The organism is Microcoleus sp. AT9b-C3 (assembly GCF_036705485.1).
Classification (GTDB): domain Bacteria; phylum Cyanobacteriota; class Cyanobacteriia; order Cyanobacteriales; family Microcoleaceae; genus Microcoleus.
On record NZ_JAUBUR010000001.1, the window covers coordinates 350212 to 407882 of the forward strand.

General features: G+C 46.0%; 49 protein-coding genes and 3 pseudogenes (1 of these 52 running past the window's edge). 24 read left to right on the top strand and 28 right to left on the bottom strand.

The genetic code is table 11. The annotated features are described in order from the left end of the window. The 11 genes and pseudogenes from QUB77_RS01475 to QUB77_RS01525 form a co-directional block, all read left to right on the top strand. Positions 1–1119: pseudogene (locus QUB77_RS01475) on the top strand (ATP-binding cassette domain-containing protein); the annotation flags it as partial. Positions 1120–1168: 49 nt separating this feature from the next. After that, positions 1169–1960, top strand: coding sequence for an ABC transporter permease (locus tag QUB77_RS01480; RefSeq protein WP_333169836.1), 792 nt, complete (start codon positions 1169–1171; stop codon positions 1958–1960). Positions 1961–2153: 193 nt separating this feature from the next. Continuing rightward, positions 2154–3056 (top strand): Rpn family recombination-promoting nuclease/putative transposase, encoded by a 903-nt coding sequence (locus QUB77_RS01485; RefSeq protein WP_333169838.1) that lies wholly within the window; start codon positions 2154–2156, stop codon positions 3054–3056. A 44-nt stretch (positions 3057–3100) separates the two neighbouring features. Beyond that, positions 3101–5119, top strand: a complete 2019-nt coding sequence (locus QUB77_RS01490; protein WP_333169840.1) for a Gldg family protein — start codon at positions 3101–3103, stop codon at positions 5117–5119. Between the two features lie 100 nt (positions 5120–5219). After that, positions 5220–5906, top strand: coding sequence for a DUF4340 domain-containing protein (locus QUB77_RS01495; protein ID WP_333169842.1), 687 nt, complete (start codon positions 5220–5222; stop codon positions 5904–5906). A 258-nt stretch (positions 5907–6164) separates the two neighbouring features. Then, positions 6165–7295 (top strand): ABC transporter ATP-binding protein, encoded by a 1131-nt coding sequence (locus tag QUB77_RS01500; protein WP_333169844.1) that lies wholly within the window; start codon positions 6165–6167, stop codon positions 7293–7295. Then, positions 7268–7465: a hypothetical protein gene (locus tag QUB77_RS01505; protein ID WP_333169846.1), complete on the top strand. Its 198-nt coding sequence runs from the start codon at positions 7268–7270 to the stop codon at positions 7463–7465. Before QUB77_RS01500 ends, QUB77_RS01505 begins: the two co-directional genes overlap by 28 nt. A gap of 16 nt (positions 7466–7481) precedes the next feature. Beyond that, complete coding sequence (locus QUB77_RS01510) at positions 7482–8612, top strand: spermidine/putrescine ABC transporter substrate-binding protein (RefSeq protein ID WP_333169849.1); 1131 nt, start codon at positions 7482–7484, stop codon at positions 8610–8612. 154 nt (positions 8613–8766) lie between these two features. Then, the gene (locus QUB77_RS01515; RefSeq protein WP_333169850.1) at positions 8767–9678 is read left to right on the top strand and encodes an ABC transporter permease; all 912 of its coding nucleotides are present in this window, start codon (positions 8767–8769) and stop codon (positions 9676–9678) included. Position 9679: 1 nt separating this feature from the next. Then, complete coding sequence (locus QUB77_RS01520; protein ID WP_333169851.1) at positions 9680–9865, top strand: hypothetical protein; 186 nt, start codon at positions 9680–9682, stop codon at positions 9863–9865. After that, positions 9849–10649, top strand: a complete 801-nt coding sequence (locus tag QUB77_RS01525; protein ID WP_445251704.1) for an ABC transporter permease — start codon at positions 9849–9851, stop codon at positions 10647–10649. The genes QUB77_RS01520 and QUB77_RS01525 overlap by 17 nt, the downstream gene beginning before the upstream one ends. 139 nt (positions 10650–10788) lie before the next feature. Here the strand turns inward: QUB77_RS01525 and QUB77_RS01530 are convergent, their stop codons facing one another. After that, entirely contained in the window at positions 10789–11607 is an 819-nt protein-coding gene (locus QUB77_RS01530; RefSeq protein ID WP_333169854.1) for a fatty acid desaturase, read from the bottom strand. A gap of 358 nt (positions 11608–11965) precedes the next feature. Further along, positions 11966–12778, bottom strand: coding sequence for an acyl-CoA desaturase (locus QUB77_RS01535; protein ID WP_333169856.1), 813 nt, complete (start codon positions 12776–12778; stop codon positions 11966–11968). An 80-nt stretch (positions 12779–12858) separates the two neighbouring features. On the opposite strand from QUB77_RS01535, the gene QUB77_RS01540 reads away from it, so the two are divergent. Continuing rightward, positions 12859–14106 (top strand): methionine gamma-lyase family protein, encoded by a 1248-nt coding sequence (locus QUB77_RS01540; RefSeq protein WP_333079313.1) that lies wholly within the window; start codon positions 12859–12861, stop codon positions 14104–14106. On the opposite strand, the gene QUB77_RS01545 is transcribed toward QUB77_RS01540, so the two are convergent. From QUB77_RS01545 to QUB77_RS01570, 6 genes are all read right to left on the bottom strand, one after another. Beyond that, positions 14096–14833, bottom strand: a complete 738-nt coding sequence (locus QUB77_RS01545) for a DevA family ABC transporter ATP-binding protein (protein WP_333169858.1) — start codon at positions 14831–14833, stop codon at positions 14096–14098. The genes QUB77_RS01540 and QUB77_RS01545 overlap by 11 nt on opposite strands. Before the next feature lie 61 nt (positions 14834–14894). Further along, a complete protein-coding gene (gene devC / locus QUB77_RS01550) occupies positions 14895–16049 on the bottom strand; it encodes an ABC transporter permease DevC (RefSeq protein WP_333169860.1) in 1155 nt (384 codons plus the stop codon). A gap of 116 nt (positions 16050–16165) precedes the next feature. Further along, positions 16166–16486, bottom strand: coding sequence for a DUF2834 domain-containing protein (locus tag QUB77_RS01555; protein ID WP_333169862.1), 321 nt, complete (start codon positions 16484–16486; stop codon positions 16166–16168). 46 nt (positions 16487–16532) lie between these two features. After that, the gene (locus QUB77_RS01560) at positions 16533–17165 is read right to left on the bottom strand and encodes a Vat family streptogramin A O-acetyltransferase (protein WP_333169864.1); all 633 of its coding nucleotides are present in this window, start codon (positions 17163–17165) and stop codon (positions 16533–16535) included. Between the two features lie 34 nt (positions 17166–17199). Continuing rightward, a complete protein-coding gene (locus QUB77_RS01565) occupies positions 17200–18705 on the bottom strand; it encodes an HlyD family efflux transporter periplasmic adaptor subunit (protein ID WP_333169866.1) in 1506 nt (501 codons plus the stop codon). Positions 18706–18724: 19 nt separating this feature from the next. After that, positions 18725–19297 carry a TetR/AcrR family transcriptional regulator gene (locus tag QUB77_RS01570; RefSeq protein ID WP_333169868.1) on the bottom strand — a complete coding sequence of 191 codons (573 nt, stop codon included), beginning with the start codon at positions 19295–19297 and terminating at the stop codon, positions 18725–18727. 319 nt (positions 19298–19616) lie between these two features. Here QUB77_RS01570 and QUB77_RS01575 point away from each other — a divergent pair, with 319 nt between their 5' ends. Next, entirely contained in the window at positions 19617–19778 is a 162-nt protein-coding gene (locus tag QUB77_RS01575) for a hypothetical protein (protein ID WP_333169871.1), read from the top strand. A 98-nt stretch (positions 19779–19876) separates the two neighbouring features. Here the strand turns inward: QUB77_RS01575 and QUB77_RS01580 are convergent, their stop codons facing one another. Next, positions 19877–20371, bottom strand: a complete 495-nt coding sequence (locus QUB77_RS01580) for a hypothetical protein (protein ID WP_333169872.1) — start codon at positions 20369–20371, stop codon at positions 19877–19879. A 209-nt stretch (positions 20372–20580) separates the two neighbouring features. On the opposite strand from QUB77_RS01580, the gene QUB77_RS01585 reads away from it, so the two are divergent. Both QUB77_RS01585 and QUB77_RS01590 read left to right on the top strand, forming a co-directional pair. Next, the gene (locus QUB77_RS01585) at positions 20581–21042 is read left to right on the top strand and encodes a GNAT family N-acetyltransferase (protein WP_333169874.1); all 462 of its coding nucleotides are present in this window, start codon (positions 20581–20583) and stop codon (positions 21040–21042) included. A 49-nt stretch (positions 21043–21091) separates the two neighbouring features. Then, entirely contained in the window at positions 21092–21463 is a 372-nt protein-coding gene (locus QUB77_RS01590) for a DUF2237 domain-containing protein (RefSeq protein WP_333169875.1), read from the top strand. 119 nt (positions 21464–21582) lie between these two features. Here the strand turns inward: QUB77_RS01590 and QUB77_RS01595 are convergent, their stop codons facing one another. The 4 genes and pseudogenes from QUB77_RS01595 to QUB77_RS01610 form a co-directional block, all read right to left on the bottom strand. After that, the gene (locus tag QUB77_RS01595; protein ID WP_333322800.1) at positions 21583–22728 is read right to left on the bottom strand and encodes a leucine-rich repeat protein; all 1146 of its coding nucleotides are present in this window, start codon (positions 22726–22728) and stop codon (positions 21583–21585) included. A gap of 45 nt (positions 22729–22773) precedes the next feature. Then, positions 22774–23976 (bottom strand): leucine-rich repeat domain-containing protein, encoded by a 1203-nt coding sequence (locus QUB77_RS01600; RefSeq protein WP_333169879.1) that lies wholly within the window; start codon positions 23974–23976, stop codon positions 22774–22776. Between the two features lie 188 nt (positions 23977–24164). Continuing rightward, positions 24165–25199: pseudogene (locus QUB77_RS01605) on the bottom strand (M28 family peptidase). Positions 25200–25297: 98 nt separating this feature from the next. After that, entirely contained in the window at positions 25298–26500 is a 1203-nt protein-coding gene (locus QUB77_RS01610) for a Coenzyme F420 hydrogenase/dehydrogenase, beta subunit C-terminal domain (protein ID WP_333169881.1), read from the bottom strand. 410 nt (positions 26501–26910) lie between these two features. On the opposite strand from QUB77_RS01610, the gene QUB77_RS01615 reads away from it, so the two are divergent. Continuing rightward, positions 26911–27456: a hypothetical protein gene (locus QUB77_RS01615; RefSeq protein WP_333169882.1), complete on the top strand. Its 546-nt coding sequence runs from the start codon at positions 26911–26913 to the stop codon at positions 27454–27456. A 159-nt stretch (positions 27457–27615) separates the two neighbouring features. On the opposite strand, the gene QUB77_RS01620 is transcribed toward QUB77_RS01615, so the two are convergent. From QUB77_RS01620 to psbZ, 8 genes are all read right to left on the bottom strand, one after another. Further along, positions 27616–27876, bottom strand: a complete 261-nt coding sequence (locus QUB77_RS01620) for a hypothetical protein (protein WP_333169884.1) — start codon at positions 27874–27876, stop codon at positions 27616–27618. A 280-nt stretch (positions 27877–28156) separates the two neighbouring features. After that, entirely contained in the window at positions 28157–29644 is a 1488-nt protein-coding gene (locus tag QUB77_RS01625; RefSeq protein WP_333169885.1) for a DEAD/DEAH box helicase, read from the bottom strand. A gap of 899 nt (positions 29645–30543) precedes the next feature. Beyond that, entirely contained in the window at positions 30544–31866 is a 1323-nt protein-coding gene (rimO, locus tag QUB77_RS01630; protein WP_333169886.1) for a 30S ribosomal protein S12 methylthiotransferase RimO, read from the bottom strand. A gap of 141 nt (positions 31867–32007) precedes the next feature. Further along, complete coding sequence (locus tag QUB77_RS01635) at positions 32008–32643, bottom strand: Uma2 family endonuclease (RefSeq protein ID WP_333169887.1); 636 nt, start codon at positions 32641–32643, stop codon at positions 32008–32010. Between the two features lie 227 nt (positions 32644–32870). Next, positions 32871–33506, bottom strand: a complete 636-nt coding sequence (locus QUB77_RS01640) for a Uma2 family endonuclease (protein ID WP_333169888.1) — start codon at positions 33504–33506, stop codon at positions 32871–32873. Positions 33507–33741: 235 nt separating this feature from the next. Then, positions 33742–34317 (bottom strand): Uma2 family endonuclease, encoded by a 576-nt coding sequence (locus QUB77_RS01645; protein ID WP_333169890.1) that lies wholly within the window; start codon positions 34315–34317, stop codon positions 33742–33744. Positions 34318–34389: 72 nt separating this feature from the next. Further along, the gene (ribH, locus tag QUB77_RS01650; RefSeq protein WP_333169891.1) at positions 34390–34980 is read right to left on the bottom strand and encodes a 6,7-dimethyl-8-ribityllumazine synthase; all 591 of its coding nucleotides are present in this window, start codon (positions 34978–34980) and stop codon (positions 34390–34392) included. Positions 34981–35200: 220 nt separating this feature from the next. Beyond that, a complete protein-coding gene (psbZ, locus tag QUB77_RS01655; protein WP_015177377.1) occupies positions 35201–35392 on the bottom strand; it encodes a photosystem II reaction center protein PsbZ in 192 nt (63 codons plus the stop codon). 443 nt (positions 35393–35835) lie between these two features. Between psbZ and QUB77_RS01660 the strand changes: the two genes are divergently transcribed. From QUB77_RS01660 to QUB77_RS01675, 4 genes and pseudogenes are all read left to right on the top strand, one after another. Then, positions 35836–38787: a CBS domain-containing protein gene (locus QUB77_RS01660; protein WP_333169893.1), complete on the top strand. Its 2952-nt coding sequence runs from the start codon at positions 35836–35838 to the stop codon at positions 38785–38787. Positions 38788–38922: 135 nt separating this feature from the next. Then, the gene (locus QUB77_RS01665; RefSeq protein WP_333169895.1) at positions 38923–39378 is read left to right on the top strand and encodes a DUF2127 domain-containing protein; all 456 of its coding nucleotides are present in this window, start codon (positions 38923–38925) and stop codon (positions 39376–39378) included. 398 nt (positions 39379–39776) lie between these two features. After that, a pseudogene (locus QUB77_RS01670) lies at positions 39777–39926 on the top strand (transposase); the annotation flags it as partial. A 295-nt stretch (positions 39927–40221) separates the two neighbouring features. Then, positions 40222–40470, top strand: coding sequence for a hypothetical protein (locus QUB77_RS01675; RefSeq protein WP_333169897.1), 249 nt, complete (start codon positions 40222–40224; stop codon positions 40468–40470). Between the two features lie 458 nt (positions 40471–40928). Here the strand turns inward: QUB77_RS01675 and QUB77_RS01680 are convergent, their stop codons facing one another. Continuing rightward, a complete protein-coding gene (locus QUB77_RS01680) occupies positions 40929–41273 on the bottom strand; it encodes a DUF4870 domain-containing protein (protein ID WP_333141344.1) in 345 nt (114 codons plus the stop codon). Between the two features lie 103 nt (positions 41274–41376). Here QUB77_RS01680 and prfC point away from each other — a divergent pair, with 103 nt between their 5' ends. After that, a complete protein-coding gene (gene prfC / locus QUB77_RS01685) occupies positions 41377–43005 on the top strand; it encodes a peptide chain release factor 3 (RefSeq protein WP_333169900.1) in 1629 nt (542 codons plus the stop codon). 88 nt (positions 43006–43093) lie between these two features. Here prfC and QUB77_RS01690 read toward each other — a convergent pair whose 3' ends face one another. The 3 genes from QUB77_RS01690 to QUB77_RS01700 all read right to left on the bottom strand — a co-directional run bounded on the left by QUB77_RS01690 (position 43094) and on the right by QUB77_RS01700 (position 43983). Next, the gene (locus QUB77_RS01690; protein ID WP_333169901.1) at positions 43094–43420 is read right to left on the bottom strand and encodes a type II toxin-antitoxin system RelE/ParE family toxin; all 327 of its coding nucleotides are present in this window, start codon (positions 43418–43420) and stop codon (positions 43094–43096) included. Beyond that, positions 43417–43680, bottom strand: coding sequence for a prevent-host-death protein (locus QUB77_RS01695; RefSeq protein WP_333169902.1), 264 nt, complete (start codon positions 43678–43680; stop codon positions 43417–43419). Before QUB77_RS01695 ends, QUB77_RS01690 begins: the two co-directional genes overlap by 4 nt. A 147-nt stretch (positions 43681–43827) precedes the next feature. Beyond that, positions 43828–43983, bottom strand: a complete 156-nt coding sequence (locus tag QUB77_RS01700) for a hypothetical protein (RefSeq protein WP_333169903.1) — start codon at positions 43981–43983, stop codon at positions 43828–43830. Between the two features lie 88 nt (positions 43984–44071). Here QUB77_RS01700 and QUB77_RS01705 point away from each other — a divergent pair, with 88 nt between their 5' ends. After that, on the top strand, positions 44072–44341 hold the full coding sequence (locus QUB77_RS01705; RefSeq protein ID WP_333169905.1) for a hypothetical protein: 270 nt from the start codon (positions 44072–44074) through the stop codon (positions 44339–44341). Between the two features lie 235 nt (positions 44342–44576). Here the strand turns inward: QUB77_RS01705 and QUB77_RS01710 are convergent, their stop codons facing one another. Beyond that, positions 44577–47375 (bottom strand): hypothetical protein, encoded by a 2799-nt coding sequence (locus tag QUB77_RS01710; RefSeq protein ID WP_333169907.1) that lies wholly within the window; start codon positions 47373–47375, stop codon positions 44577–44579. Between the two features lie 361 nt (positions 47376–47736). Here QUB77_RS01710 and QUB77_RS01715 point away from each other — a divergent pair, with 361 nt between their 5' ends. After that, positions 47737–50244 (top strand): zinc metalloprotease HtpX, encoded by a 2508-nt coding sequence (locus QUB77_RS01715; protein WP_333169908.1) that lies wholly within the window; start codon positions 47737–47739, stop codon positions 50242–50244. A gap of 1075 nt (positions 50245–51319) precedes the next feature. Beyond that, positions 51320–51877, top strand: a complete 558-nt coding sequence (locus QUB77_RS01720) for an RNA-binding protein (RefSeq protein ID WP_333169909.1) — start codon at positions 51320–51322, stop codon at positions 51875–51877. 409 nt (positions 51878–52286) lie between these two features. On the opposite strand, the gene QUB77_RS01725 is transcribed toward QUB77_RS01720, so the two are convergent. Then, positions 52287–53294, bottom strand: a complete 1008-nt coding sequence (locus QUB77_RS01725) for a tellurite resistance TerB family protein (RefSeq protein ID WP_333169911.1) — start codon at positions 53292–53294, stop codon at positions 52287–52289. Between the two features lie 274 nt (positions 53295–53568). Continuing rightward, a protein-coding gene (locus QUB77_RS01730; RefSeq protein ID WP_333169913.1) for a CHAT domain-containing protein crosses the window boundary here: on the bottom strand, positions 53569–57671 show its 3' portion. It continues 2539 nt past the right edge of the window; the window shows 4103 of its 6642 coding nt (coding positions 2540–6642); its start codon lies off the right edge, out of view; its stop codon occupies positions 53569–53571.

Genomic DNA, 57671 nt, shown 5'->3' on the forward strand with positions numbered 1-57671 from the left:
GACTATTCTCAACCAGAACCGATAGTCGAAAATCTGCAAGTTTCAGACACAGTAGAGTCGATCGACTATTCTCAACCAGAATCCCAACCAGTTGCAGAAACATCAGAGGAAATAAGCGATTTAGAACCTGAAATGCAACCAGTGGCAGATTTTCTGGAAATTGTAGAAAAACAAGAGTCGCTAAAGAATCCTCAACCAGAATCGGTAGTCGAAAATCTACTCATTGTAGAAACACAAGAGTCGAGCCAACCTTCTCAACCAGAACCTGTTGTCGAAAATCTGCTCATTGTTGAAACACAAGAGTCGAGCGATAATCCTCAACCAGAACCGATTGTCGAAAATCTACTCATTGTAGAAACACAAGAGTCGAGCGAGCATTCTCAACCAGAACCGATAGTCGAAAATCTGCAAGTTTCAGACATAGTAGAGTCGAGCGATTATTCTCAACCAGAACCGGTTGTCGAAAATTTGCTCATTGTAGAAACAGTAGAGTCGCTAGAGCATTCTCAACCAGAACCGATTGTCCAAAATCTAGAAGTTTCAGAAACGGTAGAGTCGCTAGAGAATTCTCAACCAGAACCGCTTGTCGAAAATCTAGAAGTTTCAGAAACGGTAGAGTCGAGCGAACATCCTCAACTAGAACCGATTGTCGAAAATCTGCTGATTGTTCAAATGGTAGAGTCGAGCGACTATTCTCAACCAGAACCCGAACCGATTTTCGATGCGCCAAAGTCGAGCGAACTTTCTCAACCAGAATCCCAACCGATTTTAGATGCGCCAAAGTCGAGCGAACTTTCTCAACCAGAACCCGAACCGATTTTCGATTCACCAAAGTCGAGCGAACTTTCTCAACCAGAATCCCAACCGATTTTAGATGCGCCAAAGTCGAGCGAACTTTCTCAACCAGAATCCCAACCGATTTTAGATGCGCCAAAGTCGAGCGAACTTTCTCAACCAGAATCCCAACAACTTGTAAAAAATCGGCCACTTAAAAAAAAGCCACAACCGAGTAGCGATTCTCGGATCGAACAGTCGCCTATGACCAAAAAGCGGCAAATAGAAAGGAAGCAAAAGGATAGCAACGACAGCGAAACACCACCTGCAGGCAACTCAGAATAAACCAATTACCAATGACCAATTACCCCTTCCCAATTCCTAAAGGTTAGTAATGATTAGTAATATTATCGCCATTTACCGCAAAGAACTACAAAGCTATTTTGCATCGCCATTAGCCTATGCCATCGCAGCAGTCTTTTGGCTAATCACCGGCTACTTTTTAATAGCCATCCTCCTCGCCCCCGACGGGTTAATTCCTCAAATCGGCCAGCGAGATCAAATGGGAATTACCGAACCTCCCATCGACGTAGCCTACGAATTCCTGCAACTCTTCCTGCGAATAATGGGTTCCCTTTCCTTGTTCGTACTACCCGCACTCTCAATGGGGCTTTACGCTGAAGAACGCAAACGCGGCACCTTAGAACTATTAGCCACATCGCCCTTAACAAACTGGGCCGTTGCTACCGGCAAACTCCTCGGCGTTTTAACATTTTATACCACCATGTTGGTGCCCCTGCTGTTCTGCGAGGCGATCGCCCTCAGTTCCTCAAACCCACCCGTGCCCCCCGGAGTTCTTCTGCTAGGACACGGTGGCTTAATCTTACTAGCAGCAGGAGTATTGTCCCTCGGAATGTTTATTTCCTCCCTCACCGACAGCACAATTTTATCCGCCATCCTCACTTTCACTCTAGTATTATTTCTGTGGGTGATCGATGCAGTAGCCGTCAGTATCGGTGGCCCCTTCGGCACAGCATTAGGACATTTGTCGCTCTTAACAAATTACACCAATCTTGTCAAGGGAGTTTTCGATACCAGCAGTTTAATTATGTTTGCCAGTTACATCATTTTAGGAGTATTTCTGACCGCCCAATCCATCGATGCGCTGCGATATCAGCGTTCCTAAAAGCATCAGGGAAGGCTTCGGAGAATAAAGAGGAAAGAGTGGGAAAGTAGGAGATTTGGATAGTTGCACCTTAAAGGAAACGCCACCAATACCCAATGCCCCATGCCCCATTCCCAATGCCCAATGCCCAATTCCCAATTGCCCATTCCCCATCCCCAATTAATGTTAGTTATTCCACTAATTTCTTGAAATAATGAGATTTATCAATCCAAAAATCGACTTTGCGTTCAAAAAAATATTCGGTTCCAGCGACAGCAAAGACATCCTGATTAATTTTTTAAACGCCATCCTTTATGAAGCACAGCCGGTCATCGAAGACTTAGAAATAATCGACTCCCAACCCGAACCTCAAACTCTCGCAACCCAAGACACACACCTAGATGTCAAAGCCACAATTAACGGCGGCCGAATCGCCCTAGTTGAAATTCAACTGATCAACGTGCCTTCCTTTGGGAACAGAGTTTTGTACAACGCTGCCAAAAGCTACAGCCAGCAATTAACAGGAAAAGAACGCTACGAAAGACTAAAAACAGTAATTTCCTTGAAAATTGCCGACTTTGAAATGTTTGAAAATCAGCCAGACTTTATGTCGCGGTTCGTTTTTCAAGAAAAAGAGCAACAGTTTGAGTCTCCAGATACTGAAATAGAATTAGTATTTATCGAACTGCCAAAATTTAGCAAGGAATTAGCAGAATTAGAAACAGCCGCAGATCAATGGATTTACTTTCTCGAAAATACCAGCAATCTGGAGACAGTACCAGAAACACTCAGTGCAGTTCCCGAAATTCAGAAAGCTTTTAGAATTGCCAGCGAGGACAACTTCACTCAGCAAGAATTAAATGAATTGCAGAAGCAAGAACTGTGGATTCAAGACCAGCAGATTGCCATAGATGTAGCAAGAGAACAGGTGACAAAAAGTGCTCAACTATCGTTAATATTGCGTCAGCTAGTGAAGCGCTTAGGCACAATACAACCGGAAACCGAAAACTGCATCCGTCAATTAGGTATACAGGAATTAGAAGAACTAGGAGATGCAGTGCTGGATTTCAACAAGCCGTCAGATTTAACAGCATGGTTGCAGGCTAATGCGATATAGAATAACATCCTCGACCCGGAAATTTTTCCCTCAATATTTACCTTATGAAAATTAGCAAAACAAATTGGAAATATGTTTTTTTGCTGGGCCCCCTCCTCATCGCAGCGGGTGTAACAGCAGCAGGTGTATCTGGAGTATGGGACCCCCTGACAGTCGGTTTAGTTATTGCCGGAGCAGTGACGATCGCACTTTGGCTGCTATATTTGAGTTACGAACAAAGCTTTTGGGGGCAGCGTTCCACTCAAGCCAGCACCAACGCCCTGATTGCCACCCTCGCCGTCTTTGTGATTCTGGGAGTAATTAACTTCATAGCCGTTCGCTATCCCGTCCGCATCGACTTAACCGAAAGCCAACAATTTACCCTCGCCCCGCAGACTCAACAAATACTGCGAAACCTGCAACAAACAGTCAAAGTTTGGGTATTTGACCCCATCCAAAACCCCCAAATTAAAGAATTGCTGCAAAGCTACAAACGCGAGGGAGGCGAAAAATTCCAATTCGAGTTTGTTGACCCGCAGGCCCAACCTGGGAAAGCGCGGGAATTTAGCATTACCAGCATCGGAGAAGTTTACCTGCAATCCGGCGAGAAAAAACAAGTTCTGCAAAAAGGTGGCACTGCTTTTGGTAGCGACCCAAATCAAGGTCTTTCAGAGATAAAACTGACCAATGGCTTAGAAGAAATCCTGAGCACTCGCGTTGCTACAGTTTACTTTTTGCAAGGCAAAGGAGCCCGCCCGATACAGGAAGGTCAAGGCGGAATTCAGCAAGCTGAAAAAGCTTTGAAAGATAAATACTACAAAGCCCAAACGCTGAATTTGACCGAACGCAAAGAAGTTCCAGAAGATGCAGATGCTTTAATCATTCCGGGGCAGGACAAACCGTTTTCCGATACAGAAATTAAAGCACTAAGAGCTTATCTCGATCGCGGCGGCAGTTTATTGTTAATGGTAGACCCGGCAATTGATACGGGATTGGACAAATTGCTGCAAGAATGGGGCGTCAAACTAGACGCCCGTTTGGCCATTGATGCTTCGGGCACTGGTCAAAGATTTGGCCTGGGCCCCACGGTTCCCACAGTCAGGCGCTACGGCGAACATCCGATTACTCAAAGTTTTGGCAACGGTATTTCATTTTATCCGTTTGCGCGTGCTTTGGAAATTTCTCCAGTAGAAGGGATAGAGGAAAAACCTCTGATTTGGACGAGTCAGGAAAGTTGGGCGGAAAGTGATTTGACGACGAGGAAATTGGAGTTCGATCAGAAGACCGATCGACAAGGCCCGCTATTATTAGGTGTAGCTTTAGTTCGATCGTCCACTGACGGCACTCCCTTAAAGCCCTCACCTTCACCAACACCAACTTCGCCCTCGCCTTCACCCCAAGCATCGCCTTCACCCCAAGCATCACCGACAGATTCACCATCGCCGACAACTTCCCCATCACCGACAGATTCACCATCGCCGACAACTTCCCCATCACCGACAGATTCACCATCGCCGACAACTTCCCCATCGCCGACAGATTCACCATCGCCGACAACTTCCCCATCGCCGACAGATTCCCCATCGCCGACAACTTCGCCAACAGCTTCCCCAATCAGCTATTCAGTGATTGTCTCGCAAGAAGCTACGCCTCCAGCATTACCGACGACTTCGCCAACACCGGCAGCATCTCCCACAGCATCTCCCACAGAATCGGCAGAAAGTTCGCCACCACCAACACCGGCAGCATCTCCCACAGCATCTCCCACACCATCTCCCAGTCCAACCGCAACTCCTTCTGCGCCTTCAGCCTCTGGCAAAACATCGCGAATGGTAGTAATTGGCACATCTCAATTTGTGACTAATGGTTGGTTTGACCAACAACTCAATAGCGACGTGTTTCTCAATTCAGTCAGTTGGTTGAGTAAACCAGACCAGCAAAGTTTTTCTATTAGTCCGAAAAAAGCTACCAACCGCCGCCTTAACATGACGGCTATTCAAGTAGGATTGCTGGTTTTAGCTTGGCTAATTTGGCCTTTACTCGGGCTGGGAATTGGTGGCGCTATATGGTGGAAGAGAAGATAAGTGAGTTGACTGTTGACTGTTGTCAGTTGTCAGTTGTTAATCCTTTGCTGTGGCTAATAACAAATAACCAATAACATTAATCAACAGTCAACAGCCAACAATGCCCAATTCCCAATGCCCAATTCCCAATGCCCAATTCCCAGTTATTATGAAATTGCAGAAAAATACATTAGTATTGATAGCCGTCGCGTTGAGCATGACTGGGCTGGTTGCTTTGTTCGAGACGCAAGTGTCTCCGAAACAGGAAGCCGCTAAGGAAGAAAAACAGAAAATTTTTGCTTTTAACTCCGATCGCGTACAATTCTTTACAGTCAAAACTCCCGAAAAAATCTTGACTTTTGAACGAGTTTATGCTACAAAAGGAGGCAAGTCTAGCTGGGAAATGAAATTGCCAGTGCAAGCACACGCGAGTCAGGCATCGGTGGATTTCTTGCTAGACAGGCTGGCAACAGGAAAGAGCGATCGCACGATTAATATTACTGCTGCTCAACTGCCAGAATTCGGTCTCGACCAACCCCAAGCTACAGTCACAGTAAAACTGGACAACCAGGAAACTCACCGCCTAGTTTTAGGCAAAACAGACTTTAGCGGCCGTTTCTTGTACGCTCAAGCCAATCCGCCGGAAGCGCCCGCTCAAAATTCAGCCGAAAATTTGCCCGTGCTGCTAGTACCTTTTGACTTTAAAAATGCCACTCAGCGACCTTTGTCAGAGTGGAAAAAAGCAGAAGAACCGAAAACAGAGAAACCGCAAAAACCCTCTCCGACGCCAAGTCCTGAGAATCAATAGATGGCCCGCGCGCTCTGAGATGCTGTACTATTCTCAACACGCCTTTTATGAACAGGCTTTCGGGCCTGTTCCACAAAGAGTGAATTTTCTTGTGGAACAGGCCGGGAAGCCTGTTGCTGACAATGGTGCGCTCTGGGATAGAATTTAAAGAACAAATCCCAAAACCTGTTACATCCAACATTCCTCACCTAAAATACAGAAAAGTCTAAACTTAAACTGTATTTAAGTGGCGTGCATTACCCCCAGGAAAGGGCGAATATGTTTCAGACAGCACTCAACCAAGGTACGACAGCAACGGATACAGCGCTTGACGTTGAACTCCGCAAGGTCTTTAAGGTATTTAACGGCGAAACCGCAGTTCGCGGAGTTGACCTCAACATCCGCCAAGGAGAATTTTTTAGCATCCTCGGCCCCAGTGGTTGCGGCAAGACTACGACGCTGCGCTTAATCGCTGGGTTCGAGACTCCCTCGGCGGGCGAATTGATGATTCGTGGCCAGTCGATGACCAACACTCCAGCTTACCGCCGTCCGGTAAATACTGTGTTTCAAAGCTATGCTTTGTTCGGACACATGAATGTCTGGGACAATATCGCTTTTGGATTGCGGATCAAAAAGCTGGGGAAAGCAGAAATTGAAGAACGGGTACGGGAAGTTTTGCAATTGGTGAAAATGGAATCTTTCGCCAACAGGTTTCCCGGTCAAATGTCGGGCGGCCAGCAGCAGCGGGTGGCTTTGGCGAGAGCTCTGGTAAATCGACCGGCGGTTCTGCTGCTGGACGAACCTCTGGGTGCTCTGGATTTGAAGTTGCGGAAGCAGATGCAGTTGGAACTGTCGAATTTGCATCAAGAATTGGGTTTGACTTTTGTGATGGTGACTCACGACCAAGAAGAGGCGATGAGTCTGTCTGACCGGATTGCGGTGATGCACGAGGGGAGGATTGAGCAAATTGGCTCTCCTGAAGAAATTTATGAGTGCCCGCAGACGGCTTTTGTGGCGGATTTTATTGGCGATACGAATTTGTTTGCGGGTACGGTAGAATCGATCGACCGATCGACTGTCACTGTTCGCACATCAGGGAATCTGAAAATAATCGTTCAGCAGTCGGATATGTGGACTGGTGTCACAGGCGACTCTGTGGTGGTCAGCGTTCGGCCGGAAAAAGTATATTTGAATCTCTACCAGCCGGAAGTGTCGGTCAACTGTTTTGAAGGGCGGCTCAAAAATACTATGTACATGGGAACGCACGTTCATTACGTCGTTGAGTTGGCGTCGGGCGATAAAATTACTGTACGCCAGCCAAATACTGGCGGTTCTTTCCCAGACCCGCACACGCCGATTTACGCTTACTGGGGAACTACTGATTGTCTCGCTTTGGGCGATCGAGCATAATTGGGAAACGAAGGAAGAAGGAAGAAGGAAGAAGGAAGAAGGAAGAAGGAAGAAGGAAGAAGGAAGAATGGGAGAATTTCCCCGTTACCAATTATTCCTTATTACAAATTCTCAAATCTAAAATCGAATTTCCCAATCCCCAATTCCCCAATCTAAAATCTAAAATCTAAAATCTAAAATCGAACTGTGCCTCCGACTAACTTACCAATTTCCAGGATTTTTCCGGCTAATTCTACACGCCGTCAGTTCCTAAAAAATTCGGCGGCGACAATTTCCGGGTTAGCTCTTTCGAGTTGTGGCTGGCGACTTGCAGACGTACAATCTGCTCCTCCCGTCAAAGGTTCGGCAGACCAACTTTTTATCTATACTTGGGCAGGCTATACCGATGACGCTTTGCTCGATCGCTTTGCCGAAAAAACCGGCATTCGCGTGGTTGCAGATGTATTTGACTCCAATGAGGCGATGCTGGCTAGAGTTCAAGCTGGCGGTGGCAGGGCCTACAGCATCATTTACCCGTCTGACTACATGGTGATTCAGATGACGGAACTGGGGCTGTTGACCCCTTTAGACCACTCGATTTTGGGCGGACTCGATCGGCTCAAAAAACAGTTCCAAAACCCTGTTTATGACCCAGGAAACCGCTACAGCGTGCCTTTGAGTTGGGGAACCACAGGCTTAATTTACAACAGCGAACAACTCAAAGAAGAGCCAGAAGATTGGGAGTATTTGTGGCAGCATAAACAGGAGTTAGCAAAGCGAATGACGCTGGCAAATGATGTTCGAGAAGTGATGGGTGCTGCGCTGCGGATGTTGGGCTATTCTCTCAATTCTACGAACGCAGAGCAAGTGAAACAAGCTTACGAAAAGTTGGTGGAACTCAAACCGGCGATCGCATCTTTTACCACTGATGCTTGGCGGCCGCAAATGCTGACGGGGGATTTGAAAGTAGCTATGTGTTATTCTTCTGATGCTAATGAGGTAATTCCAGATAATGACAAATTGCGCTATGTTGTGCCAAAAAGCGGTTCTTCTCTGTGGACTGACACTTTAGTAATTCCTAAAGGTGCTCCCAACCCAGAAGCAGCTTATAAGTGGATTAACTTTATGCTGCAAGCCGATGTCGCTGCTTCTTTAGTAGAACGGCTCAGTTTCTCAACTCCTTCGGAAGATGCTTTTAGTTTGCTGACGCCGGAAGTCCGCGAAAATGAAATTCTTTTCCCTTCTGAGGGTACTTTGAAAAATTGCGAAGGTGTTGCTCCGGTAGGAAAATTTATAGACGTGTACGATCGCTATTGGACTAAATTAACCAGCGGCTAATCATCAAACCGAGGGCGGGTTCTACAGGCAATCTCTTATTCTAACCCAATATTTACATCAACCCGCCCCCGCACAGGAGATAGCCCACTCTATCCGTATTATATCCGCGTTAATCCGCGTTCTTCAGCGGTTAAAAACTCAAAAAAATTGCTCTATGGCTGTTTCAACTAGAACTCCCCCTCCTATTCCTCCCAATTCTTCTTTGAAGGCTGAAACGGTTTCCCCGTGGTCTGCTTGGGCTGGGCCACTAACATTGCTCGGCCCTTCTGGCTTGTTGCTGCTTTTATTATTAGTCATACCAACTTTGGTGATTTTTCAGCTTAGTTTGGTGCCGAATATTAAGCCGGGAGATTTGGTTAATCCTTCGGGAATCGGCAATTACCTGCGAGTGTTTGAGCCGCTGAATTTACAGGTGATGGGTCGATCGCTCTTTTTCGCAACGGGGACTACTATTCTGTGTTTGCTGCTGGGATTTCCCGTCGCTTACTGGATCGCTCTCAATGTATCGAAAAAGTGGCGGAATTTAACTTTGTTAGGGTTTGTGTTGCCGCTGTGGACTTCTTCGCTGTTGCGATCGTATGCTTGGATTACAATTCTTCGTCCTACGGGGGTCCTCAACTCGGTGCTGGCACTTGTAGGCATTCCTCCTCTAGAATTGCTTAATCAAAGTTCCGCAGTTTTAATCGGCATGGCTTACAGTTATTTGCCTTATATAGTGACCATTCTCTACGCTTCTTTGGAAAAGTTAGACCGCAGGTTGCTAGAAGCATCTCAGGATTTGGGCGCCAATCCAGTGGAAACTTTCTGGAAAGTGACAGTACCTCAGACGATGCCGGGAATTGCTGCAGGTTCTTTGCTAGTATTTATTAGCTGTTTGGGCGATTTTGTCGATCCGGAGTTGCTCGGTGGAGCTTCTAGTATGACGGCTGCTCGTTTGATTTACAATCAGTTTTTGGGGGCGACTCAAAATTGGGGGCTGGGTTCGGCTCTGAGTATGGTATTAATCTTTGCAGTGAGTATCGGAATTGCCCTCTTGCTCAAATATGGCGATCGTAATGCAGTTTAGGATGTTGAAGGAAGAAGGAAGAAGGAAGAAGGAAGAAGGAAGAAGGAAGAAGGAAGAAGGAAGAAGGAAGAAAACAATCCTAATCAATTACCAATTGCCCATTACCAATTACCGATTACCGAGAAATGGAAAAGACAGCCGAAAACCCACAGGAGGAAATACAAGCCGATATGTACTTAAAACCTAAATTTAAGATTTCTTGGCAGGTAATATTTGCCGTTGTGATGTTTTTTTATATGTACCTGCCCATCCTCGTACTCACATTTTACAGCTTTAACAAATCCCGTTTTAGCGCCGGTTGGGAAGGATTTACTTTAGATTGGTACGTTAAATTATTTAGCGATACCCGGATTTTAGTTGCCCTGAGAAACAGTTTAACAGTGGCTGTTTGTGCAGTTGCAATCTCGGCTGTACTCGGCACTTTGATGGCAGTTGGTTTAGCCCGCTACCGCTTTCCAGGCAAGAGTTTATATCAGGGAGTCTCCTACTTGCCGATTATTATTCCAGATATTGCCACTGCGGTTGCTACTCTGGTATTTTTAGCGGCGCTGGCTATTCCTCTGAGTTTGTGGACAATTGTGGCCGCTCACATTGTGTTTTGTCTGGCTTACATCGCCCTAGCTGTTTCTACTAGATTGGCCGATTTAAACCCGTATTTAGAAGAGGCTGCCTTGGATTTGGGTGCAACGCCTGTGGAGGCTTTTGTTCAGGTTTTGCTCCCTCAATTAATACCCGGAATTGTGTCGGGTTGTCTGCTGTCTTTTGTCCTCAGCATGGACGATTTTTTGATTGCGAGTTTTACCGCAGGTAGCGGGACTACAACTCTGCCGATGGAAATTTTTAGCCGGATTCGGACTGGGGTAAAACCTGATATTAATGCTTTGAGCGTGCTGTTGATAGTAGGTTCGGGAGGATTGGCGTTTTTAGCGGAATATTTGCGTGGCCGGGGCGAGCAAAAACGCGCTCGTTAGTCATTGGTCATTAGTCATTGGTTATTACTTACTGACCAAAAAACCCGGTTTCTCAAAAAAAGAAACCGGGTTTCTGAGGCGGTAAGGTACGCAGTTCACACCCTACAGAGGTTCTGCGTCTAGGAATGAATTGCTGCTGCTATTTTGCTGCTGGTAATTTCACCTTAGTAGCCAAACCTAGTGCTTCCAAAACTTGAATTGTCATCCAAGTGAAGTCAATTTCCCACCATTCCATCCCGTGACGCGCAGAGTATTGAAAAGCGTGGTGATTGTTGTGCCAGCCTTCGCCATAAGTCAAAACCGCAACCCACCAACAGTTAGTAGAACTATCTTCGGTTTCGTAAGTGCGGTAGCCAAATTTGTGAGTGGCGCTGTTAACAAACCAGGTGCAGTGATACACCAACACTAAGCGTACAAAAATTACCCATACAACAAACGGCCAGCCTGCTGCTAAGTACAGCAAGACGCCAAACACGATTTGCATCGGGAGAAAGTAGTTTTGCAAAAATTGGTAAAATGGATCGCTCGAAATGTCTTTTGTGCAGCGGGAAATTTCAGCGTGAGCTGGACCTTTATATAGCATCCAGCCGATGTGACTCCACCAAAAACCCTGTTGGGCATTGTGAGGGTCGATCGCATTTTGGTCAGAGTGGGTGTGGTGCAATCGGTGCAGCCCAACCCAATCAATTATTCCTCCTTGACAGGCAAGGGCTCCGCAAAATGCTAGAAAGTATTCTACGAATTTGGGTGTCTGAAAACTGCGGTGGGTGAGCATACGATGCCATCCGAGAGTTATTCCCAAACCGCCGGTTATCCAGTGCATAAATACTGTTAAACCAACTGCTGTCCAATTGAAGTTACTTGGTAGCAGGGCGAACAAAGCGCCGATATGAAGTCCTGCTAAACTAATAACGTGCTTCCAATTGTATTGAAGTTTTTCTTGCGTTGCTATTGTCATTCTTTTTTTGATTTCTGATGAGATGCCGACCGGGATTCACGCATAATAGTTTGGATTGAGCAGTGAACTTTTTTGCTGCACACTTGCCCAAACTAATAAAGAATCAATGATAGATTTGGGATTAGGATTGAAAAAGATTTACGGTTGTATTTTGAAAATAAAAAATTTGGCTGCCAAACAAAATTTTTTGTTCCCAATTATATTATAACTGATTCTGGTTTTGGTTGGGTCGATCGCACCAGACGGTTCGATCTCTGTTCAACCCAACCTATACCGATCGCAAAAACAGGATTAGGCATTGGTCACGAGCCATTAGTCCAGACCTGATGACCGACAACCAATGACTAATTGCCGATCGCTATTTTTCTGCTAATTTCACTTTGGTTGCCAAACCAAGGGCTTGCAGAAGTTGAATTGTCATCCAGGTGAAGTCGATTTCCCACCATTGGAGACCGTGGCGAGCCGAGTATTGAAAGGCGTGGTGGTTATTGTGCCAGCCTTCGCCGTAGGTGAGCAGGGCAACCCACCAGCAGTTCGTCGATCGATCGCCCGACTCGTAGGTGCGGTAGCCGAATTTGTGGGTAGCGCTGTTAACCAGCCAAGTGCAGTGGAACACCACCACGATCCGCATAAACACGCCCCAAACCACGAAAGACCAGCCGCCTAATAAATAAAGCAACACACCGAAGACAACTTGGATGGGGATAAAATATGCTTGGAGAAACTTGTATACTGGGTCGTCGCCGATGTCTTTAGTAAAGCGGGGGATTTCAACTCTGATGGGCAGATCCGAGAGCATCCAGCCCATGTGGCTCCACCAGAAGCCTTGATTGGAATCGTGGGGATCTGTTTCGGTGTCGGAATGTATGTGGTGTAACCGGTGCATTCCTACCCAGTCGATCGGGCCACCTTCACAGGAAAGGGTACCGCAAATAACTAGAAAATACTCTAGCCATTTCGGTGTTTGAAAACTGCGGTGGGTGACGAGGCGGTGAAATCCGAGAGTAATTCCTAAACCACCTGTTACCCAATGCAGGAAGACTGCTAGCCCAACCGCAGACCAGCTAAAGTTACCGGGCAGCAAAGCAAATAAAGCACCGATGTGCAGAAAGGCCATAAAGCCTATGACAGGCCAATCAGGAGAAGTTTTTTTGGAAGTTGCAATCGTCATGAATATATTATGTTTACAAACTACGGGCCGCATCTACGCCATAATGAACAGCGCGCACGCAACTGGTGAGCGAGGTATAGATGAATAGCGTTTCACGGCTACAGGAAGCAGAACAGGCACTCTTTCAGATTTTTTCTGGTATTGACACTACAGTCAAGCAAAATCTTCAACGAGTCTTAAAAGCTTTTCGCAGCCACCGGGTTGGAGTCCACCATTTTGCAGGGGTTACGGGTTACGGCCACGATGATTTGGGTCGGGAGACTTTGGACGGGGTGTTTGCCGAAGTGGTAGGGGCCCAGGCTGCGGCTGTCCGGGTACAGTTTGTTTCGGGTACTCACGCGATCGCCTGTGCTCTTTTTGGCATCCTGCGTCCTGGTGACGAAATGTTGGCAGTGGCTGGTTCTCCCTACGATACTTTAGAAGAAGTGATCGGCTTGCGGGGGCAAGGTCAAGGTTCACTGCTTGAGTTTGGCATTAGTTACCGTCAGTTGCCTCTAACTCGCGAAGGAAGTTTGGATTGGCAGGCATTGAGCTCTACTATTTCAGCAAAGACTCGCCTGGTTTTTATCCAGCGCTCTTGCGGCTATTCTTGGCGGTCGAGTTTGTCTATTTCTGAGATTGAAAAAATCGTCGCCATAGTCAAACATCAGAATCCTAACACAATTTGCTTTGTTGATAATTGTTACGGGGAGTTTGTTGATGATTGTGAACCTACTGCTGTCGGTGCGGATCTGATGGCTGGTTCTTTGATCAAAAATCCGGGGGGTACGATCGTCCCTGCAGGAGGTTACGTCGCTGGCAGGGCTGATTTAGTGGAGGCGGCAACTTGTCGCTTGACGGCGCCAGGAATTGGCAGCAGCGGCGGCGCAACTTTTGATTTGAATCGCTTGCTGTTTCAGGGTTTGTTTATGGCTCCGGGTTGTGTGGGGGAGGCGATGAAGGGCAATCATTTGACGGCTTATGTTTTTTATAAGCTGGGTTATCGAGTGAATCCTATGCCTTTGGCGAGAAGACGAGATGTGATTCAGGCGATCGAATTCGGTTCTGCTGATAAGTTAATTGCTTTTTGTCGCGCGGTTCAGCAAAATTCCCCCGTCGGTTCCTATTTAGATCCGGTGCCGGCTCCGATGCACGGCTATGAAAGTCAGTTAGTGATGGCTGGGGGTACTTTTATTGATGGGAGTACGTCGGAATTTTCGGCTGACGGGCCTCTGCGGGAGCCTTACGTGGCTTTTTGTCAGGGGGGGACTCATTGGACTCATGTATCGATCGCTCTTGAGGATGCGATCGAGGCTGTGGGCCCAGCAAATAAAGTGACTAATCACTAATTACCAGACGCGGATTTGTTGCCAAACGGCCGTCTTCCATGTAGATAATTCGATCGGCAATATCGAGAATGCGGTTGTCGTGCGTGACTAGCAAAATCGTGCAACCTTGCTCTTTTGCTAGTCTTTGCATAATTTCTACAACATCTCGCCCGGATTTTTTGTCTAAAGCAGCGGTAGGTTCGTCTGCTAATACTATTTTAGGGCGGCTGACTAACGCCCGGGCGATCGCAACTCTTTGTTTTTGTCCTCCCGACAAATTTTCGGGGTAATAATTAGCCCGCTCTCCCAAACCCACTGCTTCTAACATAGCTATTGACAAAGCATCCATATTCTGATTTAGCATTTCTGTGTGCAGTTCCAAAGACATTCGCACGTTTTGCTTGGCTGTCAAGAATGTCATCAAGTTATGTGCTTGAAAAATATAGCCAATTTGCTTTCTGAGTTTAGTTAACTGAGTTTTGCTAGCTCCGTGTATTTCTTGCCCAAGAATTTTGAGACTGCCTTCTTGAGCCGAACGCAGCCCTCCTAACATTGTCAATAAAGTTGTTTTGCCGGAACCAGAGGGCCCCGTCATAATGACTATTTCTCCGGGGTTGATGTCGAGATTTATGTCAAATAAGGCTTGTTTTTTGAGAGAGCCTTGACCGAAGTAATGGTTGAGGTTTTGGACTGAAATTACTGGTTCGGTTGCGGTAGTTTGGTTAGCGGGAAAATTTAGGGTTTGCATGGTGATTTTGGGGAGTTTTTTTGACCGCCGATGCAGGCAGATTGACGCTGATGAACCCAGATTAGAAGATGTCTGCGGGGTCGGCTGATTGGAGTTTGCGGAGGGCGAGGGCGCCGGAACCGGTACACATCACGATCGTCAAACTTAACACTACAACCGCTCGATTTGTTGTCATTGCAATTGGCAGTAAAGTGGCAGATTGTGCGAGGGAATACAGTCCGTTGGCTAAAACAATTCCCGGCATAAAACCTAATACAGCTAATAGCAGAGCTTCCTGAATTAAGACTCCGACTAAATAGCGATCGCTATATCCCATTGCTTTTAAAGTCGCATATTCCGCTAAGTGATCGGAAACGTCCGAGTAAAGAATTTGGTAAACAATAATCAGACCAACAACGAATCCGATAATTGTACCGAATCCGAAAATAAAGCCGATCGGAGTAGCATTTGCCCAATAAACTTTTTCAATTTCTGCAAATTCTGCTAGGGTTAAAACTTTGACATCATCGGGCAATATAGCTTTGAGCATTGACTGGGTTTTTTTGATATCGGCATCGGGTTGTAGGTTGATTAAGCCGACATCAACTTGATCGGGCGTGCGATCGGGAAATAAGTTCATAAATGTAGAATCGCTGGCAATGACATTGCCATCTGCGACGAAGGAAGTACCGAGAGTAAAAACTCCTCCTACTTGAATATTGCGTTCATTTAGTTCCGTTTCGAGAGTAGATTCTTTGTTGAAAATATTCGCAATTTCGCCGTATTCAGGTCGAGACGCTTGGTCAAATAACACATGATTAAACATTTGAATTTGAGGCAATTTTTCATTGACATCAGGCAAATTAAATGTTATGTTTCCGGGGTCGATTCCAAAAATTAAAATCGATCGAGTAGTCCGGGTTGTGGGATTTCGCCACTTTCCCATACCAATATATAAGGAAGTGACGGATTTTACTCCTTCTACTCCTTGTGCTTGGTAAAGTCGCTCTCGCTTGAAGTCTTTTACCGCAGCAAAAGTTTCAAATTGAGGATTGATTAAAACTAAATCTGTCTGTAAACTTTGGTGGGGCTTAACGGCAGAATCGAAGAGTGCATCTTGAAATCCCAGTTGCACAAAAATCAGAATATCTGCAAAGGCAATTCCTGCAATAGCAACAGCGAGGCGGGTTTTTTCTCTAGTTACTTGCAACCATGCAAGGGGTGTTTTGCGAAACATAAATTTTGGGAATTGGGCATTGGGAATTGGGCATTGGGCATTGGGAATTGGGCATTGGGCATTGGGATTTTTTACTCGTTAGCAGCCACAGTCTGGTAACGAATAATAATCGGTGATTATGAAGATGTTTCTTCAATTTTGCGTTGCCGCATTAGGAGAAATAAAGGCAAACCTAGGGAAACACCAACCACTAAAGTGGCAATATAAATCCACAAGTTTTTCATTTTCAGACGCGAACCTTCGCTAAATACAAAAAACAAAAAAACCACGGCAGAGACGATTACATCCATACCAAAAAAGCCGGATATTTGATTTGCAAACAATTGTCCGAAGAAAGCGTTAATATTCAACCCTTTTTCTAAGAGAAACGGGACAAACTGGGAATAGGGTAAAGCAGTGCCAAGAATACAGAGAACTAAGTATGCAATTTGAAGCATGGGAAAACCTCCAGGTTGTTAATTTTAAATCGCTATATTTGCGAGTTTACTCAGCATTAGTGAGCGCTTTAATATCAGATTGCATAATTAAGTTAATGTTGCGAGAAATCTTGTCAATTTCCCAATCCCACCACCGAATTTCTAATAGTTGTGCAACTTCAGCATCGCTGAAACGCTGCTTAATTAAACCTGCGGGATTTCCACCGACAACTGTGTAAGCGGGGACATCTTTTACGACAACAGATTTAGCGGCAATAATTGCACCGTCGCCGATTTTAACTCCAGGCATAATCATCGATTCGTAACCAATCCAGACATCATTGCCGATGACTGTATCGCCTTTACTTGGCAGTTCGATTAATAGATTCATGGCGGTTTCCCAACCATTCTTAAAAATGGGAAAAGGATAGGTAGAAATGCCGTCTAATTTGTGATTGGCACCGCTCATGATGAATTTGACGTTAGTGGCGATCGCACAAAATTTACCAATAATTAATTTGTCACTGCCGTAATTGTAAAGTACATTTTTTTCAAAGTTTTCTGGGTCGATTGGATCGTCATAATATGAGTAATCGCCGGCGATAATATTGGGGGATTTTATGAAGTTTTTGATAAAGCAAACCCTGCGCTGGTCTGCCATCGGATAAGGTCGGTTCGGGTCGGGGCCAAATTCTGCCATAACTTTCAATCCTCCAAGGTTTTTAGTAAAGACTTTAGTTTTGTTTAATTGCTACTTGTACCTGCAAATTGGTCAATCCCGCAACTTGTTTGCTAGCTTCAGGATTCAGGTGAATTTTTACTTCTACTACTCGGCTATCCAAGTTTTCTCCTGGTTGGTTACTAAACACATTTTGTTTACTTACTTTTAACGCAATTTCTTTAACAGTTCCCTGCAACTCTCCTGAGAATGCTTGGCTAATAACCGCTGCTTTTTGTCCCAGCTTAATTTTGCTGATGTCGGTTTGATAAATTTCCGCAACGACTACCATTTGGTCAGTTTTTCCTAAGTCTGCAATGCCGTCATCGCTAATTTTTTCGCCAGCGCGAGTATGAATTTTCAGGATTTTTCCAGCATTGGGCGTGCGGATGGAAGCTTGATTTAACTCGGTTTGGGCGCGCTTCACTTGGGCGATCGCACTTTCGATCTCAGCTTCGGCTGCTTGCACGTCCACGGGGCGCACTTCGGCTATTTTGTCAAGAGTTGATTTCGCTTCTTCTAGTTGTGCGATTCCAGTTTCTCGAATGCGTTTGAGTGTTGATTGAGCTTCGTTAAGCTGCTGGATTGATGTACTGTTAATGCGAGTTAGGTTTGCTTCTGCTTCGTTAATTTGCTGTTTGGCTGTATTGTTAATGCGATCGAGGTTTGCTTGCGCTTCTTCAAGTTGCTGCTTTGCCGTATTATTAATTCGGCTGAGATTAGCTTGTGCTTCTTTAATTTGTTGGCGACTTGTTTCTAATGCCAGCCGCTTAGTATCTCTTACGGATTGAGAAACTGCACCTTCACCCGCGAGTTGCTGATGTCGGAAATCTTCAGTTTTAGCATTATTAAACTCGGCTTGCAATTTGTCTATCGCTGCTATTTGTGCAGTTTTTTCTCCTTGCCATTGTGCCGCTATTCGGCTAATTGTTGCCTGTTGTGCTTTTTTCTCCCCTTGCCACTGGGCCCTGATTCGGCTGATAGTTGCCTGCTGTGCGGTTCTGTCGCCTTGCCATTGTGCTTGCAGGCGATCGACTGTTGCTTGTTGTGCAGCTTTGTTGCCTTGCAGTTCCGCTTCTAGCTTGCCAATCGTGGCAGATTGTGCAGCAAGTTCTCCCGACTTTGCACCAGCTTTTACTTGTGCTAAACGCGATCGAGCAACTTTGACTTTCTCTTGAGCTTCATCTAAAACAGATTGCAGGCGATCGCGCGCATCCAAAATCGCGATTAGTTGTCCTGCTTTGACTCGATCGCCCTCTTTGACTAAAAGCTGGGAAATGCGATCGCCATCTAAAGTTTGCGATACTCCCAAGCGAACCACTTCTCCTTGCGGTTCCAATCTTCCCAATGCTGTTATTTTCCTCACTGGCGGTATTTCCGCTGACAAAGATTCCGTATTTTGAGCCAACGGTACAAACTGAGAAATCCCGTAAAAAGCTGTACCGCTGGTAATGATGCTGGCAGCAATTGCCATTCCGATTACTAATCTATTTTTAGGTTCTATCCAAGATTGAAAATTCATACTTGTCCTCTACTTGCAGCTATTTTTTTTCTAAATAAGCGAGCAACATCTCTTTTAATAAAGTCCATTGTTCTGCAACAGATATTCTTTCACCTTGATAAAACCTTCTTACCAGCAAACCGTCAGCATAACAGATGATAAATCTAGCGATTGCTGGCTCAGAGATACCTAAGTAGCAACTGAGTGCCTCTTCGTAACGCTTTCCCGATTCCTGAAGTGCTTGATTGCTGTCAATCTCTTGACGAGTTTTTTGTTGGCAAAACTCAAATATCATTAACAGACTTTTCAGGATGTAATCTTCATTTTTGCTGAAGTAATCCATCAGTTTTTCAACTTTTTCTGCTAAAGTTGGCGGATTTCCCAGTTCGGAAATTGCTTCTTCTTTTGTATCTTCATAGCTCAAGTATTCAATTAACTGCTCGAACAAACTTTCTTTACTCGGGAAGTAGTGATAAAGGGTTCCTGTAGAAACTCCGATTTCTGACCCAATTTCCCGCATAGTTACTGATGAGTAACCTTTTTCGGCAAATATGTCAAAGCATTTGTTTAGTAGTTCTTTACGGTATCGATCGCGGTCAACTATTTTTGGCATGGGTGAATAGATTTTAGATTTTAGATTATCTAAAGTCTAAAATTTATTGGTCTGATAATTCTATATCGAACGTGCGATATAGTATCAATCACTACAAAATTGATTTTTTTGGTTAGCGGGTAGGATAGATCTATATCGAACAGTCGTTATATTTACTAGACCACAGAGTCGTAGAGTTTGTCAAGGGGTAGGGAAGAATTTTTTGGCCGATCGCCCTGCCAGAAATGAGACAAAATGGTAAAAGCCAACATCCATCCGCGTTCCGAAGCGCTTAAAATCCCCAATTAATATCAAAGAAGCGATCGCAGTGAGATAATTTATGAAAGTACGAACCTACAAAATCGGTAATACCCAACAAATTGTAAAACTGTTTTACGACACCGTACCATTGGAAGATGCGATCGCCAAATACAGAGCCGTGGAACCCCCTTCTACTCTGGTGAAAATTGCCCGCAGCTTGGGAATTTGCCTGGGAGAGTAACACAGAAGTTACCCAACTTGTACCTTAAAAAAGGTTCGTAGTTGCGCTTGGGCACTCCGGAGTACCCAAGCGCAACTACAAACCTACTTTTCTAGCAATTACCGCAGCAGCAATGAGGCGATCGCCTTCACTAATTCCTGGCATTCGTCCGCAGTTAACAAGTCATCAGAATTACGAACCAGACAGTTATAAATATAATGCGCCGCTTGAATTTGCTCCGGCACTTTGTAGCCTTCCCAAACTTCCTTATTGGGAATAATAAACAGCAAACTTGCCAGCATCTTTTTTTGAAGGATTAGAGAATTAGGGTGAGATTCAAACAGCACCTCGGTAGAACCCGATAAAAAGCGGCGGAGCTCAAACCCCATCGAATTTATTTCCTGCTTTAAAGCTTGTAAAAAAATATATTGATAAACCGTAATTAAGCTATAATTTTCTAAGAGAGTCTCAGCGAGTTGCTCTTGAAAAAAATCTATATCTTCACTTTGGCAGCAAAGCATATCTGGCAAAGGCAAAGCCAAAACTTCGGGATGATTGACTCGACCCCAAATGTGGGTGAGAACGTGGTCTCTACTTAAAGTCCGAAAGTCCATACTTTTAGAGCCGGCAGTTAGCTTATGAAAAAAAAGGAAAGATTAAATGATTTTCACCATAACAGATTAATTTCCCCCACACCTTCCCCTTTCACTTCTTTTAAATTACTTGTAGCTCATTTAGCAAAGTCGGGAAATCACCCGATCGGATTATCTTTGAGAGTGAGGGCGATCGAGGCACACAATCTAATTAACAGCGGAGACTCTTTATGAGAATACGAACCTACGAAATCGGTGATACGCAACAAATTGTAAAACTTTTTTACGACACGGTACACGAAGTAAACATCCGCGATTACACACAAGCACAAGTAGAGGCTTGGGCACCAGCAGATATGGATATCGAAAGTTGGACTAAAAGTTTAAGCAGTAAATTTACTTTCGTAGCAGAAGAGGGCGATCAAATTGCAGGTTTTGGGGAATTAGAAGCAAGCGGCCATATCGATCGCTTTTACTGTCATCAAGATTTTCAAAGGCAAGGAGTTGGCAGGCTAATTTTAAAACAAATTGAGTCAAAAGCCCAAGACTTAGGCATTAACAAGTTATTTACCGAAGCCAGCATTACAGCTCGACCTTTTTTTGAAAGCCAGGGATTTATTGCGATCAAAAAACAAGAAGTAGAACGCAGAGGACAAAAACTAATCAACTTTGTCATGGAAAAAAATATATAAACAACGATTTGTGTAAAATTAGATCGAAGAGTTTTACGGAGGAGTGGCGATGGTGACGGAAGCTACAAATGTGGTGGGCGGAAAGTTAGAGACTTGCTGCACGTCGCCGATGACGGGCTATTATCGAGACGGCAAATGCAATACAGGTGGTGGCGACTTTGGGGCTCACACTGTTTGTGCTCAACTGACAGAAGAGTTTTTGCAATTCACTAAATCGAATGGAAATGATCTGAGCACCCCGGTTCCCGAATTTAACTTTCCCGGTTTGAAGCCTGGGGATTGCTGGTGTTTGTGCGCTTCTCGGTGGAAGGAAGCAATGGATGCAGGAGTTGCGCCGCCTGTGGTTTTGGCTGCGACTCACGCCTTGACTTTGGAATACGTTTCTTTGGATGAATTGAAGCAGCACGCTGCTGATTTGTAGGAGGATGTTGGTGTGCGATCGCTTTTAGTCAATAAGGGCGATCGGGTTTTTCTGATGAAGAGCAAATTTATCCTTTGTAACTCAAATATTTAAGTGCGATCAGGCGTCACTGTAAAGTTTTATGGTTGAGTTTGTGGCTCCCACTTACAGATAGACTCTGGTTTGAGAGGGCAAGTTTTGGGAGCGATCGGATTTCCGCTGAGGTAGAGTTCAGTCAGTTTAGTGAAAGATGCTAGCGGTTTGATGTCGCCGATTTGATTGTTTTCGAGTGAGAGCAAAGTCAGCTTAGTCAAGGATGCAAGCGGTTTGATATCAACGATTTGATTGTTGTTGAGCCAGAGAATCTCCAGTTTAGTCAAGAATTCTAGCGGTTTAAGGTCAGCGATCTCATTCTTGTTAAGTGATAGCCCTTCCAGGTTAGTCAAGGATGCTAACGGTTTGATATCACCGATTTGATTCGAGCTAAGGTTAATCCCTTCTAGGTTAGTCAAGGATGCTAGTGATTTGATGTCACTAATCTGATTGCTGCTGAGGTCGATAAAAGTCAGTTTCATCAAAGATGCTAGCGGTTTGATGTCACTAATTTGATTGCCAGCGAGATCGATCCCTTCCAGGTTAGTCAAAGATGCTAGTGGCTTGATGTCGTCAATCTGATTGCTGCGGAGGAAAATTCCTTTCAGGTTAGTCAAGGATGCTAGCGGTTTGATGTCACTAATTTGATTTTCAATGAGGACGATTTCAGTCAGGTTAGTCAAGGATGCTAGCGGTTTGATGTCGCGGATCTGATTGTTCCCGATGTTGAGCAAAGTCAGGTTAGTCAAGGATGCTAGCGGTTTGATGTCGCTGATTTGATTGTTGTCGAGGTTGAGCAAAGTCAGGTTAGTCAAGGATGCTAGCGGTTTGATGTCGCTGATAGAACAGTCGATGAGCCGGAGAACCTTCAGGTTAGTTAAGGATGCTAGCGGTTTGATGTCGCTGATCCCTTGCTTCGTAAAGCTAATTCCTGTGATACTAGAAAGTTGGCGATCGCCCTCATCGCACTCAGTAGTTCCTGCTATTTTTAACAGCATATCAACAGTATGTTTAGCTTCGGGACTCAAAGAATCTTTGTCGCGGCACCATTCAGCAAATGTTTTGTTTCCCGATCGGACTTCTGCTGCTTTCGCCGACACTCCATTTCCAGGTAATGCTAGAAGCACACAACAAGTAAGTGCGATCGACTTTGGTAACTTCATGTGTTTGTGTGCAACTATGAGTGCCATCATCTTGTACCTCTAATTTCCACAACTGCAAAGTTTGAGCATTTAATTTCAGGGTTCCCACTTACAGATAGACTCTGGTTTGAGAGGGCAAGTTTTGGGAGCGATCGGATTTCCCTTGAGGTCGAGAATGCTCAGGTTACTCAAAGATTCCAAGGGTTGGATGTCGCTGATTTTATTGTTGCTGAGGCTGAGAAAAGTCAGGTTAGTCAAGGATTCGAGCGGTTTGATGTCGCCCACAAGATTTGTATCGAGGAAGAGCCCAGTAAGGTTAGTCAAGGATTCGAGCGGTTTGATGTCGCTGATTTGATTGTCGTTGAGGACGAGAATGCTCAGGTTAGTCAAGGATTCGAGCGGTTTAATGTCGCCCAGAAGATTTCCGCTGAGGACGAGAATGCTCAGGTTAGTCAAGGATTCGAGCGGTTTAATGTCGCTGATTTTATTGCCTCTGAGCTCGAGCGCAGTCAGGTTAGTCAAGGATTCGAGCGGTTTAATGTCGCTGATTTTATTGTCGCTGAGGCCGAGCGTAATCAGGTTAGTCAAGGATTCGAGCGGTTTAATGTCGCTGATTTTATTGTCGCTGAGGTCGAGTTGAGGCACGTTAGTCAAAGATTGTAAGGGTTTGATGTCGCTGATTTTATTGGTGTGGAGGGAGAGCGCAGTCAGGTTAGTCAAAGATTGTAAGGGTTTGATGTCGCCCAGAAGATTGTTGTGGAGTTCGAGCTCTCTCAGGCTAGTCAAGGATTCTAGCGGTTTGATGTCGCTGATTTGATTGTTTCCGAGCGCGAGCGTAGTTAGGTTAGTCAAGGATTGCAAAGGTTTGAGGTCGCTGATTTGATTGTTTCCTAGCGTGAGCCAATTCAGGTTAGTCAAGGATTGCAAAGGTTTGAGGTCGCTGATTTGATTATCGCTGAGGGAGAGACGATTCAGGTTAGTCAAAGATTGTAAGGGTTTGAGGTCGCTGATTTTATTGTTGGAGAGGAAGAGTTCCGTGAGAGTCAAAAGTTTCCGATCGGCTGCATCGCACTCAGTAGTCTCAGCTTTCTGCAGCAGAACCTCAACTGTATGTTTAGCTTCTGGACTCAAATCAGCTTTTTGGCGACACCAATCGGCAAATGTTCGTCCGTTGTTTCCCGATCGCGTTTCTGCTGCCTTGGCAGATAGTCCACTTCCAGATAATGCTAGAAGCACACAACAAGTAAGTGCGATCGACTTTTGTAAATTCCTGTGTTTCTGTGCAACTATGAGTGTCATAATCTTCTACCTCTCATTTGCCCAACTGTATAAAACAAAGACACTGCCTTAGCGTGTCCCTGCAAAACATCTATTACCAACTCTCTGAATCAGCTCACTCAGGCAACTTATACTAATTTTTAGGTGCGTTCTTTTGCCTGATATTCTGTGCCGAGCGAGGATATTTCCCCGCTGGGCAGCCTACGCAACTAATTAATATCAACTCTCACCAAATCTGTCACAACTTTCTCCAATCCAGCTATCACCTTCGCTGTCCGTTCCCAATCAACCTTATCGGGTGTATCTTGCGCCGTGTGATAGTAAGGATAGCGATAGGGAGCAGTATCTGTCACCATCACCCCTGGATAACCATGTTGCCAAAAAGACCATTGATCTGACCAACCAACACCAGGAATGCCACCCGGAATTGCTGCACCTTCCGAGGGAAATTCAGCATGGCGGCGGAAAGATGCGATCGCCTCTCTAACCAGTTTACTTGAGGATGTATTGCCAATAAATCAGATAAAATTTCCTGATGTAGGATAAAAAAGGTTTAAGGGTGCTGGATATTTCTGGCTGTTTTTGGCATCTGAGTAATAACCAATTGTTTCTAAACTGAGCATCGAAACAATTTTTTCATTACGCTCTCTGCATCTTTTGGCATAAACCAAACTCCCCATATCAGCAGTCCAGAAAAAAGGCGGTTCCTCATTCACAAACTCAACAAAACGCACAGTCTTTTCAGGCTTTTTACCTGCAAACATTCTCGCTAAAGCCAGAATCCCTGCCGCCCCAGTTGCGTTATCATTTGCCCCTGGACTCCCCACCACAGAATCATAATGTGCTCCAATTACAACTATTTCATCTGCCTTTTTTCCACCTGGAATCTCCACTTCTATGTTATAATAAAATTTATCATCAATTTTATATCCTTGGCGTTCAACTTTATAGCCAGCAGCTTGAAATGATGCTTCGAGAAAGTCAGCAGCTTCTCCAAGTTTTTGATATTGTATAAAGTGGCGCTCTCCGATTTCACCAGAGAGCTTTTCCACATCGCGCTGTAAAGCATCTCGGAGCGAGATTTCCTGTGCTGTTAAAGGGGGAATTGTCCCGTTGTAGCTTTTCCCTGGCATTGCAATCATACTCAACCATATCCCACTAATCAGACTAATTAATATCGTAGTAAGGATAGCCAGTCTAGTTAACGTTCTGCGATTCCATAATTCGATTGTTCCCCATTGCATTTGTTTTCTATCTTTGGCTATCCTTGAGTATCAGGGTGCGTCAGTTAGCATTATTTTTTCTATAATCCAACAACTCCTGACTGACGCACCCTACAAGTTTACACATCTGGCAACTTATACTGCCCCACAATCCGCTTAGCATATTCCGGCACATGAGCCTCTAATTTCTCCGGGTAATTGCGCTTCACGTACAGATAATTGCGAGTGAAATGAGAATCAATTGAAAACCGAGCATATTCCAAGCCCTTCGGCCCAATTCTCTCAATAAATACTCCCATTAACTTCGCCGCCCACATCGGCAAAGTCACTCCTTTTTCATAAGCCGGAATGCTTTGCTGAACGGCTTCTTTTCGGTTTCCCTTAGACATCACCGGCTGAGTATTTAACTGATCCGTTACCAAATCTAACATTTCTTGCCCGGTGTCATTTCGCACCACAATCCACTGCCAGCCAAAGGGTGCGCCCATGTAGCCCACAACTAAATCTGCTAAAGAATTCACATAATCAAAACAGCTCAAACAAGAAGGAGCAAAAACATCTTTCAATTCCTTAGTATTCAAGCCAAAAAACGGCACTTTTTCTTCCGAACCATCTTCGTGTTTGAAGTGAACGTTAAAGTCTTGCATAAACTCGTAAGAAACCACTGTTTCAGGAGATCTGCTAGTCGTATCTAGGAATTTCTGCAAGCCTGCACGGCTGACATTATCCACGCAGGGAGTTCCCAAAACGTATAGCTTCTCTAAACCGAGTTGTTTCTCGACTGTTCGCAAAGCTTGAATTTGACAGCCGACGCCAATTACTAACAGCCGCTTCATCCCTGATTGTTCGATTTGTTCTAATACTGAAAGATTGGGAGAGAGAGTGGGTTTGTTGACTTTTGCTGCCAAAATTTCGGCGCGATTTCTAGCAATAATCGGCATCGGCTGAAAGCGGTCTTCTTTAGTATTTTGGACGCAAACAACGCCTTCTACAATTCCTTTTTCGAGCATTTCAATGGCAATTGTGCTGACAATTCCCGTCCACTGAGCGCCCTCGATCGGCTCTTTTTTCCGAGCCGCCATCATATTTTGACTGACTCCGAAATACCAATCGTCGGGATTGTCGAGATTGCGCGATCGCCCGTGAATCTCTTCTTCTAATTCCGCGATATGCTGTGTTAAGAAAGCACAAGATTCCTTGACATAATGGATGTAATATGTATCGCACAAACCGCACTCGCTGCAAAGTTCTTTAGCGGGGCGGCGGCTACCCGGTTTGAGGGCCTTGGATTTTTGGTGTTTAGTAGAATCTGTTGCGGTCATCTAAATTGCTAATTTTATCGAGATATGGCTTTTGTTAGGATATCACAGCAATTTCCGCTGATTTACCTCTTTTATTCTTTCTTTCAGTCCCGGCAGGCGGACGCAAGCTTGTGCGGAAGCAAATTCGGTTCGCCCGAAATTGACGGTTTTCAAAGCTTAAAAAATATTAGTCAGGACTTACCTAGGTTGCGCTAGAAACCCAGTTTCTGGCTGAATACCTCACTGTTAAACCTAAGATTTAGGGTAAAACCGGGTTTCTGTGTGTAGTGTTGGTAAAAAAAATCGGTTTCAGAGCAGCGCAGTGCATCCACGAGTGTTGGTGTAAGTCCTATTAGTATCAATCCGGATCGAGCAGGCGATCGGACGAATACATTGCCAAATAAAGCTATAAAAAAATGGTAAAAATATTTGTGACAACAGCCCTCGCTGGCATCATGATGAATCTCGCAATTTCGAGCTTAGGATTTGCTGCTTTAGTTCGTCCTGTTCCCGCTATGAATCAAACTGTTGCGACTCTAGAAAGAATGCTCAGTGCGACACAAAAGTCGGCGGCGCTGAACTATTCGCGCCTGGGGATTGGCGGCGTTCGGTTGGGGATGGCTGTAGAAGAGGCAAAACGTAAGTTGGGAAAACCGCAGCGCGACGAAACTAAACCTGCTGGGCCTGTCATCGGCGGCAAGATTCGCACGCTAACCTACTCAGGATTGACGGTAACTGCATGGGATGGCAAAGTTTATTTGATTTCTGCTACCAAGCCCAAGTTCGTGACAATTGATGGTGTGAAGGTAGGAGATAACAGCCAAAAAGTTGTTAAAACTTACGGTTATGGGTCGCAATCTGTGCAGGGTGGAGTGACTCGGTTGACTTACAGCAATGACCAAAAGGCTTCTAATTTGATTGTGGAAATTAAGGGCGATCGCGTGCAAAAGATTATTGTGAGCACGCAGCTAAACTGAAATATTAAACAACAGTACAAAAGTCCCGGTTCACAAGTTTGTAGTAAGGACTTTATTCCTGATTTATGAGTTTTTTTAGCTCTTCGGTGAGTTGACAGGAGGGCTTTTTCCTAATGTGCGTGAAGCGTAGCTATCCCGTAGGGAATCGCCCGCGTCTCCTTAATCCTCTTCATCCTCATCCGACAATTTTCCCATTTCCTCAGCAACTAGCGTCTGAAAATCCTCTCCGCAGTGAACGTTGAGATGAATTGCAGCACTCAGAAACTCTGCTAGAATTTCAGCTTTTTGTCGATCGCTCAAATCAGGTAACTGAAGCTGGTGGATTAAAGTAATCACATTTTGACACTCAGTACCCAATTCATCAATTAACGTTCTTAGTGTAGAATTAGTTACAGAAATTGTCCGATCGCTAACTTGCATCTTTATTTACCCAATCGTTTTAAAGCTTGCTGAATTCCTTTCTCAAAAGTTCGAATTTCACTTTCCCAATGCCGGATTAAGCCTTCATCGGGAAAATCCTTCTCCTATTCCAGTCTAATCTTTTCTTCATGTTCTGCAATCCGCTTGTTCAACGAACGAAGAGCTTTTTTGTGATTTTTATTCCCCATAGAGTCTCACACCCATAAAAAAAGTAGAGGTGCGATCGCGATCGCATCTCTACAAAAATTATAAATAAGGTGCACATTGTGCACCCTACAAATTAGCTGTTCTGGGGAACAGGAGCACTCGGTGCTCCAGAAAAAGTCGGCGCTGGTACAGAATTACTCGGTGCACCAGTCTTAGCCCGCTTTTTGATCAAGATTGGCTTAACGCTGTTTTCTGCACCAATCGGGGGATCTTCTTGTTGAGCGTAATCCGCGCCCATCCAAGCAGGACGGCTTTGATCGAAAGCCATTTGCAAAGCAGCAGCGGCGATCGCGTGGGAGTCGTACTCCTCGGATAACTGAGATACCAGAGGCAAGAAAGATGCCATCCGTTCGCCAGCCAAAGCTTCGCGAACTTTACCCTGCATCTTTTCCAACTGACGTGCTTCAATTTGCGCCCGTGTCGGAATGTTTCGCACCGTCAAGCTCGATCGCACGTGGCGTTCAATCAAGCGCAGTTTGCGGCGATCGACCGGTTGAATCAGCGTAATCGCCGTTCCTTCGCGGCCTGCCCGGCCCGTGCGTCCGATCCGGTGAACGTAGCTTTCCACACTGTCGGGCAAATCGTAGTTAATCACGTGAGTCAAGTGGTCCACGTCCAAACCCCGCGCCGCAATATCAGTCGCCACTACCCAGCGCACCTGACATTGGCGGAACCGATGCAGCAAGCGTTCCCGCTGTGCCTGATTCAAATTACCGTGATACTCATCAACGCTGTGACCTGCTGCTTGCAGTTGGCTGGTGAGTTCTGCAGCCGACTGCCGAGTCCGCACAAAGATCAGTGCAGATTCCGGGTCTTCCATTTCTAAAATTGGCTGTAGGGCTCTTGCCTTCGACCAGCCGCGGGGAATCATGTACACGCCTTGGCTGATGCGCTTTGGCGTTGCTTTTGGCTGTTCTACGGTGACGTTGACTGGGTTGTGCAAATGCCGCGCCACCAATTTCCGAATGGAAGGTTCCATCGTCGCCGAGAAAAATGCCGTTTGACGTTCTTTTGGTGCAGCATCCAAGATTTTTTCCACATCTTGAATAAAGCCCATGCTCAGCATTTCGTCAGCTTCATCCAAAACCAGCCACTTTACCTTGTCTAGTTTCAGGCTGCCACGGCTGAGCATATCCAATATGCGTCCGGGTGTACCGACAACGACGTGCACGCCGCGCTTCAAACGCTGCATTTGACGATCGATGGATTGACCCCCGTACACTGTCAGAACTTGCAGAGAGCGACCCACTTTTACCGGGCCGTCGTTGCTGATGCCACTCAAATCACGGATGGCTTCAGTTACTTGCATCGCCAATTCGCGAGTCGGCGTCAGCACCAGTGCTTGCACCGCAGTTACATCTAAATCAATCCGCTCCAAGATGGGCAACGAGAATGCTGCCGTTTTGCCTGTCCCTGTTTGGGCTTGACCCACAACGTCGCGACCTGCTAGCAAGTGCGGAATTGCTTGTACTTGGATGGGAGTAGGTTCTGTAAAGCCTAGTGTTTCCAGATGGAGAACGAGTTCTTCCGAAAGACCTAAGCCTTCAAACAATAAATTCATTAATGCTCCTAATAACGAGTCTTAGCCTTCTAAGTTGCCCAACTCGGATGCGGATTTCTGCTCGGCGGCAGGAACTCATAAGAGTTCTTTATGGTGCTGCGCCTGCGCGCACCTTCTTAAATAGCAATCGAGTATAGGGCAGCTCCGTCGATGGTGACTAAATTTACCAATTCGACAGCCGTCTTTGATTTTGTGACATCACCGATACCAACCGCCAGGGGTCGGGTTATAGGCTTCCAACATTCTTAAAACAGGACATTGGACTTCCTTTGAGGTACTTGCAAGCTTTCCCTCTTAGGCATTTTATAGTGAGGATCATGACCAGCCCCACTTCACTACTCATGTAGTAACAGGTTGTTTGGTTCAGGCGCTATCCCGCAATCCGTCGCCTGCGGGATTGAGCGGGGGATGGGGCGACCGTTACCGCCTATCCATCTCAACACTCTTTCGGGATACCGTTGTGGTGTAGGGCGGACGGCGAAGCAATCTCAAATTATCCCCGCTTATTTCTGGCTTGTTACTATCATAACTCTTTACATTCAGAAACAAAACATTAAATTCGTTAAAATTTTCCGATCGTTCTGTAGAGATAACCGCACCCCGAGGGGGAGCGTCGATTGCAGCCAGAGGCTAATAAAGGTTTATAACCCTTTGCTACCTATCTTTGCACAATATTGTACAAACCGTTACTTTTGCTGCACAATCCGCTAATCATTTTTGGCGGGTGTCCGGTTTTTGTTCGCCACACCGCCGATCGCGACAGTTCCAGCAAAACTTACACTTGACCCCGCCCAGCACCGGATACAGTGCCACGTCAACTCATGAGGGTCGATCCCACAATTTTAGACAAAAGATCGACCTCCCAGATGAGTCTGTGCAGTCAATCTAAAATCTAAAATCTAAAATCTAAAATCGACTTGACCGTAGAGGTCGTAGACATCTGCACCAGTAATTTTCACAGATACGATTGAACCCAGCCGCGCTTCTCCTGTGACGTAGACGAGTCCATCTACTTCTGGGGAAAACCGAGCGGATCTACCAATCAACTCGCCTGTCTCTGGTTGTTCTTGTTCTATCAGGACATCAACTACCTGACCGACAGACTCTTGATTCTTCTTCAATGATATAGGTTGTTGTGCCGCCATTACCGAATTGCGCCGCATTTCCATTATTTCTGCAGGTATTTGCTGGGGCAAGCTGAAGGCTGGGGTTCCTTCTTCTGGCGAAAATACGAAAACTCCTACGTGATCGAATTCGTGGCGCTTGACAAATTCCAGCAAGTGTGCTGCGTGTTCGTCGGTTTCGCCGGGGAAGCCGACAATAAAAGTTGTTCGCATCACGGCGCCGGGAAGTGCTGCTTTGAGCCGATCGACTATAGCATCATTAATCCCAGCTTGAAAAGGCCGATTCATCGCCCGCAGAATTTCGGGATGGGAATGTTGCAGGGGTAAATCCAAATACGGCAAAACGTTGGGCGTTTCGCGGATGGCTGCGACAACTTGCGGAGTCAAACCTGTAGGATAGGCGTAGTGCATCCGAATCCAAGGTACATCTACTTCACCCAAAGCGCGAAGCAGTTCGGCTAGTTTTGGTTCGCCATAAATATCTTTGCCGTAGTTGGTGGTAATTTGAGAAATTAAGATAATTTCCTTTACCCCTTCCGATGCCAATTGCTTAGCTTCAGCGACGATTGATTCGATCGTGCGCGATCGTTGATTTCCGCGCAAGTGCGGGATAATGCAAAATGCACAGCGATAGTCGCAGCCTTCTGCTATTCGCAGATACGCGACACCTTCCGATGTTGTGCGGTAGCGGGGAGTAGTTTCGTCAGCGATGTAAGTAGGTTCTGAGGAGACGAGGGAAACTCGATCGCCCTTTTCCACCTGCTGCATAACATCGACGATTTTATGATAGTCGCCCGTGCCGACAATTGCGACTGCTTCGGGCAATTCGTCCAGCAATTCCTGCTGAAAATGCTGTGCCATGCAGCCGGTGATGACTACTTTTTTATTAGCTTCTGCCAATTCTACCAAGGTGCGGACCGACTCTTCTCGCGCAGCTTGGATAAAACTACAAGTATTGACTACAACATAATCGGCTAATTCTTCATTAGAATCCACTTGATAGCCCGCTTGAGCCAGCAAGCCAATCATGTGTTCGGTATCGATGCGATTTTTTTCGCAGCCGAGGTGAGTAAATGCGATCGTTGGCTTCGTTGCCATGCAGTAATATTTTTTGTTGCGCTATTTCTAAGAACGTTTTATGATATCACACAATTTGACAACTTGCAATGTGTAGGTAAAATCTCTGAATAGCTTTTACTTTATTTGATATCCTTTTGATACCCGATCGCCGTATTCGTTCTAGCCTGGCTCAGTTGCAGGCAGACCGGCTCGAAAAATCTGCTCGACAGTCAACCTCAACTCTGGGAAGGCCAGCGACTCAACTATGTCATCTCCCCAAAACTGGCTGATTTGATATTCCCCATCAACTAACTGGTAAACCGAGATAGTAGGTTGTTTCGGATTGCCAATGAAGCGTCTGCCGCCCAAAGCAGCATAATCCACAACCCAATATTCCGAGATACCCAGTCTTTCATAATCGGCTACTTTAACCAGGTAATCATCTTGCCAGTTCGTGCTGACTACTTCTACAGCCAGTCGCACCGAAGACCCCATCGTGATGATGGATTCTTTTTTCCAGCGTGGCTCGTTTACAAGTGCGGTTCTGTCTAAGACTATTACGTCTGGCTGATAACCTGCCTCGTCACGGGAAAGCTTGAGTAGGCAGTCACCTGGAATTGAGTAGGGTAATTGCAGTCGCCTGATTTCAAAATTGATTTCACTGGAGATGAAACCCGTAACGTCGGAATGGTCGCCGGTTCCTAAAGGCATTTCAACAATTACTCCATTGTGTAGTTCGTACTTATGGACAGAGTTCTCTGGATACCAAGCAACGAACTCATCAAACGTGATTGTTTTGGATATGGTTTGGATCATGTTGTGGTTTCCTCTGTCTGGTGATTAGTAGGCCGAAAGCTCAAAGATGGCACAAGACATAACAGGAGTTTACTGTCATTCCTTGACAAATAGGAGTGTCGCTGCTGTTAGCACGATCGCCCGTCCTGAGAGAACAGCCCCTGGTACAAAACGCAGATTTGTCAAAAAATTGGTGTCCTTTTGTGCCCCATTTGATATCCTTTTGATACGCGATCGCGGTATTTGTTCTAAGTCAGCTTAGTTGGGGGCAGACCGGCTCGAAAAATCTGTTCGGCAGTCAACCTCAATTCTGGGAACGCCAGCGAATCAACTGTGTCATCTCCCCGAAACTGGCTGATTTGATATTCCCCATCAACTAACTGGTAAACCGAGATAGTAGGTTGTTTCGGATTGCCAATGAAGCGTCTGCCGCCCAAAGCAGCATAATCCACAACCCAATATTCCGGGATACCCAGTCTTTCATAATCAGCTACTTTTACTAGGTAATCATCTTGCCAATTGGTGCTAACGACCTCTACAGCCAATCGTACAGAAGTACCCATCGTGATGATGGATTCTCTCTCCCAGCGCAATTCGTTTACCAGCGCCACTTCGTCTAAGACAATCGCATCGGGCTGATAGCCTGCCTCATCACGAGTGGGTTTAAGCAGGCAGTCACCGGGGATAAAGTAAGGCAATTTCAGCCGCCTGATTTCTGCGCTGATTTCGTCCCTGGTAAACCCTGTCACACGGGAATGGCGGCCGGTTCCTAAAGGCATTTCAACAATTACTCCATTGTGTAGTTCGTACTTCTGGACAGAGTTCTCTGGATACCAAGCAACGAACTCATCAAACGTGATTGTTTTGGATATGGTTTGGATCATGTTGTGGTTTCCTCTGTCTGGTGATTAGTATGCGGAAAGCTCAAATATTACACAAGGACTTTCGGTAACGATACCGGTAAGACTTGACATAGGAAGTGAAGTCTGCTACAATTTTGCGTCCACAATTTCAAAAGACCGATCGCGCCGATCGACTGAATCTGAAATCAGTATCTGGGCGATCGACCTCAAGATATCAAATGGGTTCTATAAATTTTGATTGTATCGTATTTTTAAATTAGGCTGGAAATACCAAAGATAAATCCAGAGACAATTCGGAAAAACCCGGAATTACAACAGTCTCATTGTGCAGAACAACTCGTTTGACTCGATAATTGAAATCACCTTGTCTTTTTTGATAAGGTTCGCTGTAGATTTCCAGTTGATTATCAACCAAATTAAATATCCAATAATTAGGAATCCCAGCTTCAGCATAGAGAGATAACTTAGTTCTCTGGTCATACTTTAAAGTAGAATCCGAAACCTCAATTACCAACAAGATATCCGCCGACTCCGGGTGAGAAGATGAATAACGATCGGCTCGATTTCTGGCGATAACAACATCAGGTTCAGGTTCGCTATCAGCAGACAAAATAATTGGCTCTTGACCGCGGACGATCGCTCTTTTCCCCACCAGCGAGTACAATTCTCCAAACACCAGCGAATTACAAACAGAGTGAAGCGTACCTTTAGCAGCCATTTTAAGAATTTCTCCGCGAATCAATTCTACTCGCTCCTCGGTGCCGAAAAATCCCAGTTCTCCCAAACGGTGATATTCTTTGATCGAGAATCGTTTCGCAGTTACAACAGTCATCGCTTTTGTTACCTACAGGTGCTAAAAGTACGCAATTGACTCAAATTTATATCCCCAGACTGCTAGCCCAACTTACGAGGGGATTTGATCCGACGATACATCAGGGGCGATCGCCAGATTTGCTTCGCCCGAAAGCACTTGAGTAGCAGATCCACTAGCTAAGTGACCGTAAGAGTGTGTTCCCAAACCCTTAACTTGGCGCATCAAAGTGCCCATTTCCAAAGCACTCATCGCATAATTCCAGCCCAAATTGCTTTTAATTCCAGCCCTTTCCAAAGCTTGCTGCATCGTGTCAGTCGTCACCACCCCAAAAATCACCGGCACTCCTGTCTGAAAAGCAGCAGCAGCAATTCCCTTAGCAACCTCACCAGCCACAAAATCGAAATGAGGAGTTTGGCCCCGAATTACCGCACCCAGACAAATTACCGCATCGTAGCGGTGAGAAAGAGCAGCTTGGCGGGCCACTAAAGGAATCTCAAAACTTCCCGGAACCCAAAAAAAGTCCACCTGAGAGCCATGAGGATTAATATCAACCCCGTGGCGTTTCAAACAATCTTGACATCCCTCCAAAAGTTTGTTAACCACCAAATCGTTAAAACGACCGATGACAATAGCAAATCGCAAAGATTCGGTGTGAGTAAAAGTTCCCTCGAAAACAGTCATAGTGCTGTACTTTAGATTTTAGGTTTTAGATTTTAGATTTTTGTTTGTGAGAAGGCAAAAGTCAGAAAGCAGCAGCATCTCATCTGAATCTCAAGTGCAAAAACATACAGGGTCGCGCGGTCTGGAAAATTCCTAGCTTCTGCCGAATGCCTTTCAATCGCTGGTGAATGCCTTCATCCTTCTATCTTTTACCTTCTTTATTCGATAAACTTGGGTGAAATTAAACGACTAAAAAGTTCAATACACCCACTGCAATAACCAGCAAAAACCAGAGGCCAGACCCGGCATAAATTAGGGATTTAGACTGATTCCAGTTTTGGGGAGAGGCATAAGCAACTGGCACGCCAACGACCATCACAAAAGACAGCAGTACCAGACCCAGTAAAACCACTTGAAACAGAATTGATAACATCTTTTCTCCTTTCGATATAACCGTGCGTTGTTGAGAAATAATTTCCCTGACCGGGAAAATTATTCCAAATTATAGTTTTTGACTGCGCTCAAAAACGGATACAAGCCCGCGACTTAAGTCGTGAGAGGCCCAAGATTTTAGACCCTAGTTCAAGCTCCCAGATTCATCTGTGGAGTAAATCTAAAATCTAAAATCTAAAATCTAAAATCGACTGACAGTTTCCCGATAGTCGATCGAGAGATTGTCGGTTGATTGATACGAAAGAACCCGTGCAAATTCGGGCGTTGCGCGAACAGGCGTCAGCGGCTCTTGAGATTTTTATCAATTTTATCATTGTTCGTTACAGCACAGAAAACTGGAAAGGTTAAGTTAAAGCCCGATCGCCCGGTTTCCGAGGGCGAGAAATTGCTACTGTTTGAGTTAGAGATGCGGGAGTTTCGGCTATGGACTTAGTTTTGTGCCACACAACAGCAGATTTTGACGCCTTGGGGGCGGCGGTGGGACTTTGCGTGCTGCGCCCCGGTAGCAGGATCGTATTGACGGGCGGGTGTCATCCGACAGTGCGGGATTTTTTGGCGCTACACCGCGACGAGTACCCACTGATTGAACGCCGATCGGTCAATCCGCAACGAATTCGATCGATTACTATAGTTGATGCCTCAGGGCGCGATCGTTTGGGAAAAGCCGCCGAGTGGCTGGATTTGCCACAAGTGAGCGAAATTGCTGTTTTCGACCATCACCTACAGGCCGATTTAGACATTCCCGCTACTGTTACGCATATCGAAGCAGTCGGAGCCACCACGACATTAATTGTCGAAAAGCTCAAAAATCAAGCAGAAAACAGCGACACACCATTCCGCCTTCTGCCTTCGGAAGCAACAGTCATGGCCCTCGGCATCCACGTCGATACAGGTTCCCTCACCTTTGAAGGCGCAACTGCGCGAGATGCAATCGCTTTGGCCTGGTTGATGGAACAGGGAGCGAGTTTGGGGGTAATAGCTGAATATGTAGAACCCGGTTTGTCTCCTCAATTGCAAGATTTGCTCCCAGAAGCGCTGAATAATTTGCGATCGGAAACTTTGCACGGTTACAGCGTAGCCTGGGTGCTGCTATCTACTGAAGCTTACGTTCCGGGGCTTTCTTCGCTGGCTTCTCGCTTGCTTGATTTAACTGAAACCGATGCTCTGCTGTTAGGCAATGTTTATAAATTTGGCGAAAACGAAAACAACCGCAACATCGCTCCCGAATCGGCAGTTTCCAATCGATTAACTATTATCGGTCGATCGCGCATCGAAGGAACAAACCTCAGTGAATTGTTCAAACCCCTCGGCGGCGGAGGCCACGCCCGCGCCGCTTCCCTCGCCACCCGCGATGTTGACCCCCTGCTGACTTTAAATCAGTTAGCTGAGGAACTCAAAACTCAAATTCCCCACCCTCCCACAGCCCGCGAATTAATGTCGTCTCCAGTGCGGAGCATTCGCCCGGAAACATCGGTAGGGGAAGCTCACCGTATACTCCTACGTTACGGACATTCGGGGCTTTCTGTGGTCGATGCGGGCGATCGACTCGCCGGCATTATCTCGCGCCGCGACATTGACATTGCCCTGCACCACGGTTTCAGTCACGCCCCGGTGAAGGGTTACATGACTCCGCAGCTAAAAACGATCGCCCCGGATACCTTGCTGCCAGAAATTGAATCTTTAATGGTGACATACGATATCGGGCGCTTGCCAGTATTGGAAAACGGCCAACTGGTGGGAATTGTTACCCGGACTGATGTGTTGCGGGAATTGCACCAGCAAAAAGCGCGAGACAGGGGAAGCAATGCAGAATTTTCTAATTGTCCCGTGCCCGAATCGGTTGAGCAGTTGTTGCGATCGCGCATCAGTCCCGAATTATGGCAGTTATTGTCGATCGCCGCCAATATTGCCCAAAATCGCGGCTGGCAACTTTATATTGTGGGTGGAGCAGTCCGGGATTTACTCTTAGCCACGGATGATACACTGGCGCTAACAGATATCGATTTGGTTGTGGATGGAAAGTGCGGTTCCGACGATTCCGGTGCTGGTGTCGAGTTAGCTTCCTCGCTGCAAAAACTTTATCCCGAATCGCGTTTGGACGTTCACGGTCAATTTCAAACCGCCGCGCTTTTGTGGCACAAAGACTCTGCTTTCGGCTCGCTTTGGGTGGATATCGCTACGGCTCGCACTGAATTTTACCCTTATCCGGCTGCAAATCCTGAAGTTGAAGCGAGTTCAATTCGCCAAGATTTGTACCGCAGGGATTTTACAATTAATGCGCTGGCTGTGCGGTTGGGTGTTCCTCGCAGTGGCGAATTGTTAGACTTTTTTTGCGGTTTGCTGGACTTGGAATCGAAGCAAATTCGAGTTTTGCACGCCAATAGTTTTATCGAAGATCCGACGCGAATTTATCGCGCTGTGCGGTTTGCGGTGCGGTTGGGGTTTGAAATTGAGCCGCAGACGGAAGGATACATCCGCAACGCTTTGGCCAGCGGGATTTATTACCGAATTCAGGGGGAAAACGGCCGAGCTCCGGCTTTGGAAACTCGACTGAAAAGCGAATTGAAATACATTTTGCAAGCTCCTTACTGGAAAGTTGCTTTGCAAATGCTGGGAGATTTGCAGGCTTTGCGCTGCATTCATCCTAGTTTGGAGTTGGATCGGGAGTTGTGGCGGCAACTGCGTTTGCTCGATCGGTGTTTGAATGGAAGAAGAAGGAAGAAGGAAGAAGGAAGAAGGAAGAAGGAAGAAGGAAGTTCGGCAACGGATTATGTAGCGGATGTAACGGATGTAACGGATGTAACGGATGTCAGGAAGAAGGAAAAAGGAAGAAGGAAGGAGGAAGAAGGAAGAGACAATTCCCTATTCCCCATTCCCGATGCCCAATTCCCGATGCCCAATTCCCCATTCCCCATTATCAATATTCCCGATTGGCAGATGCGGCTGGAAGTTTTGATAGCTTATTTAGCACCGGAATATCGCGGCAAGGTGGCTGCAAATCTTCAGTTACCTGCTGACAGCATTAAGCGGTTGGAAGTTTTGGAAGCCGGAAAGAACGAGTTAGCAGAGAATTTACCTAAGTGCGAGTTGCCGAGTCAATTGGTGCTGCTGTTGAGAAATTATGAGTTGCCGGTGTTAATTGCGATCGCCCTGCAAAGTCCGCGAAGTGCACGCCGCCAAATTTGGGAATATCTCACCAAATGGGCGAATGTTGAGCCGCCTTTGAATGGTAACGATTTGAAGGCTTTGGGTTATAAGCCGGGGCCTGGGTTTAAACGAATGTTGGATGATTTGTTGGCGGCGAAGTTGGATGGCGATTTGGGCGATCGGCCTGCTGCTATCTCTTTCTTAGCACAACGTTATCCTCAAACTTAGTAAGGTGCGTCAGCAGCGCGTTATTATTGATATAATAGATTAGCTAATTGCTGACGCACTCTACTAAAATTTAAGTTTTCAATCCTAAACAGCCTAACCAGGCGATCGCACATTATTGATATTTCGAGAATTAAGGTGAAGAAACATCACGCTCCTGCTTTAATCGCAATTGTCCTTTACAAAACATTTTTTGCTTCCCTCTTGGCAGTAACTTCGATTGCTTTGCTTTTTGCATTGAAAAATCATCAACTCTTAGAAAATATTTCGCAATCTTATTTGTTGGAAACCAAACTAAAAATTATTGAATTTATCTTAGAAAAACTTCTAATTCTAAACCCTCACAAATTATTTTTGGGGGGACTTGCCGCAGCACTTTATGCAACTTTAACTGCTGTTGAAGCCGTTGGTTTGTGGTACGAAAAAGACTGGGCAACAATCTTAGTTTTAGTGCTGGTAAGCATCAGTATACTCCCTGAAATATATGAATTAGTTCACGGAGTCACGGTACTTAAGTTAGCGGTATTTATCACAAATGTAGCCATCTTATGGTATTTGCTCCACCATTGGCCGAAGCATGGTAAAGGAGCTTAAAGTTTTGATTGTTCAGAGGAAACTCACTTGATTTTATAAATGTCAGCATTTTCCATTTTAATTTCATAAAACGGCCGCTCAGTCAAATAAAAACCTCAATCTTTACAAAAATTTTGTGATTGTAAAGATTCGATAAAGCTACGAGGGGTTATACCCCCTATGAGTTATACTGACATATATATAGATGCACCCTGATGGCTTTCCCGTTCCACAAGAGCGGGATTTTTATTGGAAAAATATAGTATTAAGTTTTAAGAATCCTGGTGGAGATAGAATTGGTGGACAATTTCAATAAAACGATCGTAGCCACGGTCATCACTACAATTGCCACTAATGGCGAAGGCAGCGCTTTCGTGAAGCGAGGCAGAATAAACAAGCCAATATTTGCTCCTAGTTCTTTTAGTCGTGAAATCTACCGTCAACGTAACATTGTTGAACGTGCTATCAACCGACTCAAACAATTTCGCCGTATCGCAACTCGATAGGAGAAGTTGGCCGCAAATTATACAGCCATGATTACGATCGCCTGCGTTCTGTTGTGGTTATAGTTTGAAAACACGCCCTAGGCGGTCTGGCTGGCTGCAAGCGGTTGTGAGGGTGGGAACTGCCAAGAGTAGGATAGAGCCTATTCCTTTAGCATGAGGTCACTTATTCAAACAATTGTTATACTACAAAATGTAGTAACTCGTCGAAGGCTCACAGAAATTCTACCTTTTATGATTGTGGGTGATTTAAGAGAACGCAGTCCTCCCGTGATTTTCACTACTAAGTAGAACGGTTGGTGTTTGGCGTCGGGATATTTCCTCTAGTTCAGAGTTTTTAACTCTACTTAAAGGAAATATTATGCCGAAATTTAAAGTCCGAAGAACCGCTAAGTTTAACAAAAAATTCAAACGCCTTTCCGAGCTGGGACGGAAAAGGTACAGGAAAACTTTAGGTTTATTGGAAAATCCTGCACATCACAGTCTCAACACTCATTCTTATGAGGAAAAAGGTAAAGGTGTTAAAGTTTCGTATACCAGTATGAGAGAACGAGTTTTTTGGAAAATGGAGGGGACGACTATTTGGGTTACTGATATTGGTTCGCACTAACCTAGGTTAGCTACTTATACTTATTTATTATTTCTGAGCTAGAGTAAATTTTACCGATAGCAAACACCTAAAACTTGATGATAAAGACCCTACCAGATTAAGGACTGATAGGGCTTTTTTTTTGTAGATAGGTTAAACAGAGGCGGGTGCTAAAAGTCACCAACGACGAACTTGTTGAATCGCCTCACAGGTGCTATTAATTGAGGTGGAGTTACTGTATTCCATACTTGAAGCCGTGGGTCACTATATCGCTACAAGAACGAACCGAATCAGCCTGCTGACGCTCGCCCATCAGTGCCCACCCTAACTATTGCCCTGCGATCATTACCTTCTTTGTCACTTAAGCAGTGTATTGGTCAGTTGCGGGTAACGAATGTGAGTTATAAAACAATTAAAAACCCGGTTTCTTCTTAAAGAAATCGGGTTTTTGAAATCCATGGTGAAGCGCGATTTGCTTTCTAAACTATTCGGAAAATAAAAGGGTAGCGGTAAGGTTGGTTGGGATTTTGCAAAACCTGGAGGATAGCCATTATTGTCAGTCCCCAGTGCAGCAGATAACCTAGGGGCACTAAGATAAAACCAGCAAGACCGAAAGTGACGACAGTTAACACCACAATTACGGTGCTGTACAGCCATACATTCAGGTGAAAATTGATGGCTTCTGTGGCATTTTCTTTGACAACGGGGTCATCTGATACTAACAATACAGCGATCGGTGCTCCGATCGAGAACAGTAACGTACTGAAAAAAATCGCCCCGTGGCACACCAGTGATAGCAGCTTCCGCTTGTCGGAATCGTACATATTAGTTTTCTTCCCTTGACTTTACTGATAATTTTACCTTTAATAGCAACTGTAGCACAGGCTATAATGGCGATCGGGTGATGATTCCCCTACCTAATTTGTGATGACAACAGAACTCGAAACTGAACTGCTAACTGCTGTTGAGCGCCGGCGCAACTTTGCTATTATCTCGCACCCCGACGCGGGTAAAACTACTTTGACAGAAAAGCTGCTGCTGTACGGAGGTGCAATTCACGAAGCAGGTTCTGTGAAAGCGCGGCGGGCCCAGCGACACGCTACCTCTGACTGGATGGCGATGGAACAGCAGCGGGGAATTTCTATTACTTCTACTGTTTTGCAGTTTGAGTATAAAAAATATCACATTAATCTGCTCGATACTCCAGGACACCAAGATTTTAGCGAAGATACTTATCGCACTCTGGCGGCGGCTGACAATGCAGTGATGCTTGAGGATGCTGCTAAGGGTTTGGAACCGCAAACTCGGAAGTTATTTGAAGTTTGTAAGCTGCGAAGTTTGCCTATTTTTACTTTCTTTAATAAGCTCGATCGCCCTAGCAGAGATCCTTTAGATTTGTTGGACGAAATTGAGAAGGAATTGGGGTTGCAGACTTATCCGGTAAATTGGCCCATAGGTACGGGCGATCGCTTTAAAGGCGTTTTCGATCGCAGAGGGCGCAAAATTCACTTATTCGAGCGGACTCAACACGGTTCTCGCGCTGCTGTTGATACCGTCATCGAATTGGGCGATCCGCGCATTGAAGATTTGTTGGAACAAGACCTTTACTATCAGCTCAAAGAAGAGTTAGAACTGCTGGATGAGTTAGGAACTGAACTTGATTTAGACTTGGTTCGGGCGGGAAAAATGACGCCTGTTTTCTTTGGCAGCGCGATGAGCAATTTTGGGGTAGAGCTGTTTTTAGATGCGTTTTTAGATTACGCTATGAAGCCGATCGCCCGCAAGAGCAGCGCCGGAGACTTGCCGCCAACTTATGAAGATTTTACGGGGTTTGTGTTTAAATTGCAAGCGAATATGGACCCGAGACACCGCGATCGGGTGGCTTTTATTCGGGTTTGTACGGGCAAATTTGAAAAGGACATGAACGTGACTCACGCTCGCAGTGGCAAAACGGTGCGTTTGTCAAGACCTCAAAAGTTATTTGCTCAGGATCGGGAGTCGATCGAGGTTGCGTATCCAGGCGATGTGATCGGTTTGAACAATCCGGGAGTATTTGCGATCGGCGATACTATTTACACCGGCCAAAAACTCGAATATGAAGGGATTCCCTGTTTTTCTCCTGAACTTTTTGCTTTTTTGAGAAATCCCAATCCTTCTAAGTTTAAGCAATTCCGCAAAGGCGTTTCGGAGTTGCAGGAAGAAGGCGCAGTGCAAATTATGTACTCGGTTGATGAGGCGAAACGGGAGCCAATTTTGGCGGCTGTGGGACAGTTGCAATTTGAAGTTGTGCAGTTCAGAATGCAGTCGGAATATAATGTGGAAACTACGATCGATATGTTGCCTTACAGTGTAGCTCGTTGGGTTGACGGCGGTTGGGAGGCGCTGGAAAAAGTTGGGCGTCTGTTTAATACGGTGACGGTGAAAGATACTTGGGGAAGGCCGGTTTTGCTGTTTAGAAATGAGTGGAATTGCCGACAGGTGGAAGGGGAACATCCTGTGTTGAAGTTAAATGCGATCGCCCCTGTGGTTTCCGGTTTGGCTGTTAGCGAGGAGTGAGATTACCGCAGGCAAAGGACACAACACTGTTGTGTCCGTACAACTAATATTTATTCGGCTTAAATACGCCGGATATAAGAAGTTACAATCACGGCTCTAACAGTTTTTCTAAGATGGTGTAAATGTCTTTTTTGTCACCATCTTTACGTCTCCCTAGTCCCACGACAACAACTATAATTCGATCTTGTTCGACTTGATAAACTATACGATAGCGCTGTCCAACAGCTCGGATGCTGCGAAATCCTGATAGGTTATCTACAAGGGCTTTGCCTTGCTTTTGTGGTTCAATTTTTAGTCTATCGATGCGATCGCGCAATTTTTCCTGTTCTCGTCGATCTTTGACTGCCTCGAACATTTCCAGTGCCAGTGGCGTAAGCTGGATCTCATATTCGATCGCATTTTCTTCGTGATTCATAGTCCCAATTTTGCTTTGGCATTTTCCCAGGAAATAGTTTCGCCTTGGCGTGCTTGGGTGATGCTTTGGCGCAATTTGGCAACGAATTCTGTATCGGTGAGAATATCTAAGGTTTCTAACAGTTCAGTCAAATGCGTGTAGCTGATTGCAGCCATAACGGGAACGCCATCTTGAGTGATGATGATAGGTTCATTGATAAGTTCTTGGGGTAGGTTTGGAAGCTGCTGCTGTGCTTGGGCAATGGTGAGTCGTTTGGACATGGTTTTACTAAAGCAACATTACTTTTAATTTAGCATTTCGGCCCAACTAACTGGTTTCGGGCCGCTGACGCTGGTAACGAGTAAATCCAAAATCCAAAATCCAAAATCTAAAATCTAAAATCGATTGACGGCGGCCCCCCTCTGCGGCTACGCTTTGAAGTGAGAGGTTGCTTGCTTGTAGAGGAGGCAGCCCGCGTCGCCCAAAAATCTAGTTGCACTGCCCAAAGCTGCGCGAACAGCAATGGACAGCATAACCGCCAAACTGGGACTAGCAGTCTGGAGGCTAACGGAGTATCTTAACATCCTCTGTAGCCGCCCTGCTATGTGTTGAAATGCGGGGCGGCTGGGTTTTTGGGTTTTTCTAGAAAACCCAAAACCAGGAGAACATATTATGTCACAGGAATTCGTGCCTGACGACAACAAATCCCAATGCCCAAATGACGACTCAGCAGCAGTATGCGAACAGGAAGTGGTGCTGTTAACTGTTGTCGGTTCGCCCAAAGGTGTCCGGGAAACCATACTCACTTTGTATCGGCTGGGATTTGCAGAAGTGGGCGATTGGAGTCCCGTACAGCGTGCGGCGAATCCGAAGCAGGTGATGAGCGTGCTGATCCGTCGGAAGCGGGCTGAGGGTACATCGCCGAAACAATCTGGGCGGTAAGCTGCAACGTTAAATAGCTAAATTCGAGGGCGGGCTTTTAACGCTCTGTCCCTGAGTCCGGCAGTCCGGCAGGGGTTTCAACCCCTGCCTCAAAGCTAAAGTCCTCTGAAGAGGACTGAAGAATTCATTAGTCCTCTTTAGAGGACTTTTGCTATTAGCCAGGGAATTCATTCCCTGGCGGCCTTTCGGTTTAAGGCAGGGAATGAATGCCGCGTCTTTACTCATTTCGAGCGAGCTAACTGCTGACAGTATCCTCACCAAAATTATCGAGAAATTCTTGCAGCGCATCGCGTCTATTGCGAACCCAATCGTCATTAGGAGCAATAGCTAAAGATCGATTCCACATTTCCAGTGCCTCTTGCCAATTCTTGAGTGCTTCGTGTTGATTAGATAATTTTGCTTGCAAATCACCCAGACATCGCAGCGCCTTCCCTTTGTTGTTGAGAGCATAGTTATCAGCCGGTGCAATATGTAAAGCAGAATTAAAGGCTGCGATCGCCTCTGAGTAAGACTGTTTTGCTGCCTCAAACTCACTCTCACTTAGCCGTGCTTGCAAATCACCCAGACCTCGCAGCGCATTCCCTTTGTTGTTGAGAACAATGATATCATCCGGTGCAATATGTAAAGCAGAATTAAAGGCTGCGATCGCCTCAAAGTAAGAATGTTTTGCAGTCTCAAATTCACTTAGCTGTGCTTGTAATTCACCCAGACCTCGCAGCGCATTCCCTTTGTTGTTGAGAACACCTATATCATCCGATGCAATAAGTAAAGCAGAATTCAAGGCAGCGATCGCATCAAAGTAAGACTGTTTGGCCGCCTCACATTCACTTAGCCGTGCTTGCAAATCACCCAGACTTCGCAGCGCATTCCCTTTGTTCTTGAGAGCATTGATATAATCCGGTGCAATAAGTAAAGCAGAATTATAGGCAGCGATCGCATCAAAGTAAGACTGTTTGGCCGCCTCAAATTCACTTAGCTTTGCCTGTAAATTACCCAGACATTTCAGCGCAATCCCTTTGTTCTTGAAAACGTCGATATCATCTGGTACAATACGTAAAGCAGAATTCAAGGCAGCGATCGCATCAAAGTAAGACTGTTTGGCCGCCTCAAATTCACTTAGCTTTGCTTGCAAATAACCCAGACTTTGCAGCGCCTTCCCTTTGTTGTTGAGATCATTGATATCATCCGGTACAATAAGTAAAGCAGAATTACAGGCTGCAACTGCCTCTAAATATTCCTGTCTTGCCTCTAGATATCGAGCCAACCGAGCATAGTAATTTCCCTCCGAACGCGAAACTCTACCAAGCCAATAATCACTTTTAATCCACAACTCATCTCTAACTTCCAGCAGCGCCTCGCATTCCTTATAGCGACTATTGTCCAAAGCTTCATCAAACACCTCTTTCCATTCTTCTACACCCCGCTGCCAATCCAAGCGATTAGCATGAAAAATGGCCTCCGCCGCATCCCCCACTTCCCGATAATGCCCCTCTAAAACCTCATGAGCCCTGCGAGTTTTCGGATTATCCCGTTCGGCATCCAAACGCCGCAATAAATCGTGAATCCGATACCAGTTATCCCCCTGCTTCTGCGATTTCCACACAAAGGAAAAACCCGTCAACATCTCAAAATTTGCACTGCTTGCCTGGAAGTGGCAACCAGAACCCAATTTTACGTACAAATCTTCATCAAAAGCGCGGCTAGCACTCAGCGAATGCACGGCCGATCGCACTTCGCGATCGACATAACTCAGCAACCGATCTGTTAATTCCGCAGTCTTGTTTTCCAACTTCGGAATCCGCGCAAAATCCGACGACAGCAACTCAATTCCCCGCCTTCTTTCTGCCAGCACCGCATCCGCGCACAAACCCAAATAAAACGGATGTACCTGCAAATTTTCCCAAGGATCGTCGGGATTGACGCTGGCATATTTGATTGCAGCATCTGCCAAATCTGTCTTGTCAATCTTCACTTTGTGCAAGTAATCCCTCGCATCATCCGGCGACAAATGCCACACTAATTGTGCATCTATATAATCTGCGGGAATCGGAAACTTTGACGCATTCGGCCACCGCAATTGCGTCACCGGACACTCTCGCCCCGCCACAGCAACCACAATCCCCAATTTGTAATCCAATGCCCTCAACAACCGCCGAAACCACTCATCTTGATACCAAAAAGTTGCGCCTTGAGAATGGCGTTTTTCATCCCACATTTTCTCGTGAGTATCGAACAGCATCACGAGGCGTTCTGGTTTGTTTTTGCCAGCCATTGCCGCATTCAAATCCCCAGCAAACAATTTCGGCAAACAGTCGGTTAACTCAGTATCAATATCTTTCCGCCGAATTTCATCTGCCTTTTCGTCGCTGACACCCACGCGATTTTGAATTAATTTCATCGCCCGCTTGATCCCGCCCAATTTATCTATCCCTTTCAGCACCGCTACAGCTTGCGCCACCACCGGAAAATCTGCAAAAGTTTCAACTACAGGTGCCACCAATTCCGCCACATCATCGGGGAAAAGTTGGTTGAGAGTTGCCTGTGATTCGCCCTTGTTCAGCAAATACCAAAAGCAAGCAAAGTCATAATTGGGAAATTTAAATTTATATTTTTTAGTGGCTGCTGCAATATTGCGCCGCAGCATCAGCAAGCCGTAAAATCTATCTTGCGGTTTATCTTCTTTAATCGGTATCAATCCGAAATCGTGCCTGACTGCGGGCATGGGAGTGTAGGTTTTAGCTGCTGCATAGCGGACGAAATTAGCAACTTCGGTGGCTTGCGAGTCAGGGAGTTCGCGCCATTTTTGCCACACCTCCGGTGCAAATCTTTTGCAGCAGTGAAACTCCAAGTGTTTTAGCAGCAATGACTTGCCGTTGCCTCCATCCCCGAAAAAATACAAAATTTGTTCTGGAGGCGGGTCTTCGTTTAAATAAAAGGCAAATCGGCGGGTAAATTCATATCTGTCGGTGAAGAGTTGGAGTTTGCGATCGTCCCCGAGCGATTCGCTTTCAAAATCTTCGTCGTCAATTGGCATAAGTGCGCAGGTGAGGTGTTAATTTAATTATAAGCAAAAATTAGATTGAATCGGCGATTGAAAGCGCGTCTGTACAAACAAAGTCCGCCTTCGCGGACTAAGAGATAAATGAAGTATTTAATCACGATTTAGCATAATTCATCAGTCATCATAGCCAGGACTTTAGCTTTGAGGCAAGGGTTTAAACCTCTGCCCGATCATTGCGATCGTCCGCTGGGAGTGGACGAAAGTTTGACTATTAAGCGGTTTCAACCGCCGAATGAACTGCAACAATTGGTGACAGAGAAATAGAGCTGTGTTAAAACCGTAATCGATCGACCAGCCAAGCTATCTTAGAAAGGACGCTAGCGAAAGCACAGTCATGGCACCTCCCACTAATCCAAATCCGGCGGATTCATCTGCAAAACAGTCTCTAGAGGCTGGGCTAGCAGCTTTGAAACAGCAGGATTACCCCACCGCGATCGCCCTTTTAGAATCCGTTACCCAAACCGCAGCTAATCAGTCGTCGGGAATCCGCGCGCAGATGGGGTTGGTGGCTGCATACAAAGCAACCGGTAATTTTAAAGAGGCGATCGCCCTGTGCTCTTCCCTCACCAAAAGTCCCAACCCTCAAGTCAAAACTTGGGCCGAGCGCGTTTTAAAAGAATTAACCCCCCCTTCCCCACCAAAACCACCGGCAAATAAACCAAAATCCGCAGAAACTCCCCCCGAAACAGGCTTTGTCGCCTTTGATGCAGCAACTAAATCGGCGAAAAAAACGCCTGGGAGCGATCGACCGACTGCAGACAAAAAAACAGGATTTTTACCTTTAGAGCCGACTGCTGCGCCGGCAAACGCCAAATCGCCACATATTTCTCCGCTACCTCCACCCCCCACACCGCCGATTCGCCCGACATCAGAGGGCGGGCACGGGGGCACCGCCCCTACAGAAACCGCACCCGATACAGAAATTAGCGGCGAAAATAGTTCCGGTTCCCCAATAGATATCCCCGGAGTCGCCAGCCCAGATACTTACCAACTCACTTGGCGCGAAGCAGGGCGCACCGCGAAAAGCCCGCGCCCCCTCAAACCGCTGAAGTTGCTGGAGTTTCGGGTGCAAGCCGTTGCAAGTGCGATCGCCCTATTTTTCCTAGCCCGGTTTGTCCTGCAATTCCTGCTGACAAACACTAATTCTCTATTGGTTCAGCTTTACATATTCACTAGACTGCCTATTTTCGCGCCGATTCAGCTTTTTTACCGCGATCCAACTCCGTTTGTTCAGATGGTTTTTGGATTGCTTTTGGCCTCGTCTCCCTGGCTGATAGACGCGCTGCTGAAACTGTTTTGCGGCGTCGAAACCCTGCGCGGGTCAGTTTTATCCAAGCACAGCAAGGAAGCTAGTCGGGTACTGCGAAGTTTTTGTACCAAGCAAAATATGCCGGTGCCGGTGCTGAAACTCTTGCCGCTGAATGTTCCTGTAGCTTTCAGTTACGGCTGTTTGCCCCGTTTTGCTCGGATTGCTGTGAGTCGGGGGCTGTTGGAACAATTGACGGATGATGAAATTGCCACTATTTTCGCGCGGGAGTTGGGCCATATCTCTCACTGGGATTTTGCGCCGATGTCGCTGGCGCTGCTGGTGATTCAAATTCCTTACTTGATTTATTGGCAGGTCGCGTACTGGCAAGAGCGGTTGTGTGATTTAATGACGATCGAGTTTTTGCGTTCTGCTGTCAAATTTGTGGCCGCTGCAATTTCTGCTACGAGTTATGGGATTTATAAGTTGTTCAGGTGGCCGATGTTGTGGCTGTCGCGCCGCAGAGTGTATTTTAGCGATCGCACTGCTGCTGAAATTACGGGTAATCCTAACGGTTTGACGCGGGCACTGGCTAAAATTGCGATCGGCATTGCTGATAATATCGAACAGCAAAAACAAACTAGCTTTTTCCTGGAAAGTTTCGATCTATTGTTACCTGTAGGTGTTGGACAAGCTGTAAGCCTTGGTTCTGCTGCATTACACGCGCCGCTGGAACAGATTTTGCTGTGGGATGTCAGCAATCGGGATCGCAATTGGTTGACGGTTAACCGCGCGCATCCTTTGCTGGGAGAGCGTTTGAAGCTGTTGGCCCTCTATGCTCAATTCTGGCAACTGGAGACAGAGTTAGATTTGGCAAACGCGGGAGTGCCAGAACAATCCAGGAAAGGAAAATTGTCTCTGTTTAAGTCAATACTCGAATTTAAAGACTCAAAACTATTTTTACAGGGTGCGCCGTTTTTTGGAATTCCGATGAGTTTGGCGATAGTCGGGGTGCTTTGGCTGATTGGCTGGATTTTTTCGAGGACGAGTTTTTGGCAGTTGGATTGGCTTTGGGGCGATCGATCAATTCTTTGGGGCTGTTTGCCGATCGGATTTAGCATCGGTACTTTGATGCGGATCAATTATTTCTTCCCGGATATTACACCCCGAGAAACCGCTTCGCCGAGTGTGCCGGAAATTTTGTCAAATCCCGATAGTTTGCCGCTGGATGCTGAACCGGTGCGGCTGGAAGGCCAACTTTTGGGTCGATCGGGTATGAATAATTGGCTGGGACAAGATTTGATTTTGCAAACGGCGACAGGGTTGGTGAGGTTGCACCATGTTTCCAGGTTTGGCTACATTGGCTCTTTGTGGCCATTTTTGTTCAAAGAGACTACTCGCCCCAGCGATTTGATTGGAACATCTGTTGTGGCGACTGGTTGGCTGCGCCGGGGTGCTACTGTGGGGATCGACCTTGAAAGTCTCCGCACTCAAGGAGGGAGGGTTAGTGACAGCGGACATCCGATTTGGTCTGCGATTTTGGCTTTTGCTGCTGCTTTTTGGGGCGCATACATAATTATCCAGGGCCCAAGGTGAGACGATTTTGGATTTTAGATTTTGGATTTTAGATTGAAGAATGGGAAATGACTTACTGCATAAGGGTTTCGAGGTTGCCTACAATTGCATTTTTTACAGGTATGAGGAATAGTTATCAGATTGTGGGGTGAATTGGTCTCAACGCGCAGCCTCGATCGGTTTTGAGTTAAACAGCGGATTGGCGATGTTCTCGGTGCTGGGGGCGCACCCTAACCGATTTTCGCGGTGCGCGGTGGACAGCCTGGACTCTTGTTCGTTGTTTATTTGTAAAGAAAAGTTGCTTTTTTGCCAGCACTCTGTTACATTAGTTTACAGGAATTGGATTGAACCAAATAACGCAATAACTTCAGTTGGCTAAAATCCCTTAAGGCATTGCGTAAAAATTGTCAACATCCCAACACAGCAAGTAGAGCCAGCCGCTTGTCGGCTGTTTTTTTTCGACCGCTATTTTTGCAGTGCGGGATGAATTCTCAAAAGTGAATCAGATGTGGTTTCCGTTAAATTCAGACTGAAATCTTCCTAAATAACTAGCTCTGTTACCAAGGCTGTGATACCTTTAAAGAATGCTCGGACTCTGCCGGGTCTGATTTAAGGGATAGCGGGTAAGTGAGTAGTTCTCAGCATTAGGAGCGAGATGAGGAGCGAGGTAAGATTACTGGCTGAAAAAATGTTAGCCATTTTATCCATCACTGTATTAAACTGAATACTGGCATTCCGATCGCTTGCAATTGACATCCTTGGACATAAATTTCTAGACGGCGCTGGCTATAAACATTCTGAATCAAAACCGGAAGCAAGTAATACAGAATAGCCAATAGCCTAAACATTTGAGTGATGACTAAAAGTTTACACAACAACCTGAGATTTAAAAGCTCTCTGCATCGGCGGTTAAGTTCCGGCCTTATCAGAGTAAATCATCTTTTTGTTCTAAAAGGTGGGGGGAGCTGTCAAGGTTGGTGGGAGGAATGCGCCAATTCTCGGGTTAGGTGGTGTTTGCCTGAAGTCAATATTCAGTTGACTTGAGGTAATTCTGTTCGAGCAAATTAATTAAAATCCAAGTCGGGAGGAAATTTTCATGTCTATTCGTCTTTATGTTGGCAATCTACCGAAGGAACTCGATCGCCAAGAATTGCAAGAAGTTTTTGCGCCGGAGGGCGAATCTGTTACCACAAAGGTAATTACAGACCGCAAAACTGGTAAATGCAGAGGATTTGGTTTTGTGACGGTGCTAACCGACGAACAAGCCGACCAAGTTATTGAGAAATACAACGGCTTGATGTTCAAAGAAAACCCGCTGAAAATAGAGAAGGCATTGCCCCGATCTAAGGGTAAATCTGAGAAGGGCGAAGACGATCAGCAGCAGTCGTCGCCGCAGTCACCGCAGTTGGTTTCCGCGTCGTCAGTGCCAGCACCTGTGCCGCAGCAACAGCAGCGCTCGGCTCCTCCTACCCAAGGTGGAGGCGCCTCCAGCAAAAGCAATCGCCGTCGGGGTGACAACAACAAGTCTCGTCGCAATCAGTCAGCAACAACGGTGTCGAGCGCTGATTCCGGCTCGGTGCAGCCAGATCCGCGCTGGGCGAGTGCTCTGGAAGAACTCAAGCAAAGATTGGTGGAAGCTCAGACTACTAATTAGTCGAAAATGGCGGCTAATTGCTGCTGTCTCTCGACTGTGGTTGACTGAATGTATCTGGAAGTGCGATCGAGAATGGGTCAAAAAACCCTGTTCTCGATCGCACAATTTTATTGTAAAAGAAAGAAGATCGATGTGAAAATGCAGTCACAGCAATATCTTCAGGCGTATGAATTCAGTAGGGTGCGCATGGCGCTAAATTAACCGTATTGCTCTATATGTAGGGTGCGCATTGCGCACCCTACTGAATAAATCAGCGACAAACCAGTTGGATTTTGGTCGATCGACCGGACACGATGTAATATTCTGAGGATGCTTGGCAAAAAAAACCCGGTTTCTATGAAAATATAGGGTTGAGCAGCGATACATCTAGAAAGAAACCGGGTTTTGAACCCCCCTAAATAAGTCATCTTTATTCGATCGGCCCGAATTCGATTGTCTCAATAAACTCAAAAATCTTGTTCATAATTCCCTCAACTTCAGACTCCAGGGAACCCAATTCATCCCCATCCTGATAAATTCGCTGACAGCTTACCGTGTAGCAAAAATCGTCAGCAATAAAAGCCATAAGTCCCCGGTAAGCATCCAACCGAGTCAGAGGGCCATCGTTTTTCTGCACGCTGAGAGTTGCGCCGGCAGGCAAATCTAAAACCACGAAATAAGCTTCTTCATCTTCTAAATATTCTGCGTGGAGTAACTTAGAATTGGGAACATTAGCAAGAATTGCCTGAGAAACAAAATTGTCGAGAAAAGACTTGAGATAACCTTCCTCGCCAACCGACTCGATTGTTTCTTCCACTTCACCAATAACAGGGAAATAATCAATTTTCAGCAAAACGCCAAAGTCGTCTGAAAATGCGACACAGCCTTCTTGATCATCAATTTTACCGCCTCGTTCATCGTCAACTGGAATCGGAACGCTAAAATTGCCTTCAGGAGATACGTACCATGCCGTATCGAAATCAGACTCTTCGCCCTCTACTTCCGAGTAAGCAGCAATTACATCCTCAATAATTTCCGCAGCTTCCTCATCTTCCACACCTAATGCTTGCTGGAATTCTTTGAGAAAAGCCTCGTGCTTCTGGGATATTTCGCCATCTGCGACAAACATTGCTGCGGTTATGGCAAAAGTATCCAATACTAACTCATCTGGCATGGATTCCCAAGCAGTATTAAATAATGCTCCTAAACCGTCTTGGGCGACAATACCGGCGAGTCTTTGAAACATTTCTGACATATCATCTTCCGAGTATTCAGCAAATATTTCTGATTCCCAAAGTATACTTTCTAAGATATCAGCATCCGTATCAGGGGAATTTGCCTCTGCTGCCACAAATGCTACCGCTGCTACGGATTCTTCTAAAGTTAAGCTTGCTTCGGATTGGTCTTCTGAATTGAATATTTTATCAAACTTGCCCACAGGTTTTGCCCCGCTAGTGTTTAGTTTTGCTATTCATAGCAAATTTATGACATAAAAAGATAGTCGTCAATCGATTTGAGATTTTAGATTTTAGATTTTAGATTTTAGAATTGAAGCATTGACCCCACGGATAAATTCGGGGGCTCCTTTATCGGATACAGGTTTTTTATTTCTGGACGGATGACTCCGGGGGCTTGTATCCTGGATGCTTTCGGTTAGGGATACTTTGGGCGCCGGACACGTCGCCGTGTTGTTTCCTTACAGATATCGCCTATTACCAAGGACTGCCAATTATTGTGAATCCTGCCCAAAAGTTCGGGTGAGATAAATCTGCATTTGCTGCTTGTGTGGCTTGATTAATGTCGATCGCGCCTTGAGTTCCCCGCAATTGACCGTCTTTTACTACAATTTGTTTGTGGATCATTGCCAGTTGAGCTTTTCGGAGCGCTTCAGCTTTAATTGGGGCCGATCGCAAATTGCCATAAAACTCGGTCATCAACGCCAAAGTGCCGATATCATTAACTTTCCACAAACTTGCCAAAGCTGATTTTACACCGCTGCGGACGGCCAGTCCAGCAAAACCCATTTCTGCTGCTGTACTGTCACCGATCGCAGTTTCGCACGCACTCAGCACTAATAATTCTACTTGTCTGCGATCGTACCACTTCGCCAACCTAAATTCATCCAGCGCCAAAGAGCTGTCCCACAAATCAATCTCAGCTTCTCTTCTTCCATTTTCGCCTTGAGGAAAACTGGCGTGAGTAGCTAAGTGAACGATTCCAAATCCCTGTTGTTCTCGCTGTTTTCTCAGGTTTTGCAGGGTAAATTCTTGATTGAGAAAAGAGCGGCCTTGCCACAAGGGAAATGCTGCTTGATGTTGCGTTTCTGTTCTCCTCCCGGCGATCGCAGATAATTCGATTGGCACCGCAGGCAAACGCTTTTTATCAGTGTGTGGAAAATCTGAAGCACCCATTGCTAAAACTGTAGCGTTTTTCAAACTTTGATACTTTGTGTTAGTCAAGCTGACACTGGGAAGTGAGCCGAGGCTGTACTTTTCTACTAGAAATTGCTTGCCGTCGTGCAAAGCAGATAGTGGCAGTTGGCGCAAACCTGCATCAAATGAAAAAATTAGCGTATCGATATTTAACGATTCCAATTCTTTAGATATTGGTGAAATCAACCATTGGTAAAGTTGTTGCGCGTTTGCCAAATATCCTGTATCTTCCGAATTTTGTGGCTTTGCCAAATAGCCCTGAAAAAGATTCACAGTTTTTAGCAGTGTTTTGCTGTTAACTGGCGCTTGTTTTAGAATAGGAGGCCCGTCGGGAACTACTAACACTAGCGACACTTCTTTGAGACGGACGATCGCGTAAACAATTACAGCTTGCTTCCCGGTTTCCTCCTTGATTGTTTTAAGAGTTTCTCTCAGATATTGAACGTTGATTTTTTTATCCGTGAAATTTTCCCCATAATAATTTTCGTAGTCTTGTTCAAAGAGTTGGTCAATTAGAGCAACAGCATCGTTAGCATTGCCTTGTTCTAAAGTTTGTTCGACGAGCGCTCTGCTAATTTGTGAGGGAAAGAGATTGGGGATATCTGCAGGTGCGGGATTTTCTGCGATCGGAGGGGGAGTGGGAGTTGGTGCGGGAATGGGCGCTGGTGCGGGGGCAGGAGTTGGAGTTGTTGCTGGTGTTGGTGCCGGCGCTGGAGTTGGTGCTGGTGCGGGTACTGGATTAACAGGAGGTGATTCTATTTGTGGCAGAGAGATTTGGGGAATATTTGCCAACCAATTAGTAGGGTTTTCAGCAGGTTGTTCTGGAGGAGGTGTCTCGGCGGGAGCGGGATTTAAGACTATGTATCCGTCGGGTTGTTCGTTGGAAGAAGCGCCAAGCTGCGGCGGGTTTTCGGGAGGGTTTTCTGAAGCTGGGATAAAGGTAATATTGGGTGTTTCAACGGGCGGTATGTCGATCGATATTTGTCGATTATTGTCTAGTTGAAAGCCAACTCTGGTATTTCCAGTTTCAGGATTTAGCTCGAAAGAAGTTTCAGCACCCAATAAATCGCCAATTAAAAAAGCTAACTCCTGTTGGGGAGTTTGGCTTGGGCTGACAGCAGGCGCGGGTACGATCGCACTTGCAGGCGCGGGTACGATCAAGCTTGCAGGTGCTGGCTGAATCTGAGTTACAGGCTGAGTTACAGAGGTAAGAGGGGCTGCGGGCGCGGGATTTGGCGCGTTTGAAGGTTGGGGGGCGATCGTAGGTTGAGAGGCGAGGGAGGAGGTGATTTGGGAAACAGAGGGAAGGGTGGGTCTCGAAGCTATGCGGGCAGCAGCGTTTGGGGTTGTGGGTGTGGAGGGCTGTGTGGGGCGCGCGCGGGGTGGCAGTACGAATAAACCGGGCAATTCAGGTAGTCGGAAGTCGATGGGAAAACCAGGTATCGGATCGGGTGTTGCCGAAGGTGCGATCGAAGTTTCGGGAATTGGGGCAGGTGCGATAAATATTTGGGAAATTGGGGATGGTGCGATCGAGCTTTCGGGTGTTGGGGATGGTGCGATCGAGCTTTCGGGAATTGGGGATGGTGCGACGGCTAAACGCGGTGGGAGTTGCCGTGAGGGTGTGCTTACGGGCACTGGAGTATCTGCGGGTGTCGGTGCGGGCGCTGGAGTAGCTGCTGGTGTCGGTGCAGGCGCTGGAGTAGCTGCGGGTGTCGGTGCAGGCGTTGGAGTAGCTGCGGGCGTGGGTGCGGGCGCGGGAGTAGGTGCGGGGGTGGGAGTAGCTGCGGGAGTAGGTGCGGGCGTTGGAGTAGCTGCTGGTGTCGGTGCAACTATTGGCGGCGGTACGGAAATAATTTGAATGCGATCGCGATTTTGCGCGAGATTGCGATCTTGTGTGTGAGTATAGGGATATTCGCGATCGGGCAAAATTGTTTGTATGGAATCGCTATTGCCCCTAGTAAGTGCACCCGCCGTTCCATTTGTCTGGGAATTGCCGACAATAAAAGGCGTGATGCCCTTGCCTCCGTGGCGGATAATTATTGTACCGCCGTTAGCATCTCCAGGACTTCCAGCCGTAGAAATGCTAGCATTGATGCTGTTTCTGTCTGTGAAGGAATTGAGCGATCGAAAAAAGCTTTCAGTCACAATCGAAACATTTCCGCCCGTACCCGTGTCCTGACTCTGAGCATCAATTTGACTGACAACAATATTGCCGGTCGTGCTGCGGTTAATCGCGATAACATCGCCCCCATTCCCCTTAGCAGAAGAGTCAATTTTACCAACATTAATACTTCCGGTAGCGTCGAGCAAGATACTGCCCCCATTACCAGCAGACGACGTATTGATATCGCCCGCAGTAATATTAGTTCCCGCGCTCAAAATGATATTACCGCCATTGTTAGGGGAAGTCGCATCGAGATTTTTTGTTGTGATTTCTCCGTTCTCACTAAACAAAGAAATTCCGTCGGTTGAGGTAATTTTTTGAGCGGTAATATTATTCGTAGTAATAATGTTAATTGCAGCGGAACTTTTGGGAATATCATCTTGAATATTGACGCTGTTGAGGGGATTGAGGCTGCCAACAGCATCGCCAAAGTCAACACTTCCGGCATCGGGTTGAACAGTAAGACTGTAAGGCCCGTCAACAGTAGACTTAAAAGTAATATCGCCTGTCTCTAAAATTTTGACCGACAGGTCATTACCTAATGTTACCGGAGCGTTAAAAGTAATGTTATTGCGGTTAGTTTCTATCTGGCCACTGGCACTAATAGAATCATTTGCCTTAACCTCAATATTGCCACCTGTCACAATAATACTGGGAGCGAAAGTGCGGGAATTAATATCCGATGTCGCAACAGTTCCTTGAGCATTTATGGTGATATCTCCGCCCTTACCATTGGCCGCAGCGGTAATAATTGGGCCTGCTGTTGTGTCGATATTACCGCCGCTTTTAATGCTAAGATTCCCGCTATTGGCGTTGAATCCGCTTAATAATAGGGCGCTACCAATTCCTGCCGTACTGATGTTGGTTCCAGCTTCGAGGGAAATATTGCCGCCGCTGTTACCGCCGATCGCATTGATGATTCCGGCGGTAGTATCTATAGAACCGCCACTTTTAAGAGTGATTGAGCCGCCGTCTTGAACGCCGATCGCCCGGATGTCGCTGGTAGTAATATTTCCCCCAGCATTTAGATTAACATTGCCACCTATATTAGTTTTAAAATCGGCAGATGAACCGTCATAACTTGTCAATAGCTGACCTGTAGTGATATTGCCATTGCTATTAGTAAAGTTAAGATTTCCAGCCTGTATTCCCGATACTAACACATCGCCTATATTAATGTCACCGCTGGCAGTAGATAAAGTAACATTGCTACCGTTGC

Coding starts and splice junctions, on each gene's coding strand:
- QUB77_RS01705 (WP_333169905.1), top strand. CDS start 44,072: ATGTCACAGGAATTCGTGCCTGACGACAACAAATCCCAATGCCCAAAT.
- QUB77_RS01715 (WP_333169908.1), top strand. CDS start 47,737: ATGGCACCTCCCACTAATCCAAATCCGGCGGATTCATCTGCAAAACAG.
- QUB77_RS01520 (WP_333169851.1), top strand. CDS start 9,680: ATGTTGAAGGAAGAAGGAAGAAGGAAGAAGGAAGAAGGAAGAAGGAAG.
- QUB77_RS01555 (WP_333169862.1), bottom strand. CDS start 16,486: ATGCTTCAAATTGCATACTTAGTTCTCTGTATTCTTGGCACTGCTTTA.
- prfC (WP_333169900.1), top strand. CDS start 41,377: ATGACAACAGAACTCGAAACTGAACTGCTAACTGCTGTTGAGCGCCGG.
- QUB77_RS01720 (WP_333169909.1), top strand. CDS start 51,320: ATGTCTATTCGTCTTTATGTTGGCAATCTACCGAAGGAACTCGATCGC.
- QUB77_RS01595 (WP_333322800.1), bottom strand. CDS start 22,728: ATGATGGCACTCATAGTTGCACACAAACACATGAAGTTACCAAAGTCG.
- psbZ (WP_015177377.1), bottom strand. CDS start 35,392: ATGTTATCAATTCTGTTTCAAGTGGTTTTACTGGGTCTGGTACTGCTG.
- QUB77_RS01710 (WP_333169907.1), bottom strand. CDS start 47,375: ATGCCAATTGACGACGAAGATTTTGAAAGCGAATCGCTCGGGGACGAT.
- QUB77_RS01540 (WP_333079313.1), top strand. CDS start 12,859: ATGAATAGCGTTTCACGGCTACAGGAAGCAGAACAGGCACTCTTTCAG.
- QUB77_RS01500 (WP_333169844.1), top strand. CDS start 6,165: ATGTTTCAGACAGCACTCAACCAAGGTACGACAGCAACGGATACAGCG.
- QUB77_RS01565 (WP_333169866.1), bottom strand. CDS start 18,705: ATGAATTTTCAATCTTGGATAGAACCTAAAAATAGATTAGTAATCGGA.
- QUB77_RS01620 (WP_333169884.1), bottom strand. CDS start 27,876: ATGCAAGTTAGCGATCGGACAATTTCTGTAACTAATTCTACACTAAGA.
- QUB77_RS01515 (WP_333169850.1), top strand. CDS start 8,767: ATGGCTGTTTCAACTAGAACTCCCCCTCCTATTCCTCCCAATTCTTCT.
- QUB77_RS01660 (WP_333169893.1), top strand. CDS start 35,836: ATGGACTTAGTTTTGTGCCACACAACAGCAGATTTTGACGCCTTGGGG.
- QUB77_RS01625 (WP_333169885.1), bottom strand. CDS start 29,644: ATGAATTTATTGTTTGAAGGCTTAGGTCTTTCGGAAGAACTCGTTCTC.
- QUB77_RS01585 (WP_333169874.1), top strand. CDS start 20,581: ATGAGAATACGAACCTACGAAATCGGTGATACGCAACAAATTGTAAAA.
- QUB77_RS01700 (WP_333169903.1), bottom strand. CDS start 43,983: ATGTTAAGATACTCCGTTAGCCTCCAGACTGCTAGTCCCAGTTTGGCG.
- QUB77_RS01590 (WP_333169875.1), top strand. CDS start 21,092: ATGGTGACGGAAGCTACAAATGTGGTGGGCGGAAAGTTAGAGACTTGC.
- QUB77_RS01640 (WP_333169888.1), bottom strand. CDS start 33,506: ATGATCCAAACCATATCCAAAACAATCACGTTTGATGAGTTCGTTGCT.
- QUB77_RS01695 (WP_333169902.1), bottom strand. CDS start 43,680: ATGTCCAAACGACTCACCATTGCCCAAGCACAGCAGCAGCTTCCAAAC.
- QUB77_RS01530 (WP_333169854.1), bottom strand. CDS start 11,607: ATGACAATAGCAACGCAAGAAAAACTTCAATACAATTGGAAGCACGTT.
- QUB77_RS01680 (WP_333141344.1), bottom strand. CDS start 41,273: ATGTACGATTCCGACAAGCGGAAGCTGCTATCACTGGTGTGCCACGGG.
- QUB77_RS01610 (WP_333169881.1), bottom strand. CDS start 26,500: ATGACCGCAACAGATTCTACTAAACACCAAAAATCCAAGGCCCTCAAA.
- QUB77_RS01480 (WP_333169836.1), top strand. CDS start 1,169: ATGATTAGTAATATTATCGCCATTTACCGCAAAGAACTACAAAGCTAT.
- QUB77_RS01545 (WP_333169858.1), bottom strand. CDS start 14,833: ATGCAAACCCTAAATTTTCCCGCTAACCAAACTACCGCAACCGAACCA.
- QUB77_RS01635 (WP_333169887.1), bottom strand. CDS start 32,643: ATGATCCAAACCATATCCAAAACAATCACGTTTGATGAGTTCGTTGCT.
- ribH (WP_333169891.1), bottom strand. CDS start 34,980: ATGACTGTTTTCGAGGGAACTTTTACTCACACCGAATCTTTGCGATTT.
- QUB77_RS01575 (WP_333169871.1), top strand. CDS start 19,617: ATGAAAGTACGAACCTACAAAATCGGTAATACCCAACAAATTGTAAAA.
- devC (WP_333169860.1), bottom strand. CDS start 16,049: ATGTTTCGCAAAACACCCCTTGCATGGTTGCAAGTAACTAGAGAAAAA.
- QUB77_RS01560 (WP_333169864.1), bottom strand. CDS start 17,165: ATGGCAGAATTTGGCCCCGACCCGAACCGACCTTATCCGATGGCAGAC.
- QUB77_RS01580 (WP_333169872.1), bottom strand. CDS start 20,371: ATGGACTTTCGGACTTTAAGTAGAGACCACGTTCTCACCCACATTTGG.
- QUB77_RS01490 (WP_333169840.1), top strand. CDS start 3,101: ATGAAAATTAGCAAAACAAATTGGAAATATGTTTTTTTGCTGGGCCCC.
- QUB77_RS01675 (WP_333169897.1), top strand. CDS start 40,222: ATGCCGAAATTTAAAGTCCGAAGAACCGCTAAGTTTAACAAAAAATTC.
- rimO (WP_333169886.1), bottom strand. CDS start 31,866: ATGGCAACGAAGCCAACGATCGCATTTACTCACCTCGGCTGCGAAAAA.
- QUB77_RS01495 (WP_333169842.1), top strand. CDS start 5,220: ATGCCCAATTCCCAATGCCCAATTCCCAATGCCCAATTCCCAGTTATT.
- QUB77_RS01645 (WP_333169890.1), bottom strand. CDS start 34,317: ATGACTGTTGTAACTGCGAAACGATTCTCGATCAAAGAATATCACCGT.
- QUB77_RS01535 (WP_333169856.1), bottom strand. CDS start 12,778: ATGACGATTGCAACTTCCAAAAAAACTTCTCCTGATTGGCCTGTCATA.
- QUB77_RS01690 (WP_333169901.1), bottom strand. CDS start 43,420: ATGAATCACGAAGAAAATGCGATCGAATATGAGATCCAGCTTACGCCA.
- QUB77_RS01525 (WP_445251704.1), top strand. CDS start 9,849: ATGTACTTAAAACCTAAATTTAAGATTTCTTGGCAGGTAATATTTGCC.
- QUB77_RS01600 (WP_333169879.1), bottom strand. CDS start 23,976: ATGACACTCATAGTTGCACAGAAACACAGGAATTTACAAAAGTCGATC.
- QUB77_RS01570 (WP_333169868.1), bottom strand. CDS start 19,297: ATGCCAAAAATAGTTGACCGCGATCGATACCGTAAAGAACTACTAAAC.
- QUB77_RS01485 (WP_333169838.1), top strand. CDS start 2,154: ATGAGATTTATCAATCCAAAAATCGACTTTGCGTTCAAAAAAATATTC.